The 57,671-nt window shown below is 71.7% G+C and carries 43 protein-coding genes, 1 tRNA gene and 2 pseudogenes (2 of these 46 cut by a window edge); 29 read left to right on the top strand and 17 right to left on the bottom strand.

What is annotated here, in order from left to right; translation table 11 throughout:
• Positions 1-2, top strand: partial view of a CoA pyrophosphatase gene (locus BG482_RS09225; protein ID WP_069768410.1) — a 2-nt sliver only. 694 nt of this gene lie to the left of the window's left edge; just 2 of its 696 coding nucleotides fall inside the window; its start codon lies beyond the left edge, outside the window; only part of the stop codon is in view: it crosses the left edge, with 2 bases visible at positions 1-2.
• Positions 3-15: 13 nt separating this feature from the next.
• Positions 16-1,215 (top strand): MarP family serine protease, encoded by a 1,200-nt coding sequence (locus BG482_RS09230; protein WP_069768496.1) that lies wholly within the window; start codon positions 16-18, stop codon positions 1,213-1,215.
• A gap of 34 nt (positions 1,216-1,249) precedes the next feature.
• On the opposite strand, the gene BG482_RS45060 is transcribed toward BG482_RS09230, so the two are convergent.
• From BG482_RS45060 to BG482_RS09255, 6 genes are all read right to left on the bottom strand, one after another.
• Positions 1,250-1,435, bottom strand: coding sequence for a hypothetical protein (locus BG482_RS45060; RefSeq protein ID WP_079141703.1), 186 nt, complete (start codon positions 1,433-1,435; stop codon positions 1,250-1,252).
• A 127-nt stretch (positions 1,436-1,562) separates the two neighbouring features.
• The gene (locus tag BG482_RS09235) at positions 1,563-2,519 is read right to left on the bottom strand and encodes an alpha/beta fold hydrolase (protein ID WP_069768411.1); all 957 of its coding nucleotides are present in this window, start codon (positions 2,517-2,519) and stop codon (positions 1,563-1,565) included.
• Positions 2,516-3,004: a phage holin family protein gene (locus tag BG482_RS09240; protein ID WP_069768412.1), complete on the bottom strand. Its 489-nt coding sequence runs from the start codon at positions 3,002-3,004 to the stop codon at positions 2,516-2,518. The genes BG482_RS09235 and BG482_RS09240 overlap by 4 nt, the downstream gene beginning before the upstream one ends.
• A gap of 59 nt (positions 3,005-3,063) precedes the next feature.
• Complete coding sequence (gene nhaA / locus BG482_RS09245; protein ID WP_069768413.1) at positions 3,064-4,524, bottom strand: Na+/H+ antiporter NhaA; 1,461 nt, start codon at positions 4,522-4,524, stop codon at positions 3,064-3,066.
• Positions 4,525-4,873: 349 nt separating this feature from the next.
• The gene (gene acs / locus BG482_RS09250) at positions 4,874-6,835 is read right to left on the bottom strand and encodes an acetate--CoA ligase (RefSeq protein WP_069768414.1); all 1,962 of its coding nucleotides are present in this window, start codon (positions 6,833-6,835) and stop codon (positions 4,874-4,876) included.
• A gap of 364 nt (positions 6,836-7,199) precedes the next feature.
• Entirely contained in the window at positions 7,200-10,055 is a 2,856-nt protein-coding gene (locus BG482_RS09255) for a SulP family inorganic anion transporter (protein ID WP_069768415.1), read from the bottom strand.
• A 337-nt stretch (positions 10,056-10,392) separates the two neighbouring features.
• Between BG482_RS09255 and BG482_RS09260 the strand changes: the two genes are divergently transcribed.
• A complete protein-coding gene (locus BG482_RS09260) occupies positions 10,393-11,670 on the top strand; it encodes a hypothetical protein (RefSeq protein WP_069768416.1) in 1,278 nt (425 codons plus the stop codon).
• A 33-nt stretch (positions 11,671-11,703) separates the two neighbouring features.
• Here BG482_RS09260 and BG482_RS09265 read toward each other — a convergent pair whose 3' ends face one another.
• A complete protein-coding gene (locus BG482_RS09265) occupies positions 11,704-12,684 on the bottom strand; it encodes an ATP-binding protein (protein WP_069768497.1) in 981 nt (326 codons plus the stop codon).
• 101 nt (positions 12,685-12,785) lie between these two features.
• Between BG482_RS09265 and BG482_RS09270 the strand changes: the two genes are divergently transcribed.
• The gene (locus BG482_RS09270; protein WP_069768417.1) at positions 12,786-13,610 is read left to right on the top strand and encodes a Fic family protein; all 825 of its coding nucleotides are present in this window, start codon (positions 12,786-12,788) and stop codon (positions 13,608-13,610) included.
• A gap of 486 nt (positions 13,611-14,096) precedes the next feature.
• On the opposite strand, the gene BG482_RS09275 is transcribed toward BG482_RS09270, so the two are convergent.
• On the bottom strand, positions 14,097-14,930 hold the full coding sequence (locus tag BG482_RS09275) for an HAD family phosphatase (RefSeq protein WP_069768418.1): 834 nt from the start codon (positions 14,928-14,930) through the stop codon (positions 14,097-14,099).
• 573 nt (positions 14,931-15,503) lie between these two features.
• Here BG482_RS09275 and ssd point away from each other — a divergent pair.
• The 7 genes and pseudogenes from ssd to BG482_RS40750 all read left to right on the top strand — a co-directional run.
• Positions 15,504-16,616, top strand: a complete 1,113-nt coding sequence (gene ssd, locus BG482_RS09280) for a septum site-determining protein Ssd (protein ID WP_069768419.1) — start codon at positions 15,504-15,506, stop codon at positions 16,614-16,616.
• Positions 16,613-17,824: a TadA family conjugal transfer-associated ATPase gene (locus BG482_RS09285; RefSeq protein ID WP_069768420.1), complete on the top strand. Its 1,212-nt coding sequence runs from the start codon at positions 16,613-16,615 to the stop codon at positions 17,822-17,824. The genes ssd and BG482_RS09285 overlap by 4 nt, the downstream gene beginning before the upstream one ends.
• Complete coding sequence (locus BG482_RS09290) at positions 17,817-18,677, top strand: type II secretion system F family protein (protein ID WP_069768421.1); 861 nt, start codon at positions 17,817-17,819, stop codon at positions 18,675-18,677. The genes BG482_RS09285 and BG482_RS09290 overlap by 8 nt, the downstream gene beginning before the upstream one ends.
• 245 nt (positions 18,678-18,922) lie before the next feature.
• On the top strand, positions 18,923-19,708 hold the full coding sequence (locus tag BG482_RS09295) for a type II secretion system F family protein (RefSeq protein WP_069768422.1): 786 nt from the start codon (positions 18,923-18,925) through the stop codon (positions 19,706-19,708).
• 130 nt (positions 19,709-19,838) lie between these two features.
• A complete protein-coding gene (locus BG482_RS09300; RefSeq protein ID WP_069768423.1) occupies positions 19,839-20,048 on the top strand; it encodes a DUF4244 domain-containing protein in 210 nt (69 codons plus the stop codon).
• Positions 20,049-20,154: 106 nt separating this feature from the next.
• A pseudogene (locus BG482_RS09305) lies at positions 20,155-20,502 on the top strand (TadE family type IV pilus minor pilin); the annotation flags it as partial.
• A gap of 257 nt (positions 20,503-20,759) precedes the next feature.
• Positions 20,760-21,113, top strand: a pseudogene (locus BG482_RS40750) (Rv3654c family TadE-like protein); the annotation flags it as partial.
• A gap of 314 nt (positions 21,114-21,427) precedes the next feature.
• Here BG482_RS40750 and BG482_RS09310 read toward each other — a convergent pair.
• A complete protein-coding gene (locus tag BG482_RS09310; protein ID WP_079141704.1) occupies positions 21,428-23,950 on the bottom strand; it encodes a DEAD/DEAH box helicase in 2,523 nt (840 codons plus the stop codon).
• 81 nt (positions 23,951-24,031) lie between these two features.
• Between BG482_RS09310 and bldG the strand changes: the two genes are divergently transcribed.
• From bldG to BG482_RS09365, 11 genes are all read left to right on the top strand, one after another.
• Complete coding sequence (gene bldG / locus BG482_RS09315; protein ID WP_009189842.1) at positions 24,032-24,373, top strand: anti-sigma factor antagonist BldG; 342 nt, start codon at positions 24,032-24,034, stop codon at positions 24,371-24,373.
• A 117-nt stretch (positions 24,374-24,490) separates the two neighbouring features.
• Positions 24,491-24,919: an ATP-binding protein gene (locus tag BG482_RS09320; RefSeq protein WP_069768425.1), complete on the top strand. Its 429-nt coding sequence runs from the start codon at positions 24,491-24,493 to the stop codon at positions 24,917-24,919.
• 293 nt (positions 24,920-25,212) lie between these two features.
• Positions 25,213-27,618, top strand: coding sequence for a sodium-translocating pyrophosphatase (locus BG482_RS09325; RefSeq protein WP_069768426.1), 2,406 nt, complete (start codon positions 25,213-25,215; stop codon positions 27,616-27,618).
• A gap of 194 nt (positions 27,619-27,812) precedes the next feature.
• Positions 27,813-28,415 (top strand): small secreted protein, encoded by a 603-nt coding sequence (locus tag BG482_RS09330; protein ID WP_069768427.1) that lies wholly within the window; start codon positions 27,813-27,815, stop codon positions 28,413-28,415.
• Positions 28,416-28,471: 56 nt separating this feature from the next.
• Complete coding sequence (locus BG482_RS09335) at positions 28,472-30,013, top strand: class I SAM-dependent methyltransferase (protein WP_256096315.1); 1,542 nt, start codon at positions 28,472-28,474, stop codon at positions 30,011-30,013.
• A gap of 388 nt (positions 30,014-30,401) precedes the next feature.
• Positions 30,402-30,599 (top strand): hypothetical protein, encoded by a 198-nt coding sequence (locus BG482_RS09340; RefSeq protein WP_069768428.1) that lies wholly within the window; start codon positions 30,402-30,404, stop codon positions 30,597-30,599.
• A gap of 360 nt (positions 30,600-30,959) precedes the next feature.
• Positions 30,960-33,806 (top strand): type I DNA topoisomerase, encoded by a 2,847-nt coding sequence (gene topA, locus BG482_RS09345; RefSeq protein WP_069768429.1) that lies wholly within the window; start codon positions 30,960-30,962, stop codon positions 33,804-33,806.
• A 140-nt stretch (positions 33,807-33,946) separates the two neighbouring features.
• Positions 33,947-37,249 (top strand): dTMP kinase, encoded by a 3,303-nt coding sequence (tmk, locus tag BG482_RS09350; RefSeq protein ID WP_069768430.1) that lies wholly within the window; start codon positions 33,947-33,949, stop codon positions 37,247-37,249.
• 141 nt (positions 37,250-37,390) lie between these two features.
• Positions 37,391-38,596: a DNA polymerase III subunit delta' gene (locus BG482_RS09355; protein WP_069768431.1), complete on the top strand. Its 1,206-nt coding sequence runs from the start codon at positions 37,391-37,393 to the stop codon at positions 38,594-38,596.
• Between the two features lie 277 nt (positions 38,597-38,873).
• Positions 38,874-40,451, top strand: a complete 1,578-nt coding sequence (locus tag BG482_RS09360) for an alpha/beta hydrolase (protein WP_069768432.1) — start codon at positions 38,874-38,876, stop codon at positions 40,449-40,451.
• 108 nt (positions 40,452-40,559) lie between these two features.
• Positions 40,560-40,633 (top strand) — tRNA-Thr (locus tag BG482_RS09365).
• A gap of 299 nt (positions 40,634-40,932) precedes the next feature.
• On the opposite strand, the gene BG482_RS09370 is transcribed toward BG482_RS09365, so the two are convergent.
• Positions 40,933-41,313, bottom strand: a complete 381-nt coding sequence (locus BG482_RS09370; protein WP_069768433.1) for a helix-turn-helix domain-containing protein — start codon at positions 41,311-41,313, stop codon at positions 40,933-40,935.
• Positions 41,314-41,452: 139 nt separating this feature from the next.
• On the opposite strand from BG482_RS09370, the gene BG482_RS09375 reads away from it, so the two are divergent.
• Both BG482_RS09375 and BG482_RS09380 read left to right on the top strand, forming a co-directional pair.
• On the top strand, positions 41,453-41,860 hold the full coding sequence (locus tag BG482_RS09375; protein ID WP_069768434.1) for a RidA family protein: 408 nt from the start codon (positions 41,453-41,455) through the stop codon (positions 41,858-41,860).
• A gap of 380 nt (positions 41,861-42,240) precedes the next feature.
• Complete coding sequence (locus BG482_RS09380) at positions 42,241-42,669, top strand: protein-tyrosine phosphatase family protein (RefSeq protein ID WP_069768435.1); 429 nt, start codon at positions 42,241-42,243, stop codon at positions 42,667-42,669.
• 368 nt (positions 42,670-43,037) lie between these two features.
• Here the strand turns inward: BG482_RS09380 and BG482_RS09385 are convergent, their stop codons facing one another.
• Positions 43,038-43,325, bottom strand: coding sequence for a hypothetical protein (locus BG482_RS09385; RefSeq protein ID WP_069768436.1), 288 nt, complete (start codon positions 43,323-43,325; stop codon positions 43,038-43,040).
• A gap of 184 nt (positions 43,326-43,509) precedes the next feature.
• Complete coding sequence (locus BG482_RS09390) at positions 43,510-44,469, bottom strand: D-2-hydroxyacid dehydrogenase family protein (RefSeq protein WP_069768437.1); 960 nt, start codon at positions 44,467-44,469, stop codon at positions 43,510-43,512.
• A 259-nt stretch (positions 44,470-44,728) separates the two neighbouring features.
• Here BG482_RS09390 and BG482_RS09395 point away from each other — a divergent pair, with 259 nt between their 5' ends.
• Positions 44,729-45,646, top strand: a complete 918-nt coding sequence (locus tag BG482_RS09395) for a glycosyltransferase family 2 protein (RefSeq protein ID WP_069768438.1) — start codon at positions 44,729-44,731, stop codon at positions 45,644-45,646.
• A gap of 600 nt (positions 45,647-46,246) precedes the next feature.
• Positions 46,247-49,792 carry a BTAD domain-containing putative transcriptional regulator gene (locus BG482_RS09400; protein ID WP_256096316.1) on the top strand — a complete coding sequence of 1,182 codons (3,546 nt, stop codon included), beginning with the start codon at positions 46,247-46,249 and terminating at the stop codon, positions 49,790-49,792.
• Here the strand turns inward: BG482_RS09400 and BG482_RS09405 are convergent, their stop codons facing one another.
• Positions 49,793-51,541 carry a bifunctional 3'-5' exonuclease/DNA polymerase gene (locus BG482_RS09405; protein ID WP_069768439.1) on the bottom strand — a complete coding sequence of 583 codons (1,749 nt, stop codon included), beginning with the start codon at positions 51,539-51,541 and terminating at the stop codon, positions 49,793-49,795.
• 39 nt (positions 51,542-51,580) lie between these two features.
• Entirely contained in the window at positions 51,581-52,330 is a 750-nt protein-coding gene (locus BG482_RS09410; protein WP_069768440.1) for a Clp protease N-terminal domain-containing protein, read from the bottom strand.
• A gap of 215 nt (positions 52,331-52,545) precedes the next feature.
• Here BG482_RS09410 and BG482_RS09415 point away from each other — a divergent pair, with 215 nt between their 5' ends.
• Positions 52,546-53,682 (top strand): DUF2786 domain-containing protein, encoded by a 1,137-nt coding sequence (locus BG482_RS09415; protein WP_069768441.1) that lies wholly within the window; start codon positions 52,546-52,548, stop codon positions 53,680-53,682.
• A gap of 72 nt (positions 53,683-53,754) precedes the next feature.
• Here BG482_RS09415 and BG482_RS09420 read toward each other — a convergent pair whose 3' ends face one another.
• Both BG482_RS09420 and BG482_RS09425 read right to left on the bottom strand, forming a co-directional pair.
• The gene (locus tag BG482_RS09420; protein ID WP_069768442.1) at positions 53,755-54,300 is read right to left on the bottom strand and encodes a DUF4232 domain-containing protein; all 546 of its coding nucleotides are present in this window, start codon (positions 54,298-54,300) and stop codon (positions 53,755-53,757) included.
• Between the two features lie 94 nt (positions 54,301-54,394).
• Entirely contained in the window at positions 54,395-54,922 is a 528-nt protein-coding gene (locus tag BG482_RS09425; protein ID WP_069768443.1) for a hypothetical protein, read from the bottom strand.
• A gap of 1,072 nt (positions 54,923-55,994) precedes the next feature.
• Here BG482_RS09425 and BG482_RS09430 point away from each other — a divergent pair.
• Positions 55,995-56,213, top strand: a complete 219-nt coding sequence (locus tag BG482_RS09430) for a DUF397 domain-containing protein (protein WP_052183895.1) — start codon at positions 55,995-55,997, stop codon at positions 56,211-56,213.
• Positions 56,214-56,323: 110 nt separating this feature from the next.
• On the opposite strand, the gene BG482_RS09435 is transcribed toward BG482_RS09430, so the two are convergent.
• On the bottom strand, positions 56,324-56,809 hold the full coding sequence (locus BG482_RS09435) for an ATP-binding protein (RefSeq protein ID WP_069768444.1): 486 nt from the start codon (positions 56,807-56,809) through the stop codon (positions 56,324-56,326).
• A gap of 374 nt (positions 56,810-57,183) precedes the next feature.
• Between BG482_RS09435 and BG482_RS09440 the strand changes: the two genes are divergently transcribed.
• Positions 57,184-57,671, top strand: partial view of a helix-turn-helix transcriptional regulator gene (locus tag BG482_RS09440; protein WP_069768445.1) — the 5' portion only. It continues 337 nt past the right edge of the window; only the first 488 of its 825 coding nucleotides appear in the window; the start codon lies at positions 57,184-57,186; the stop codon falls past the right edge of the window.

Raw genomic sequence — 57,671 nt, forward strand, 5'->3', positions numbered from 1 at the left:
GACAGGGTGATCCCCGTGAATGTGCTGGACATCCTGTTGCTGGTCGCGGCCGTCTGGTTCGCGGTCGTGGGCTACCGCCAGGGCTTCGTCGTCGGCATCCTGTCGGTGATCGGCTTCCTGGGCGGCGGCCTCGTCGCCGTGTACCTGCTCCCCGTGATCTGGGACGCCCTGACCGAGAACTCCGAGGTGAGCACCACCGCCGCGGTCGTCGCGGTCATCGTGGTGATCGTCTGCGCCTCGATCGGCCAGGCCCTCACCACCCACCTCGGCAACAAGCTGCGCCGGTACATCACCTGGTCCCCGGCCCGCGCGCTGGACGCCACGGGCGGCGCGCTGGTCAACGTGGTCGCGATGCTGCTGGTCGCGTGGCTGATCGGATCCGCCCTCGCCGGTACCACCCTGCCGACACTGGGCAAGGAGGTCCGCAGCTCCAACGTGCTGCAGGGGGTGTCCCGGGCGCTGCCCGACCAGGCCGACACCTGGTTCGCCGACTTCTCCTCCGTCCTGGCGCAGAACGGCTTCCCGCAGGTCTTCAGCCCGTTCTCCAACGAGCCGATCACCGACGTCCAGCCGCCCGACCCGGCCCTGGTCAAGAGCGCGGTGGCCACGCGCGCGCGGCACTCCATCGTCAAGGTGATGGGCACCGCGGAGAGCTGCGGCAAGGTCCTGGAGGGCACCGGCTTCGTCTTCGGCGAGCGTCGCGTCATGACCAACGCGCATGTCGTGGGCGGGGTCGACGAGCCGACCGTCCAGATAGGCGGCGAGGGCCGCAAGTACGACGCCACGGTCGTCCTGTACGACTGGAAGCGCGACATCGCCATCCTCGACGTGCCGGAACTCGACGCGCCCGCGCTGCAGTTCTCCACCGACGACGCGGCGAGCGGCGACAACGCGATCGTGGCCGGGTTCCCGGAGAACGGGTCGTACGACGTGCGGGCCGCGCGGGTACGCGGTCGCATCACCGCCAACGGCCCGGACATCTACCACCGCGGCACCGTGCGCCGTGACGTGTACTCGCTGTATGCGACCGTCCGTCAGGGCAACTCCGGAGGCCCGCTGCTCACCGCCGAGGGCAAGGTGTACGGCGTGGTCTTCGCGAAGTCGCTCGACGACGCCGAGACCGGCTACGCCCTCACCGCCGACGAGATCCGCCAGGACATCACGGCCGGTCGGACGGCCGGTCAGCAGGTGGACAGCGACAGCTGCGCCCTGTGAGGGGTTTCGCGCGGGCCCTGGGCCGTTCGGCGGATCAGCCCCGCGGGTGACGCAGACGGACCGAGACCCAGCGGGCCCGACGACGCAGGATGCGCGGGATGCCCACGCGCAGATCGGTACCCGGCAGCTGCGGGTCGGCGGCACCTCGCGGATGGGGGCTCAGGCCACTGGCCGAGCGGCGGGTGCGTGCTGCGTCACTGTAGTCGTGCGTCCAGCCCATACCCGGACGTCTGCCCCTGCCCCAAGGTCGATAACCTCCCCCGGGGCCGCCAATTGGCCTATGCGTCGGGCATTTGGCTGTTCGTAGTACAGACGTTCAGATCCGGATACCGGGCGCTGTCGATCTGTCACCGATCGGGTTCGGGATCCTTCAGCCAATTGACCAGTTCGGTGGAGAAAGCGACCGGATCCTCTTCGTGCGGGAAGTGACCGAGACCGTCGAACAGCCGCCAGCGGTAGGGCGCTTCGACGTACTCGCCGGAGCCCGCCGCGCTGCGGGTGCGCATCACCGGATCGAGGGAGCCGTGCAGATGCAGTGTGGGCACCCGCACCGGCCGCTTCATGCGCCGGTAGAACTGGACGCCGTCCGGACGGGCGAGGGAGCGCACCAGCCAGCGGTACGGCTCCACGGCGCAGTGCGCGGTGGAGGGGATGCACATCGCGCGCCGATAGGTCTCCACCGCCTCGTCGTCCGGGAGTGTCGGCCCGGACCAGTCCCGGATCAGCCGGCCCACGAGCTCACCGTCGTCGGCGGTCAGCCGGCGCTCGGGGATCCACGGCCGCTGGAACCCCCAGATGTGGGAACTCGCGGAGGTCTGCCGCACGTCGGCGAGCATCGCCGACCGCCAGTGCCGGGGATGAGGCATCGAGGCGACGGCGAGTCGGCGGACGAGCTTGGGGCGCATCACGGCCGCCGTCCACGCGAGGTAGCCGCCGAGGTCGTGGCCGACCAGTGCGGCGTCCGGTTCGCCCAGGGAGCGGATCACGCCCGTGATGTCGAGGGCGAGGTTGGCCGGGTCGTACCCGCGGGGCGTCCGGTCGCTGCCGCCCACGCCCCGCAGGTCCATCGCGACGGCCCTGAAGCCCGCGTCGGCCAGGGCCACCAGTTGGTGCCGCCAGGTCCACCAGAACTGCGGAAAGCCGTGGACGAGCATGACCAGCGGACCGTCGCCCATCTCCGCGATGTGGAAGCGCGCACCGTTCGCGGCGACCTCGCGGTGGGTGACCGGCGCGCCGAGGACGGCGTCCGGCCGTACGACCGAAGCGGGCTGGGCCGGAGGGGTGGTGCCGTCGGGGTCCGTCATGACGATGAGCGTGCCACAGCCTCGATGGCCTCCGGGACCCGGTCCTGGACGAGTTCGGGCCGCGGGTGCGGCCTGGCGTTCTGCAGGACGCCCGCCGACTCCTTCATGGACGCGGCGACCTTCTGCGGGCCCTTGCTCTTCTGCGCCTTCTTCGCGAAGACCACGCCGATCAGCACGAGGACGAGCGCGACCAGCACGTTCGCCGCGAAGGACAGCAGGAAGCAGATCGCGAGGTTCCAGTCGCTCCACGTCCGGATGCCGTACGCCAGGGCGAAGTTCAGCATCGGCAGCGAGAACACCAGCACCGCGCCGGCCACCGAGAAGGCCCCGCCGCTCACCGCACCTCGCTTGACGTCCTGCTTCAGCTGGGCCTTCGCCAGCGCGATCTCGTCGTGCACCAGCGCCGACAACTCGGTCGTCGCGGAGGCGAACAGCTGGCCGATGCTGCGTTCGGCGCCGACCGGGCTGCCGTCGGGTGCGCTCATCGCGTTCTCCCTCTCCTGCTGCTCTGTGTTTCTGACTTCTTTTGTACCGTCCCGTCAGATCATGCCGGACGGTCGTCGTCCTCGCCTGCCCCGCCCGGTACTTCGGCAAGCCCGTGGCGCGCGGCGTCGTCCTCGCGGGCGAGCCGACGGGTGATCTCCTCGGCGATCCGGCGGTGCTCCGCGGCCTTCCCGTCGTGGATGTCCGCCATGCGTAGGTGGTACGACGGGTCGTCCTGTTCATAGACGTCCGGGATGCCGTCGAGGTCCTCGTCGCGCTCCTCGTTCTCGCACATCCGGCGGTACTTGGCGTTGCGCAGCTTCAGCAGGACCGTCGCCAGGCTCGCGGCGATCAGCGATCCCAGCAGGACGGCGGCCTTGGCCTCGTCGGTCAGGACCGGGTCGCCCTCGAAGGCGAGCTCCCCGATCAGCAGCGAGACGGTGAAGCCGATGCCGGCCAGCGACGCGACGGCGAAGACGTCCGCCCAGGCGAGGTCCTCGCTGAGCGAGGCCCGGGTGAAACGGGCGGTCAGCCAGGTGCCGCCGAAGATGCCGACCGTCTTGCCGACGACGAGACCGAGGACGATGCCCAGCGTCTCCGGCCTGCCGAACACGTCCGCGAGGGCGTGGCCCGAGATCGTCACACCGGCGCTGAACAGGGCGAACAGCGGGACCGCGAGACCGGCGGAGAGCGGTCGCACGAGGTGCTCGATCCGCTCGCCGGGGGAGCGCTCCTCGTCCTCGCGCTTCGTGCAGCGCAGCATCAGGCCCATCGCGACACCGGCGATCGTGGCGTGTACACCGCTGTTGTACATCAGCGCCCAGATCACGAGTGCGAGCGGCAGGTAGACGTACCAGCCGCGCACGCCCTTGCGCAGCAGCACCCAGAACACGGCGAGCCCGGCGGCCGCGCCGGCCAGCGCCGCGAAGTCGATGGTGTCCGTGAAGAACACCGCGATGATCAGGATGGCGAACAGGTCGTCGACCACGGCGAGAGTGAGCAGGAATGCGCGCAGGGCACTCGGCAGGGATGTGCCGATGACGGCGAGCACGGCGAGGGCGAACGCGATGTCCGTGGCCGTGGGCACGGCCCAACCGGCCAGGGAACCGCTGCCGGTGAGGCTGGTGAGCGTGTAGACGAGCGCCGGGACGGCCATTCCGCACAGCGCGGCCACCACGGGGAGCGCGGCTGCCCGGGGGTCCTTGAGATCGCCGGCCACGAGCTCGCGCTTGAGTTCGATGCCGGCGACGAAGAAGAAGACGGCGAGCAGTCCGTCGGCCGCCCAGTGGGCGACGGACAGATGCAGCCCGAGGGCCTCGGGGCCAAGATGGAAGTCGCTGACGCTCTCGTAGCTGTCGTGCAGCGCCGGGACGTTCGCCCAGACCAGCGCGGTGACGGCGGCGACGAGGAGCAGCACGCCGCCGACGGTCTCGGTGCGCAGCGCCTCCGCGACGTAGTTCCGTTCGGGGAGGGAGAGCCGTCCGAGGACGTTGCGGGGGTTCGGGGTGCGGGGCGCGGTCACGGCGGCGGCCTCCGGTCGGTGGGCAGGACAGAGCGACTTGCCGACCAGACTTCCCGGCGCACCTAGAACGTCACGTTGTTTTGTTTACTTTACCTAAAAGGCAGCCCGGGGGCATCGGGCGGCATCCGGCACCTCTCACGGTAGGTGCAAAAGGGACACCGCGCCGCTTCATGCCGCGCCGCGCTCTTCGGGCTCACCGCGGCTTCGTGCCGCGCCGTGGCTTCACGTGGGGGCGTCGTCCTTCGGCGGGGCTCGGCCCCCTGCGAGGGCCGGCCCCACAGGAGGCCGGGCTTCGGTGCCCGGCCCCCGGGTACTCAGTCCCGCTCAGTCCCGTTCGGTCCCGCTGGGGTCAGTCCTCGCTCGGGGACGCCGGCAGCTTCGCCTGGATGAGGTCCATGACCGTGGAGTCGGTCAGGGTCGTGACGTCACCCAGCTGACGGTTCTCCGCCACATCGCGCAGCAGCCGCCGCATGATCTTGCCGGATCGCGTCTTCGGCAGCTCGGCGACCGGCAGGATCCGCTTCGGTTTGGCGATCGGGCCGAGCGTGGCGCCGACGTGATTGCGCAGGTCGGCGACCAACTGCTCGTCCTCGGCGTTCGCCGTGCCGCGCAGGATGACGAAGGCGACGATGGCCTGCCCCGTCGTCTCGTCCGCCGCGCCCACGACAGCCGCCTCGGCGACGGACGGGTGCGACACGAGCGCCGACTCGACCTCCGTGGTGGAGATGTTGTGGCCCGACACGAGCATGACGTCGTCGACGCGCCCGAGGAGCCAGATGTCCCCGTCGTCGTCCTTCTTCGCGCCGTCGCCCGCGAAGTACTTGCCCTCGAAACGCGCCCAGTACGTGTCGAGGAACCGCTGGTCGTCGCCCCAGATGGTGCGCAGCATCGAGGGCCACGGCTCGGTGAGGACGAGATAGCCGCCGCCGCCGTCGGGCACCTCGTTCGCGTCGTCGTCGACGACGGTCGCGGAGATGCCGGGCAGCGGAGTCTGCGCGGAACCCGGCTTCGTCGCCGTCACGCCCGGCAGCGGCGAGATCATCATCGCGCCGGTCTCGGTCTGCCACCAGGTGTCCACGACGGGCGTCCGGTCGGCGCCGATGTGCTTGCGGTACCAGATCCAGGCTTCGGGGTTGATCGGCTCGCCGACCGAGCCCAGCACGCGCAGGCTGCTGAGGTCGAACTTCGCGGGGATGTCGTCGCCCCACTTCATGAACGTGCGGATGGCGGTCGGCGCCGTGTACAGGATCGTGACCCCGTACTTCTGCACGATCTCCCAGAAGCGGCCCTGGTGCGGTGTGTCGGGCGTGCCCTCGTACATGACCTGCGTCGCGCCGTTCGCCAGCGGCCCGTAGACGATGTACGAGTGCCCGGTGACCCAGCCGACGTCGGCGGTGCACCAGTAGACGTCGGTCTCCGGCTTGAGGTCGAAGACCGCGTGGTGCGTGTACGCGGTCTGCGTGAGGTAGCCGCCGGAGGTGTGCAGGATGCCCTTCGGCTTCCCCGTGGTGCCGGAGGTGTACAGGATGAACAGCGGGTGCTCGGCCTCGAACGCCTCGGGCGTGTGCTCGGTCGACTGACGGTCCACCACGTCGTGCCACCACACGTCGCGGCCCTCGGTCCAGGCGACGTCCTGGCCGGTGCGCCGCACCACGAGTACATGCCGGACGTTGTCCACGCGCGTGAGCGCGTCGTCGACGGCCGGCTTCAGCGCGGACGGCTTGCCGCGCCGGTAACCACCGTCGGATGTGATGACGACCTTGGCGTCCGCGTCCTGGATGCGGGTGGCCAGCGCGTCGGCCGAGAAGCCGCCGAAGACGACGGAGTGCGCGGCGCCGATCCGCGCGCAGGCCAGCATCGCGATCGCCGTCTCCGGGATCATCGGCATGTAGACGGCAACCCGGTCGCCCTTGCGGACTCCCAGCTCCAGCAGCGCGTTCGCCGCCTTCGACACCTCGTCCTTGAGCTCGGCGTAGGTGAGGGCGCGGCTGTCACCCGGCTCGCCCTCGAAGTGGATGGCGACGCGCTCGCCGTGCCCGGCCTCCACATGGCGGTCGACGCAGTTGTAGGCGACGTTGAGTTCGCCGTCCTTGAACCACTTGGCGAACGGCGGGTTCGACCAGTCCAGCGTCTCCGTCGGCTCCTTGGCCCAGGCCAGTCGACGGGCCTGCTCGGCCCAGAAGCCGAGCCTGTCAGCCTTGGCCTGCTCGTACGCCTCCGCCGTGACGTTGGCGTGAGCCGCCAGGTCGGCGGGCGGCGTGAACCTGCGCTCTTCCTTGAGCAGGTTGGAAAGTGAGGGAGATTCGCTCATACGCCACTCTCCTCCCTCAGCAGGTTGGCCAGGCTCTCGTTGCTCACGACATCTCCCTTTCGAAGGGTGTCCGTGTCCGTTGTGTCCCAGGCCACAGCTCATCAGACCCAGGGGCCCGGTGACAAGGGCCGCCGGCAGATTGGTTTAGACCTCTGCGGGGTCCTGCTCCGCACTACTGGGTTCGGTTGCCGTTCGCCGGTCAGCCGTGGTCCGGCGTCCGGGGCCCGGCGTGCGCGTCCGGTGGTCATCCGTACCCACGGACGCCGGGCGAACGGAGTTCAGCCGGTGTGACGCCTTTCACCTCCCGTGACGACACCGGTGTGCCGCCTTCGCCCCGACACGGCGGGGCACACCGGCGCCGAGCTCAGGCGGACACCTCCACCATCCCTACGTGGTCGAACACCCCGCCGTCCCCGCCGCTCCCGCCCTCGCCGTCGCCGGTGGCCTCGGTGAGCAGATACGTCTGGGCCTCACCCACGTGGAAGTACAGTCCGTGCAGCTGCAGCACCCCGCTCCGCAGGGCCCGGGCCACCGACTCGTGTGCCCGCAGATGCTCCAACTGCTGGACCACGTTGGTCAGACAGAGCTGCTCGGCCTCGTCCGCGGGGGCGCGCCCGGCCAGCCGGGCTCGTGGCCGGTCGCCGTCGGCCGACCGCTCCAGACTCGGCAATCCGTGCCGCAGCCACCGTCTCAGCGGGGTCCGCGCCTCGCCGGGTTCGGCGTTGAGCAGGGCCTGCATGGCCCCGCACCCCGAATGCCCGCACACCGTGATCGACCGCACCTCCAGGATGTCCACCGCGTACTCGATCGCCGCCGCCACCGAGTCGTCCCCGCTCTCCTCGCCGGGCGGCGGCACGAGGTTGCCCACGTTGCGCACCACGAACAGGTCGCCAGGACCACTGGAGGTGATCATCGAGGTGACCAGCCGGGAGTCGGCGCAGGTGAGGAACAGCTGGGTGGGCCGTTGCCCCTCCCGGGCAAGCCGGGCGAGCTCACCCCGTACCAGCGGCGCCGTGTTGCGTTGGAACGCGCTGATGCCGCGTACCAGTTGATGCCCACTCGGTTCGAGAGCCCGGGTCGTCTCCGGGCGGGGCGCCGCGGACTCGCCGTGCCCGCTCGTCTCGGCGATCTCCCTGGTCTCCTTCCTTTGCGCCGGTTCTCCTGCACCGGACGCGGGCGGTGCCTCTGCCGCCCTGGACGCCGCTGCTGCGTCACCCGGGTGCGCCGGGTTCACTGGATTCACCGCGTTCGTCGTGCTTGCAAGGTCTGCGAGGCCTGCTGCCTGCGCACGGGTCGTTGTCGTTGTCGTTGCCGGTCCCGTCGAGCCCGATGTGCCTGACGTGTCCGACGTGTCCGACGTGTGGGTCGGATCAGCCGTCCCCTTGGCGCCCTTGGTGCCCGTGGTGCTTAGGGTGCCCGTCGGGCTCGTCGTGTCCGTCCGGTTCGCTGGAGCGGCGGCGTTCGGTGGGCGGGTGGTGGCTGTCGTCGCCTGTGGCACCTCGCACTGGTGGTTGCGCCATGGCGTCCAGGGACGACAGCGGCAGTCGGCGATCGGGACGTCGCCGGCGCGGGCGGGTTCGAGGCCCGGGGGAGCGGGCCACATGCCCCCGTCGGCCTGTGCGCTGTCGCCTGCTCCCGGCCCGATGTCGGGTGTGGGGTCGAGTCCTGTGCGGGGGCGTCTGCCGGTCAGCTCGGCCGTACCGCCCTGCGCGGTGTGGGCCTTCTGCCAGTCCTGCAGGGCCTCGTAGGCCGCGTGATCCATGAAGGATCCGTCCAACTCGACGACGGCGTGCGTGTGTTGAGGCACGAGGTGCAGGGTGCGGCTGAGCCGTGGCACGGCGAGGAACGTCAACTGGCCTCTCACATGGACGTGATGGACTCCTTCCTTCTCGTGATGGGTGATGCGCGTGCGGGTGAGACGGTGGAGGGCGACGGCCACGGCGACGGCGACGCCGATGAGCACGCCTTCCAGGACTCCGAGGCACACCACGCCGATGGTGGTGACGGCGTACACCAGCACCTCTCGGTGGCGGGTCACCGTGCGAATGTGGTGCAGGGACACCATCTGGATGCCGACGGCCATCACCAGGGCGGCCAGTGAGGCGAGCGGGATGAGATCCAGGATCGGGACCATCAGCAGCGCGGCGACTACTACGAGAACGCCGTGCAGCATCGTGGAGTTCCGGCTCACGGCGCCGGCTTGCACATTCGCCGAACTACGCACGGCCACGCCCGCCACGGGCAGTCCGCCGAGCGCGCCGGAGACGATGTTGGCCGCGCCCTGGCCGAGCAGCTCGCGGTCCAGATCGCAGCGGCCGACCCGGGCGGCGCGAGAGCCGAGCATTCCGGGACGGGAGGCGATCAGTTTGTCCACGGCGACCGCGCCGAGCAGTGACTGCACACTGCACACCAGCGTGGTGGTGAGGACGGCGGCGGCGAGCCCGAGCACCGGCCCGTCGGGGGGGCCGGCCAGAGCGTGACTGCTCCACGACGGCAGGTCGACCTTGGGCACGGTGAGACCGGTGAGCGATGCGGTGGCGGTGGCGCCCGTGACGGCCACGAGCGCGGTGGGCACCTTGTGCAGCAGGCGGCCGACCCGGCCGGGGATGCGCGGCCAGAGCAGTAGCAGGGCCAGGGTCAGCAGGCTCACGGCGACGGCCGCGGGCTGCAGGCGGGCCAACTGGGCGGGCAGGGCGCGGAGGTTGTCGAGGACCGAACTCTGAGGCGTGCCACCGAGGACGATGTGCAGCTGGGCGACGGCGATGGTGATGCCGATGCCGGCGAGCATGCCGTGCACGATGGCGGGGCTGACGGCGAGGGCCGTGCGCGCCACGCGCAGGCAGCCGAGGCCCAGTTGAGCCAGCCCGGCCAGGACGGTGATGGCGCAGGTCGTCCGCCAGCCGTAGCGGTGGATGAGGTCGGCGGTGACGACGGTCAGCCCTGCCGCGGGTCCGCTGACCTGGAGCGGCGAGCCGCCGACGCGACCGGCGACGATCCCGCCCACGGCGGCGGCGACGAGGCCCGCCTGGAGGGGCGCGCCGGTGGCGAGGGCGATACCCAGGGACAGGGGCAGCGCGATCAGGAAGACGGCGATCGAGGCGGACACGTCGGCGCTATCGATGCGGAAGCGGCGGCGCGGGGTCGGTGGGGGGCTGTGGGACTGGTGGACGCCGTCGGTGTGCGTCGGGTGGGCAGTGCGGGTGGGGACGCAGGCGGACATGTTCCCGTCTCCTCCGGGGCAGCGCGGTCGCGGAACAGGTGGTCCCCCGGCTGTGGCGGGGGCGGTCGCGGCCGTGGGTCACGGCGTGCAGCGGCGGGATGAAAAAATCAACGCTCGGTAAACGAATCGTAATGCAGAGTAAAGGCCAAGCATGGATGTTTCTGGCAAATAGGGCAAAGGATCACCCTCAAGAGTGAAGTGGTCTTTTTGTCGGCTTGTCGTATTAATTCCCTCCCGGTCGTCATGCGACCTTGACCGCGCTGCCGGCTCGCCCGGCGCGTCACCAGAGAACGCCCTCGTCGGCGTTGGCCGAGAGAAGGAAGAAGGTGGGCGGAAGATGGCCGCCACCCAGAGGATCGCCGTCGGCACCGCGGTCGCCGCGGCGGTCGCCGTGTCACTCGCCGGTTGTGGGACGGGACCCCACGATTCCCACGGTTCCGCGGAAGGCGCGTCGGGCGCGCGGAAGGCGAAGCCGGCCCCGGCGCCCAAGAGCGTCGTCCGCCTGATCGGCGACGGCTCCACGGCGTACACCGGAGCGCAACCACACCTGCCGCGGCCCGAGCGGCTGAAGCCGGGCCAGAAGCCACCGCAGTTCGTGGTCTTCTCGTGGGACGGCGCGGGTGAGGACAGTCAGAAGCTCTTCTCCCACTTCCGCAAGGTGTCCAAGGCCAACAACGCGACGATGACCTACTTCCTCAGCGGCGTGTACATGCTGCCGCGGGAGAAGGGGGAGCTCTACCGACCGCCGCAGCACTCGCGCGGCAGCTCCGACATCGGCTTCAACGACGAGCGCGGCGTCGCCGACACCGTGAAGCAACTGCGTCTGGCGTGGCTGGAAGGCAACGAGATCGGAACCCACTTCAACGGCCACTTCTGCGGGAAGACCGGGGTGGGCGCGTGGTCGGTGGAGGAGTGGAAGGACGAGATCGCCCAGGCCAAGCAGTTCGTGAAGACCTGGAAGACGAACACGGGCCTGAACAAGGCGGCTCCGCTGCCCTTCGACTACGACAAAGAGCTCGTGGGGGCCCGCACCCCCTGCCTGGAGGGCCAGAAGAACTTCATGGAGGCCGCCCGCGAACTGGGCTTCCGCTACGACACCAGCGGCGTCGACAACCAGGTCTGGCCCGCCAGGAAGCAGGGCCTTTGGGACCTGTCGATGCAGCTCGTGCCCTTCCCCGGGCACAAGTACGAACAGCTCACCATGGACTACAACTTCATGGTCAACCAGTCCGGGACCGCCACCCAGGGGGACCCCGACAAGTTCGCGTTCTGGGGCGACCAGATGCGTGACGGTCTGCTCAAGGGATTCCACCGGGCCTATGACGGCAACCGTGCGCCGCTGATCATCGGCAACCACTTCGAGTCCTGGAACGGCGGCACCTACATGCGCGCCGTCGAGGAGGTCGTCGAGAACGTCTGCAACAAGCCCGACGTCCGCTGTGTCTCCTTCCGGCAGCTGGCGGACTGGCTGGACGCCCAGGACCCGAAGACGTTGGCGAAGCTGCGCACACTGGACGTCGGGGAAGCCCCGAAGCAGGGCTGGGCCTCCTTCCTGGCCGGCGGCCCGGCCCCGGCCCCGAAGGGCGTGCCCGGAGCGCCGGCGGTCAGGCAGTAGCCGCAGACGGGCACGACGACGGCGGCCCGGCCGTCACACGGAGGCCGTGACGCCCTCTCCGAGGACGAACCCGGGGTCGACCTGCGCCGCCAGGTCGGCCCCGGTGCGTTCGTTGCCCCAGGACTCGGCGTTCTTCAGGTGGAAGTGGATCATCTGCCGTGTGTAGCGCTCCCAGTCGCGCCTGCCGTACGCCGAGTCGACGGTGGTCTGCAGCAGGCCCAGGGCTTGCCGGTTGGCGTTCTCCAGGAGCTCGAACCGGGGCGGCCGGCCCTTCTCCATGGCGCGTACCCAGTCCGAGTGCCCGACCGTGGCGAGCAGGTCCTCCCCGACCTCGGCGCGCAGGAAGTCGAGGTCGTCCGGGCCCTGCACCTTGTTGCCGACGACCTTCAGCTCGACGCCGAAGTCGCGGGCGTACTCCTTGTACTGCCGATAGACGGAGACCCCCTTCCGGGTCGGCTCGGCGACGAGGAACGTCACGTCGAAGCGGGTGAACATGCCGGAGGCGAAGGAGTCCGAGCCGGCGGTCATGTCGACCACGACGTACTCGTCGCGCCCGTCCACCAGGTGGTTCAGGCACAGCTCCACCGCTCCCGTCTTGGAGTGGTAGCAGGAGACCCCCAGGTCGGCGTCCGTGAAGGGGCCCGTGACCATCAAACGGACGGCGCTCCCGTCGAGTTCCACCGATCGGGCGCACGCGTCGTACACCGGGTTGTTCTCGCGCACCCGCAGCAGCCGGGAGCCCTCGCCGGGCGGCGTGGTCTTGATCATCGTCTTGGCGGAGGGGATGCGGGGGTTGGAGCCGCGCAGGTAGTCCTTGATCAGCGGCAGTCGATCGCCCATCGCGGGCAGCGTCGCCGCCTCAGCCTCGTCGAGGCCGAGGGCAGGGCCCAGATGCTGGTTGATGTCCGCGTCGACCGCGATCACTGGTGCGCCACAGGCGGCGAGGTGGCGGATGAACAGGGAAGACAGGGTGGTCTTGCCGCTGCCGCCCTTCCCGACGAAAGCAATTTTCATGTTCACCAAGCGTAGTGCTCAGGTAGCTGTATGTGACAGGTGTGCGTGAAGAAGACCACTCCTTCGTGGGGTGCGGGGGTGGGTTGCGTACTGTCGTACTCATGAGTACGAAAGGCGCGTCCGCCGATCCGCTTGCGGCCCTGGGCTCGCTGCCCGGTGTGGCCGAGTCCGTGGAGTCCGTGCGCAAGGCCGTGGACCGGGTCTACGGGCACCGGGTCATGCGTCGCCGCAGCAACGCGATCACCTCCGAGGCGGCCCTGCGCGGTGCGCGGGGTACGGCGGCGCTGTCCGGGGCGGACTGGGCGCTGGAGGAGGTGCGCCGGCGCAGCGACTTCGGTGTCGACGGCGAGGCGCGGGTCATGGGAGCCGCGCTCCGGCTGACCGCGGAGGCGGGCCAGTTGCTGTCCATCTGGAGGCAGTCGCCGCTGCGGGTGCTGGCGCGGCTGCACCTGGTGGCCGCGGCGAGCGACGGCGACGAGGTCGGACGTCCGCGGCAGGCGGGCGAGGCCGTCGACGAGCCTCTGATCGAGCTGCCGTTGCCGAGTGCCGACGAGGTCGCAGGCCGCCTGGAGGGGCTGTCGGAGCTGATCATCGCGGGCGGGTCCGCTCCCGCTCTGGTGACGGCCGCCGTCGTCCACGGCGAGCTCCTGGCGCTGCGGCCCTTCACCTCGCATAACGGTCTGGTGGCGAGGGCCGCCGAACGCATCGTCCTGATCGGCAGCGGTCTGGACCCCAAGTCGGTGTGCCCGGCGGAGGTGGGCCACGCCGAGTTGGGGCGGGCAGCCTACGTGGCTGCTCTGGACGGTTATGCGTCCGGGACCCCGGACGGCATGGCGACGTGGATCGCCCACTGCGGCAGGGCTGTCGAACTCGGCGCCCGGGAGTCGACGGCGGTGTGCGAGGCGCTGCAGCGCGGCGCGGCGTAGCGGCCACACGCGTGTGGCGGCCACGCCGCCGTGTGGAGCGCCGACGCTCCAGGGGGCGGCGACCCGAAAAAGGCCCCGCGCGGGGGCCGGTGAAAGTGTTGGCGGGTGTTGGCGTTCGAAAAGGGTTGCGGCGGTACGAGTTCTCGTACCGCCGCTGGCATGCTCACCCGGTTACCAAGCGTCCTCGATGTATTGCCCATCAGGTCGGGAACTTCGCCCGTCACCTGGTGCGGCTGGCCCGTAATCGACGGGTCGACGTCGCGTGGGTGCCCGGTGGTCATGCGCGGTCCGTGGGGCCAAATGCGTTGTTAAGGGGATCCTCGCGGATGTCCTTGGTCTCGCGGGCCGTTAAGTCCTTTGTACTCCAGGACCCGGACAAGCGGAAGTGCCGGCAGCAGTTCTTTGCTTTTGCGTCCAAACGGGCTCTGAACGGGTGGTGCCGGAGTGATGTCGGACGGCGGCGAGGCGACCGCGTGCGCCGCTCCGTCAGACGGCCGCCGCCCGACGCCGATTCGCGTACCAGACGAGGCCCGCGGTGGCGGCCGCCGCTCCTATGGCCGCCGCCGCGACGAGTGCCGGGCGGGGCGGCACGGAGAACGAGGGGATCCGCTGCTTGAGGCGCACCGGCCGGTGGAAGTCGAGGATCGGCCACCCGCGCGCCACGGCCTCGCGGCGCAAGGCCCGGTCGGGGTTCACGGCGTGCGGATGCCCCACTTCCTGGAGCATCGGCAGGTCGGTCGCCGAGTCGCTGTAGGCGTAGCAGCGCGAGAGGTCGTAGCCCTCGGACTCGGCCAGCTCCCTGACGGCCTCCGCCTTCGTCGGGCCGTACGCGTAGTACCCCACCTCACCGGTGAAGCAGCCGTCCTCGCCCACGACCATGCGGGTGGCGACCACCCGGTCCGCGCCGAGCAGTTCCCCGATGGGCTCTACCACCTCGGCGCCGGACGTCGACACGATGACGACGTCGCGGCCGGCGGTGTGGTGTTCCTCGATCAGTGAGGCGGCCTCGTCGTAGATCAGCGGATCGATCAGGTCGTGAAGGGTCTCCGCGACGATCTCCTTCACCTGCTGGACGTTCCAGCCGCGTACGAGGGCGGACAGGTACTCCCGAGTCCGCTCCATCTGGTCGTGGTCCATACCGCCCACGAGGAACACGAACTGGGCATATGCGGTGCGCAAGGCCGCCCGGCGGTTGATCAGACCGCCTTGGTAGAAGGACTTGCCGAAGGTGAGCGTGCTCGACTTCGCAATGACCGTCTTGTCCAGGTCAAAGAAGGCCGCTGTGCGGGGCAGGGAGTGGTTTTCCACAACCAAGAGCATAGGGGCAGCCCATTCGGCGTAAGCTGGGCGCGTGGGTTTGCCTGAGAGGCCTCTCGGGTACACCATGGAAGTCACGGATCGTTCGCGACCGTGCTAACCCGGTCCGGCTCCTCCCCCCCCGAGTCGGCCGTGGAGACGACCCCCGCTCTCCCCCCCGGCGGGGGTCGTCGCATGTCCGGGTGCGTTTTCACGTTCTGTACGCGACCGACGCGTCGCACCGAGGCGGCCTCAGGCCGCCTCTTTCGCATGTTTGCCCACAGTCGCTCTGTGTAGTCGTCGGACTGCTCTGCGGAAGTCGCACACGAGATGGCGCACCCATCACCGGTATGGGTGACGACGATATTCACAAGTGCCCACTCGTCCACAGTTATCCACCAAGATCCACACGATTTCCGGGATCGCTGCACCGTGATTCCCAGACGCCGGCTCGTGCCGACTTCACATGGCCGGTTCCGTTTGCCGGGCGTCTGCGGCCGGTTTGTGTCGGCCGTTCATATGGAGACCGGACGCCGGTTCTCCACATGTTGGGGATTCGCGGGGCCGCGGTGACTGCGCGCCTCGCAACGAAGGGGGTTGGAAATCGTGACCGGAACCGTCACACAAGGTCTGCCGCCCACCGCCGGAGGGCGACCCGGCAAGCCACTGATCGTCACTGAGGACGTGGACCTCCTCGACGACCTGCTGCGCCTGTGCGCCGCGGCCGGCGCCACACCGGAAGTGCACCACTCGGTGCCTGAGCGTCGGGGCAGCTGGGAGACCGCACCGCTCGTCCTGGTCGGCGACGACGCGGCACGCCGCGTCCGCGGGGCCGTCCGCCGTCGCGGAGTGGTCCTCGTCGGACGCGACCAGGACGACTCGGGGGTGTGGCAACGCGCCGTCGAGATCGGCGCCGACCACGTCCTGATGCTGCCCGACGGCGAACAGTGGCTCGTCGACCGCATCGCCGACGTCGCCGAAGGCGTCGGACGGCCCGCCCTGACCGTCGGGGTGATCGGCGGCCGCGGCGGCGCCGGAGCGTCCACGCTCGCCTGCGCCCTCGCCGTCACCTCCGCGCGTGAGGGACTGCGCACGCTCCTGGTGGACGCCGATCCGCTCGGCGGCGGACTCGACGTACTGCTCGGCGGCGAAAGCGCCGAAGGTCTGCGCTGGCCCGCTTTCGCCGCCTCGCGCGGCCGGGTCGGCGGCGGCGCCCTGGAGGAGTCGCTGCCCCGGCTGCACTCGCTGCGGGTGCTCAGCTGGGACCGGGGCGACTGCGTCGCCATCGCACCCCAGGCTGTACGCGCGGTGCTCGCCGCGGCCCGGCGCCGTGGCGGCACGGTCGTCGTCGACCTGCCGCGCCGCATCGACGACGGGGTCGCCGAGGTCCTGGCCCAGCTCGACCTGGGGCTCCTCGTCGTCCCGGCCGAACTGCGCGCCGTCGCGGCGGGAGGCCGCGTGGCCTCAGCCGTCGGCATGGTGGTGCGCGACCTGCGGGTCGCGGTACGCGGCCCCTACGCACCCGGACTCGACGACAACGAGGTCGCCGGACTGCTTGGACTGCCACTCGCCGGCGAGGTGCCCGTCGAGTCGGGGCTGCTGCGTCCGAACGGCGGCAAGGCTCCGCCGGGCGCGAACGCGCGCGGGCCTCTCGCCCGCTTCTGCAAGGAGTTCTGGGAGCGGGCGCTGACCGAGGCGGGCGGCTCATGACCACGCAGCCCGGCCTCCGACGGGCGCGGAGCAGCACCGGGACGCTGCTCGACGGCGTACGGCAGTGGCTCGCCGAGAGCGGGGCCGAACCCACCCCCGCGCGCGTGGCGCAGGCACTGCGGGAACAAGGGCGGGTCCTCGGGGACGCGGAGGTCCTCGGCGCGGCCGAACAACTGCGGTCCGAGCTGATCGGCAGCGGCCCCCTGGAGCCACTGCTCGCAGACCCCTGGGTCACCGACGTGCTGGTGTCGGGCCCGGACCGGGTCTGGGTCGACCGGGGCGGGGGCCTGGAGCTGACCGGAGTCTCCTTCCCGGACGCGGCCGCCGTGCGCCGCCTCGCGCAGCGTCTGGCCGCGGTGGCCGGCCGGCGTCTCGACGATGCCCGGCCCTGGGTCGACGCCCGGCTGCCCGACGGAACACGACTGCACGCGGTGCTCCCCCCGGTCGCTGTCGGCTGCACCTGCCTGTCGCTGCGCGTCGTACGGCCTCGCGCCTTCACGCTCGACGAACTGGTGGCCGCGGGCACGGTGCCGCCCGGCGGCGACCGGGTACTGCGGGCTCTGGTGCGGGCGCGATTGTCCTTCCTGGTCAGCGGCGGCACCGGCAGCGGTAAGACGACCCTGCTGAGCGCGCTGCTCGGGCTGGTCGGGCCGGGGGAGCGGATCGTGCTCGCGGAGGACTCGGCGGAGCTGCGCCCGGATCACCCGCACGTGATCCGCCTGGAGACCAGACCCGCCAACCAGGAGGGAGCAGGGCTCGTCACGCTGGAGGACCTGGTGCGCCAGGCCCTGCGGATGCGGCCGGACCGGCTCGTCGTGGGCGAGGTGCGCGGCCCGGAGGTCGTCCATCTGCTCGCCGCGCTGAACACCGGCCATGAGGGCGGCTGCGGCACGGTTCACGCCAACGCAGCCGCGGACGTTCCCGCTCGACTGGAAGCACTCGGGACCGCGGCCGGGCTCGACCGGGCCGCGCTGCACAGCCAGTTGGCGGCAGCCCTGTCGGTGGTCCTGCACCTGGTGCGCGACCCGGCCGGGCGGCGGCGGATCGATGAGGTGCACGTGCTGGAGCGGGACCGGTCCGGGCTGGTGCGCACCGTGCCGGCGCTGCGATGGCGGGCGGACGCCTTCGTCCAGGAACGGGGATGGCAGCGGCTCGGCGAACTCCTGCGGAGCCACGAGAGCGAAGAGGGGGACGGTCGGGATGAGTGAGATGCCGATGGCGGCGGCCGTGGCCTTCGCCGGAGCGGCGGCCTGGCTGCTGGGCGGACCGCATTCCGGAGCAAGGCGCGCACGGTTGATGCTCGCCGGCGGCGAAACGGTCGGCAGCGGGCCCCCGTCGTGGGAGCAGCTGAACCTCGAGCTCCGACGACTGCGAGCGCGGTGGCGGCCCGAATGGTGGGCGCCGGTGGCCGGACTGGTCCTGGCCGTGCTGGGCGGCTCCGTGCTGCCGGTCGTCGCGGGGGCGGCCGGGGTGCCGCTGCTGCGCCGTGCGCGCCAAGCCGCGGACGCGCGGCGGACGCAGGAACGACGAGGGGACGCGGTCATCGCGCTCTGCGCGGCGCTGGCCGGGGAGGTCCTGGCCGGCCGGCAGCCCGGGGAGGCGTTGCAGCGGGCGGCGCGCGACTCCGCGGGGCTGGGCGCGGCGCAGCCGTCGGTGGTGGCGGCCGCCCGGTTCGGCGGAGACGTGCCGGACGCCCTCACGGTCGCGGCACGGCAGCCGGGGGCGGAAGGGCTGCTGGGGCTCGCGGCGTGCTGGCGTGTGGCCGTGGACCGCGGCGCGGGCCTGGCGGCCGGTCTCGACCGCCTGGAGGAGGCCCTGCGTGCCGAACGGGACCAACGAGCGGACCTGCGCGCCCAGTTGTCAGGCCCACGCGCCACGGTCGTGATGCTTGCCGGCCTGCCGGCCCTCGGCCTTCTGCTGGGGGCCACACTCGGCGCGGATCCCCTGCACGTCCTGCTGCACAGCGGAGCCGGGCTGGGCTGCCTGCTCATCGGCGGCGCGCTGGAAGCCGCGGGCGCGTGGTGGGCCCTGCGGATCGTGCGCAACGCGGAGGGGACGTGAGGGGCGCGAAGGGCGCGCGGTGGGCGGCACCGGCTACGGGTCGCACACGTCGGCCGGGCCGCCCGCACGGCCTGGCGGCAGTGCCGCGACCGGCGGATGTCCGGGACTGCTCCTCCGCGGAGGTGTCTACGAGTCCACGGAGGTATGTACGGCCGACATTGGGCCTCGGCGATGTGGAGTGGCGCGGTCGGTGCGGTCGATGCGGACGACGGCGACGCGGGGCGGACGGCATGGAGGGAGGCGGCATGAGTGCGGAAGTTGTCCACAGGCTGGGGGTGGCCGTGGGGGCCGTGACAGCCCTCTGGTGGCTGGGACGTCGGCTGGAGAGCGCACGAGGCGAACGCAAGGCGCGACGACGCGTGGCCGAGGTGCTGGGCCCGGGACGCGGGGCGGACAGTCCGCCGCTCGTTACGCGGGAGGCCGTACTGCGGTGGCTTCCCGAGGTGTTGGTCGCGGCCGCCGGATGGCTGCTGTTCGGTGGCCTGACCGGCCTTGCCCCGGGGTTGGCGGCGGCGGCCGTACTGGGACGGTGGCGTCGTCGGCAGCTGGCGTCGGCAGCGGCGACCGATGCAGACGTCCGCAGCGCCGCCCGCCAACTCCCGCTCGCCGCTGACCTGCTGGCGGCATGCATCGCCGCCGGCGCAGGTCCGGTGGTCGCTGCGCAGGCCGTGGGGGAGGCCCTCGGCGGCCCCGTCGGGGAGGGGCTGGCGCGTGGTGCCGCCGAGGTCCGGCTGGGCGGTGAACCGGCTACCGCATGGAGGAAGTTGGCCTCGATGCCGGGAGCGGCACCCCTGGCGGGGCTGCTGGAACGGGCCGACGTCTCCGGTCTGCCTGCGGCCGGACCGGTTGCCCGACTCGCCGCCGACACCCGCGCCGAATGGGCACGTGCAGCTACGGCCAGGGCGCGGCGGGCGGCCGTCATGGTCACCGCCCCGGTGGGGCTGTGCTTCCTGCCTGCCTTCATCGCGGTCGGCGTGCTGCCCGTCGTGATCGGGCTCGCGGGCGGGGTGATGGGAGGGGCTGGGCGATGACCGCGGGGTGAGCGACGCGACAAGAGCGCGATAGAGCGCCCTCGAGCGCTATGAGGCGCCATGGGGCGCGATGACGAATGAACGTCTCCAAGACCAGAGATCGACTGAACCGAACCTCACGGGGGTTGAAATGTACAAGGCGGTACGGGCGCGGCTGAGCGCTCTGATGTGCGGGGCGCGTACGGCGCGCAAGGACGCGGGAATGGTCACGTCCGAGTACGCGATGGGCATCGTGGCGGCCGTCGGCTTCGCGGTGCTCCTCCATCAGGTGGTGACGAGCGAGGGGGTCTCCGCTCAACTGACGTCCCTGGTACGGCAGGCACTCAGTGCGGGCGTGTGAGCGGGTGCCGGTGGGTGCGAGTGGGCGTGGGCCTGTGCACGGGCATGTGCGCGAGCGGCGCGTGCGTGGAGGCAGGCCCCGGCGCGGGCCCCGCCGGGCGCCTCACGTGCTCCACGGGGACGGGGGGTTCGTGACGGCGGAGACGGCGGTCGTGTTGCCGGTCCTGGTGGCGTTCGCGATGGCGCTGGTCTGGGGGCTGCTCGTCATGTCCGCCCAGATCAGGTGTGTGGACGCGGCCCGGGTCGGCGCCCGGGCCGCGGCCCGGCAGGATCCGGCCGACGCGGTCCTCGCGGTGGCCCGTGCGACGGCGCCGCGCGGGGCGGACGTGACGGTCAGCCGGGAGGGGGATCAGGTCCGCGTGGTGGTCGTGGCGAAACCACCGGCGTTGCGGGGGTTGCCTTTCGAGGTACGCGAGGAAGCGGTGGCGGCGGCAGAGGAAGCGCCGGCCGCGGCAGGAGACGACCTCGGAGCGGTCCGGGGCGCGGTCCGGGGCCCGGCCCAGGGCGCGGGTGCGGGCGCCGACGCCCACCCGATCTCGAGGGAGGACGCCGGGGCGGGGCCAGGTTCCGGGGCGGGGGCAGGCTCCGGGGCGGAGTCGGAGTCGGACCCGGGGGCGGCTTCGGGAATGGCTTCGGAGGTCAGCTCGGGAAGGGAGTCGGCATCGAAGGCGGGCTCCGGCCCAGGGGCGGCCTCGGACTCAGGGGCGGGACCGTGAGCGCCCGGCGCTTCGGCCGGGGACGGGGGGAGGCCGATCGTGGCTCCGCCACCGTCTGGAGCCTCGGGGCGATGGCCGTGCTGTGTGTGGTGTTCGGCCTCGTGCTCGCCCTCGGGCAGGCGGTGGCGGCCCGACACCGTGCCGCGGGCGGCGCCGATCTCGCGGCGCTCGCCGCAGCCGATCACTGGGCGGACGGTGTCGCACGGGCCTGTGCCCGGGCGGACCGGGTGGCCCGGGCACAGGGTGCGCGGGTGGTGCGCTGCGCGGTCGTCGGCGAGATCTCGGACGTGACGGCGGCCTCGGGGCAAGGGCTGTTCACAGCTGAGGTGAGGGCACGAGCGGGCCCGCCGGACACGACGCGGACACCCCCGGCGGTACCTTCGCAGACCCCTCCAGCTCCTCCAGCTCCTCCAACTCCTCCAGCCCATCAGGCCCTTTGGGCCGCTCCACCCCCCTCGGGCCCCGCCAACCCACCCAGAACCCTGCAACCCCTGCGGCCTCTGCAACCCATGCGGCCCTTGCGACCCGTGCGACCAGTCCGACCAGTCCGACCCGTGCGACCAGTCCGACCCGTGCGACCAGTCCGGACCCTGCGACCAGTCCGGACCCCCAGCTCCCTCCAACCCCTCCCGATCTCCGGCCCCGGCGACCCGTCCCGCCCCTTCTAATCCCCAGGCCCCTGCTGTCCTTCCGGCCCCGTCGCCTCGGATGCCGCCTCCACCGCTGCGCCCGTCTTCTCCTCGGGAGCCTCCCGCAGGAGTTCCGTGAGCAGGCGGACCGCGCCCCTCTTGTGCAGCGGATCGTTGCCGTTGCCGCACTTGGGGGACTGGATGCAGGACGGGCAGCCGGCGTCGCACTCGCAGGAGGCGATGGCCTGGCGGGTGGCGGTCAGCCACGCGCGGGCCGTGTGGAAGGCGCGCTCGGAGAAGCCCGCGCCGCCGGGATGGCCGTCGTAGACGAACACCGTCGGCAGCAGCGTGTCGGGGTGCAGGGGCACCGACACCCCGCCGATGTCCCAGCGGTCGCAGGTCGCGAACAGGGGCAGCATGCCGATCGAGGCGTGCTCGGCGGCGTGCAGGGCGCCGCCGAGGATCTCGGGGTTGATCCGGGCCGCGTCGAGCTGGTCCTCCGTGACGGTCCACCACACGGCACGCGTGCGCAGCGTACGAGGGGGGAGGTCGAGCTTCGACTCGCCCAGGACTTCACCGGTGATGACACGTCGACGCAGGAAGGAGACGACCTGGTTGGTGACTTCGACGGAGCCGTAGCACAGCCGGCCCTGCCCCCAGGGGACTTCGACGTCCGTCTCCAGGACGGAGATCGACGTCGTGTCGCGTGCGACCGTCGAGTACGGCGGGTCGGCCTGCTCGACCAGGGCTACGGAGTCCTCCAGGTCCAGGGACCGCACGAGGTAGGTGCGCCCCTGGTGGAGGTGGACCGCGCCCTCGTGGACGGTGGTGTGGGAGGAGCCGGCGTCGACCGTGCCGAGGAGTCGGCCGGTGCCGTCCTCGACGACCTGGACCGGTCTGCCGCCCTCGCCGCGGATGTCCGCGAGGTCGGCGGCCCGCTCCCGGCGGGTCCAGTGCCAGGCCCTCGTCCTGCGGCGCAGCAGCTTCGCCGCCTCCAGTTGCGGCAGCAGGCCCTCGGTCTCGGGGCCGAACAGGTCCAGGTCCTCCTCGGTCAGCGGGAGCTCCGCCGCTGCCGCGCACAGGTGCGGGGCGAGGACGTAGGGGTTGTCGGGGTCGAGGACCGTGGACTCCACCGGGCGGTCGAACAGGGCCTCCGGGTGGTGGACGAGGAAGGTGTCCAGGGGGTCGTCACGGGCGATGAGGACCGCCAGTGCGCCCTGCCCGGCCCGGCCCGCCCGGCCGGCCTGCTGCCACAGGGAGGCGCGGGTGCCCGGGTAGCCGGCGATGAGGACGGCGTCGAGCCCGGAGACGTCGATGCCGAGCTCCAGAGCGGTGGTCGCGGCGAGGCCGAGGAGTTCGCCCGAGTGCAGGGCCTGCTCCAGGGCGCGGCGTTCCTCGGGGAGGTAGCCGCCGCGGTAGGCCGCGACACGCCGGGCCAGCGAGCGGTCGACCTCGGCGAGGCGCTCCTGCGCGATCACCGCGATCAGCTCGGCGCCGCGCCGGGAGCGGACGAAGGCGACGGTGCGCACACCCTGGACGGCGAGATCGGTCAGCAGGTCGGCGGTCTCGGCCGTGGAGGTACGCCGGACGGGTGCACCTTTCTCGCCGGTCATGTCGGTGAGTGGAGGCTCCCAGAGGGCGAACACCAGTTCGCCGCGGGGTGAGGCGTCGTCGGCGACCTCGACGACGGGGAGGCCGGTCAGGCGGCCCGCGGCGACGGCGGGCTCGGCGGCCGTGGCGGAGGCCAGCAGGAAGACGGGAGAGGCGCCGTAGCGGGCGCACAGGCGGCGTAGCCGGCGCAGCACCTGGGCGACGTGGGAGCCGAACACGCCGCGGTAGGTGTGGCACTCGTCGATGACGACGTACTTCAGGGACTTCAGGAAGGAGGACCAGCGGGGATGGGACGGGAGTATGCCCCGGTGCAGCATGTCCGGGTTGGTGAGGACGTAGTTGGCGTACTGGCGGATCCACTCCCGTTCCTCGAACGGGGTGTCGCCGTCGTACACGGCCGGCCGTACGGCGGTGCCGAGAGGTTGTGAAAGTTCCTTCACGGAACGGCACTGATCCGCTGCCAGCGCCTTGGTGGGGGCCAGGTACAGGGTGGTGGCCCCGCGGCCGTTGGGCGCTTCCGAGCCCTCCAGGAGGGCCGAGAGGACCGGCACGAGGTACGCCAGGGACTTGCCGGAGGCCGTGCCGGTGGCGACGACCACGCTCTCGCCGTCCAGGGCGTGCTCGGCGACCCTGGCCTGGTGCGCCCAGGGGTGTTCGATGCCGCAGGCCTGCACGGCCGCGATGACCTCGGAACGAATCCGGTCCGGCCAGACTGCATGGCGACCCGGACGCGGGGGCAAGTGCTCCGTATGAGTGATGCGCGACGCCCGGCTCGGTCCCGGGGCGAGCCGGTCCAGGACCTCGCCCGGAGACAGGCGGGGCGCGGCCTCGGACGAGGGTCGATCGGATCGGTGATTCTTGGCCATCGGCACCGAGTGTGTCACTGGCGTGACGGACAATGGAGCCAAGGCGTCGTGCACGCCTGCCGGTAAGTGATTGAATGCCATCGCGGCTGGCGTACCGTCCCGGGGGCTCCTGCTCAGGTGTTCCGAGGGACGACCGCTCGATAGCAAGGTGCTGGAGGATCCGTGGACCTGTCCCTGTCGACCCGTACCGTCGGCGATCGTACGGTCGTCGAGGTCGGTGGCGAAATCGACGTATATACCGCGCCCAAGTTGCGCGAGCAGCTGGTCGAGCTGGTGAACGACGGGAATTTCCACCTCGTCGTCGACATGGAGGGCGTGGACTTCCTCGACTCCACCGGGCTCGGCGTGCTGGTCGGCGGACTGAAGCGCGTGCGTGCCCATGAGGGCTCGCTCCGCCTGGTCTGCAACCAGGAGCGTATTTTGAAGATCTTCCGCATCACCGGTCTGACCAAGGTGTTCCCGATTCACACCTCGGTCGACGAAGCGGTCGCTGCCACCGACTGACCACCTCGTCCCGGGTCGCCCCGCGCGGCCCGGGCGCGGTTGGTCGAACAAAGCAGGGGGTCTGGGCCGAGGTGGCCCGGCCCCCTGACAGCACGCCCGTAGTTCCGAGGGGGACGCATGGCCACCGTTGAACTCCGCTTCAGCGCGCTGCCCGAGCACGTCAGGACCGCCCGACTGGTGGCGGCAGCGGTGGCGCGCAGGGCCGGAGTGGACGAGGCCGTCCTCGACGAGGTCAGACTCGCTGTCGGCGAGGCCTGCTCGCGCGCCGTCGGACTGCACCAGAGCATCGGCGTCACCGCGCCGGTGAAGGTGCTGCTGATCGAGGAGGAGAAGCAGTTCTCCATCGAGGTCGGTGACGAGGCGCCGCGTTCGACGCCCGGTGACCGCGCGCCCGGCTCCGGCGGGGACGTGGAGGCCGAGGAGGACGAGATGGGCCTCGCCGTCATCAGCGGCCTGGTCGACGACGTGGAGGTCACCGCCGGAGAACACGGCGGGCAGATCCGCATGACCTGGCCGAGAGCCTCGGCGGCGGCCACGCCGGTCTGAGCCGGCCACAACTTTTCTTCACCCGAAGGGCCCCACTCAGGTGGGGCCCTTCGGCATGCGCGCACCTGGGTACTCGTGCATGCTGACAGTGGTCTCGTGAAAGTGAATCATGGGACGCCGAGTCACGCGGTGGCGAAAATCGACTGCAATTCGTGAAGCAATTCACGATCAATGCCTTGAAGGCATTACTTGACGAAAAGGCGAATTTCGTTTCCCACGCTCTGTTTTGATCAGGTTCCGGTACCTACAATCCGTCCACATCTTGAGCTCAGCCCAAGCGTCAAGGAGGACGAATGGCGGGGCTTTCTACCTCTCATCCGTTGAACCACCCCACAACTCTCGCAGCGGCAGAACTGACCGACGGCAATCGCCTGCTCGTGGTGGTCATCGCGGTCGTGGCGCTGGCAGCGCTCGTGGTCGCGGGCGTGCTGCTGCGCCAGGTGCTCGCGGCCGGCGACGGCACCGACAGCATGAAGAAGATCGCGGCGGCGGTCCAGGAGGGCGCCAACGCCTATCTGGCCCGGCAGCTGCGCACGCTCGGCGTGTTCGCCGTAGTCGTGTTCTTCCTGCTCATGCTGCTTCCCTCGGACGACTGGAATCAGCGCGCCGGGCGGTCGATCTTCTTCCTGATCGGCGCGGCCTTCTCGGCGGCCACCGGTTATATCGGCATGTGGCTCGCCGTGCGCAGTAATGTGCGCGTCGCCGCAGCGGCCCGGGAAGCGACTCCGGCGGAAGGCGAACCTGAAAAGGATCTCACCACCGTCTCGCACAAGGCGATGAAGATCGCATTCCGCACGGGTGGCGTCGTCGGCATGTTCACGGTGGGGCTCGGTCTGCTCGGGGCCGCCTGCGTGGTGCTGGTGTACGCGGCCGACGCGCCGAAGGTACTGGAGGGTTTCGGGCTCGGTGCGGCCCTCATTGCCATGTTCATGAGGGTCGGCGGCGGCATCTTCACCAAGGCCGCCGACGTCGGCGCCGACCTGGTCGGCAAGGTCGAGCAGGGCATTCCGGAGGACGATCCGCGCAATGCCGCGACCATCGCCGACAACGTGGGCGACAACGTGGGCGACTGCGCGGGCATGGCGGCGGACCTCTTCGAGTCGTACGCCGTGACCCTGGTGGCCGCCCTGATCCTCGGCAAGGCGGCCTTCGGCGACGCCGGGCTCGCCTTCCCGCTGCTCGTCCCCGCGATCGGCGTGCTCACGGCCATGGTCGGGATCTTCGCCGTCGCCCCGCGTCGCGCCGACCGCAGTGGCATGTCCGCGATCAACCGGGGGTTCTTCATCTCCGCGGTGATCTCGCTCGCGCTGGTCGCCGTGGCCGTCTTCCTCTATCTCCCCGGGAAGTACGCCGATCTCGACGGTGTGACCGACGCGGCGGTCCACGGCAAGGACGGCGACCCGCGCATCCTCGCCCTGGTCGCCGTGGCGATCGGCATCCTCCTGGCCGCTGTCATCCAGCAGTTGACGGGCTACTTCACCGAGACCAGCCGCCGCCCGGTGCGCGACATCGGCAAGTCGTCGCTCACCGGACCCGCCACGGTCGTCCTCGCCGGCATCTCGGTCGGGCTCGAATCGGCCGTCTACACAGCCCTGTTGATCGGTCTGAGCGTCTACGGGGCGTTCCTGCTCGGCGGCACGTCGATCATGCTGGCGCTGTTCGCGGTGGCGCTGGCCGGCACCGGGCTGCTCACCACGGTCGGCGTGATCGTGGCGATGGACACCTTCGGGCCGGTCTCCGACAACGCGCAGGGCATCGCGGAGATGTCCGGTGACGTCGAGGGCGCGGGCGCGCAGGTGCTCACCAACCTCGACGCCGTCGGCAACACGACCAAGGCCATCACCAAGGGCATCGCCATCGCCACCGCGGTCCTTGCGGCGTCGGCGCTCTTCGGGTCCTACCGGGACGCGATCACGACCGGCGCGCAGGACGTCGGTGAGAAGCTCTCCGGAGCGGGCGCGCCCCTGAACCTGATGATGGACATCTCACAGCCCAACAACCTCGTCGGCCTCATCGCGGGCGCGGCGGTCGTCTTCCTCTTCTCGGGGCTGGCGATCAACGCGGTGTCCCGGTCGGCCGGTTCCGTGGTGTTCGAGGTGCGGCGGCAGTTCCGCGAGCACCCCGGGATCATGGATTACACCGAGGAGCCGGAGTACGGCAAGGTCGTCGACATCTGCACCCGGGACGCCCTGCGCGAGCTGGCCACACCGGGACTGCTCGCCGTGCTGGCCCCCGTCTTCATCGGGTTCACCCTCGGCGTCGGGGCGCTGGGCGCGTTCCTGGCGGGCGCCATCGGCACCGGCACGCTGATGGCCGTCTTCCTGGCCAACTCCGGCGGTGCGTGGGACAACGCCAAGAAGCTCGTCGAGGACGGTCACCACGGCGGCAAGGGCAGTGAGGCGCACGCCGCGACGGTGATCGGCGACACGGTCGGCGACCCGTTCAAGGACACCGCCGGTCCCGCGATCAACCCTCTGTTGAAGGTCATGAACCTGGTGGCGCTGCTCATCGCGCCCGCCGTGATCAAGTTCAGCTACGGCGACGACAAGAGCATCGGCGTACGGATCGTGATCGCGGTCCTCGCGCTCGCCGTGATCGTGGCCGCCGTCTACATCTCCAAGCGGCGTGGCATCGCCGTGGGTGATGAGGACAATGCGGGAAAGGCGTCCAAGTCGGCCGATCCTGCGGTGGTTTCGTAGACCTGCTCATCGGGTCCCAGCTCAAAGGGCGGGCGGGCGGTGCGGGTTGCCGCGCCGCCCGCCCGCCGTGTCGGGCGTGTGACCATGCCGTGACCCTTCTCTCTCTTGGTGCAAATAGCTTCATTCATCTGTATAGCGGACATTCGTTCTGGGGTTGTCGCCCGGTTGGCGTGTATGTTCCGGGGCCGAGAGCCATGGAAGGGACCGATCCGGTGAACGAGAAGCTCGCGGCCGCACTGTCCGGCGGTGCGGTACTGGTACTGGCGCTGTCCGGATGCAGCAGTGACGACGGCGGCAACAAGGAACTCGACGCCTGGGCCAAGCAGGTCTGCGACGCCCTGCCCGCCCAGGACGCGAAGGTCGACGCGGCGAACGCCGCGATCAAGCAGGGCGCCACGGACAACAACCCTCCGGCGAACGTTCAGAAGACCGACTCCCAGGCCTTCCAGGACATGTCCGACGCCTACAACGCGCTCGCCCAGGCCGTCCAGAAGGCGGGGGTTCCGCCCGGCGTCGACGGCGGCGAGAAGAAGCAGAAGGACGCCGTCGCGGCGCTCACCACCCTCTCGACCTCCTACGCCGGCCTGAAGAAGCAGGTCGACGCGCTGGACACGAAGGACCAGGCGAAGTTCGCCGACGGCCTGCAGAACATCGCCACCGACCTCGGCAAGCTCAGCAAGAGCGGCAACACCGCGCTGAAGAACCTCGAACAGGGCGACGTCAAGGACGCCATGGCCAAGCAGGAGACCTGCCAGAAGGTCGCCTCCTCCGCCAAGGCCCGCGCCACGACGAGCTGACGGCGGCGTGGCCCGGGGCGCTGCGGGGGACGCCACCCGAGCGGCGACGGGAGACAATGGGAGGCGTGAGTAACGCCACCCCGTCCCCCCTGCCCTCGGCCGACCGTCCCGAGGTCGCCGCCCTGCTGCGCGAGGCCCTGCTCGCGGCCTCCTTCACCGCGGACGGCCTCCTCGAACTGCTCGGCGCCCCCGCCTACGCGGCCCTCGCGCGCAGCGAGACCGTGCCCGCGCTGCGCGCGACCCGCGGGGACACGCCGCTGGAGACACTCGTCCGCCTCTTCCTGCTGCAGCAGCCGGTGCCGCACGCGCGCGTGGCGGAGTTCCTGCCGGTACGCGCGTGCGTAGAGGCCGGCTGGCTGGCCGCCGCGGGCCCGGACGAGGTGGGTGCGACCGTCGACGTCCGCCCGTACGGCGGGCCGGACGGCGAGGACTGGTTCATCGTGTCCGACCTGGGCTGCGCTGTCGGCGGCGCCGGCGGCAGCGCGAGCGGAGGCCGGCCGGCGGACGCGGCCGTCGTCCTCGGCGTGGGCGGCGCGTCGACGACCCTGGCCGGCATCACCGTCCGCAAGCCCGTGTCCACCGCCCTCGACCTCGGCACCGGATCCGGCATCCAGGCGCTGCACGCCGCCCAGCACGCCACGCGCGTGACGGCGACCGACCTCAATCCGCGCGCCCTGCACATCACCGCGCTCACGCTCGCGCTGTCCGGAGCCCCGGCCGCGGACCTGCGCGAGGGCTCCCTGTTCGAGCCGCTCCGCGAGGACGAGACGTACGACCTGATCGTGTCGAACCCGCCGTTCGTGATCTCGCCGGGCGCCCGGCTGACCTACCGGGACGGCGGGATGGGCGGGGACGATCTGTGCCGCTCGGTCGTTCAGGGAGCGGGGGAACGGCTGAGCGAGGGCGGGTTCGCACAGTTCCTCGCGAACTGGCAGCACGTGGAGGGGGAGGACTGGCAGGACAGGATCAGGTCATGGGTGCCACGCGGCTGCGACGCGTGGATCGTGCAGCGTGAGGTGCAGGACGTCACGCAGTACGCGGAGCTGTGGCTGCGCGACGCCGGCGACCACCGGGGCGACCAGGCCGAGTACCAGGCGCGCTACGACGCATGGCTGGACGAGTTCGAGGCGCGCAAGGTGAAGGCCGTCGGATTCGGCTGGATCACGTTGCGCAGGACGACGGCCGCGGAGCCGGTGATCACGGTGGAGGAATGGCCCCACGCGGTCGAACAGCCGCTCGGCGACACGGTTCTGGCGCACTTCGAGCGGCTCGACCACCTGCGCACGCACGACGACGCGGCCCTCCTCGCGGGACGCTTCCGCCTGGCCGCGGAGGTCGTCCAGGAGCAGGTAGGGCTGCCCGGCGCCGAGGACCCGGAGCATGTCGTGCTGCGCCAGAACCGCGGCATGCGCCGGGCCACCAAGGTGGACACGGTCGGCGCGGGCTTCGCGGGCGTGTGCGACGGTTCGCTGAGCGCCGGCCGGATTCTCGACGCCATCGCCCAACTGGTCGGAGAAGACCCGGTGTTGCTGCGGGACCGCACTCCGGCTCAGATCCGCCTGCTGGTGGAGCAGGGGTTCCTCGAACCTGCGGAGTGACCGCTGAGCCTGCGGGCCGGCGGCGGAACCTGCGGAGTGACCGCAGAGCCCGCGAGCGACCCGGCCGCCCAAGCCAGGCCGGGCCGGGCCGGTCCCTCCCGCAGGCCGCTCGCGCCCCCTCGCGCCCGTCCCGCCCGAGGCCGCCTGCCCTCCCGGCGCTCGCCCCGCCGCCGCCCGCCCGGGCGGCGGCACTCGCCCGCCGCTTACCGCCCCGGGCTCCGGTCGTCCCCCTCGAACCCGCCCAGACCCGCCCAGTGGCTGCCCCCGGCCCTCCGACCCCGCTCGTAGTCCCGGTGTTCACCTCGGGTTCGCCGGGCCGCCGCCCGTGCGTGCCATTCTCCCCGGGGCCGGGGTGTGGGAGAGCGGGAGAACAGGAGCGGGGACGAGCATGGAGAGTGGGCCGACGATCTTCGCGGGGATGGTGTTCGTCCTGTTCGGGGGTGCGCTCCTGGTGTGGACCGCGGTCCGGGTGCGGCACCGCGAACCCGTGGCCCAGGATGTGAGCCCCGTCGCATCGGCGACGCTGGCCGGCCTCGCCGCGGTCGCCACGCTGGCCCTCGGCGCGTGGTGCTTCACCCGCCTCTGAGACCGCCGGGGAGCCACGTCCGGATACGGCGGGATCACCGCGCGGACCACCGACGGGACCGGATCGCGGGCCGTCTTCGAGGATGGCGCCGGATCTTCGTTCGAGCGGCGTGAGGGTGGTCCCGTCGATTGTCCCGCCGATAAAGGGGACGACGTGTTCCGGACGTACGGAAAAGGGCCGGTCGGTACTCCGGGCGGCAGGAATGGCGGTAGTCGGGTTACCGTTCGAGTGGCCGTTGCGGGCTTTTCCCGTTTGACACGGGGGCGGGATGTACCGTCACACTCCGCAGCGTCCCCATGACCCGACCCCGGGAGCAAGGCCTGGGGAGGGCCCAGCGTCGATCCGGAGAGAAGAGCGAAGTTGTCCCCGACCAGCGAGACCGCACACGGCGGCCGCCGACTCGTGATCGTCGAGTCGCCTGCCAAGGCGAAGACGATCAAGGGTTATCTCGGCCCCGGCTATATCGTCGAGGCCAGCGTCGGGCACATCCGCGACCTTCCCAACGGCGCCGCGGAGGTGCCGGACCAGTACACGGGCGAGGTACGCCGCCTCGGTGTGGACGTCGAACACGACTTCCAGCCGATCTATGTCGTCAATGCCGACAAGAAGGCGCAGGTCAAGAAGCTCAAGGACCTGCTCAAGGAGTCCGACGAACTCTTCCTCGCCACCGATGAGGACCGGGAGGGCGAGGCGATCGCCTGGCACCTCCAGGAGGTCCTCAAGCCGAAGATCCCCGTCAAGCGGATGGTCTTCCACGAGATCACCAAGGACGCGATCCGGGCCGCCGTCGCCAACCCGCGCCAGCTCAACCAGAAGCTCGTCGACGCCCAGGAAACCCGCCGCATCCTCGACCGCCTCTACGGCTACGAGGTCTCGCCGGTCCTGTGGAAGAAGGTCATGCCGCGCTTGTCGGCCGGCCGTGTCCAGTCCGTCGCCACCCGTCTCGTCGTCGAGCGGGAACGCGAGCGCATCGCGTTCCGTTCTGCTGAGTACTGGGACCTGACGGGCACCTTCGCGACCGGCCGCGCGGGAGACTCGTCGGACCCGTCGTCGCTGGTCGCCCGCCTGCAGGCCGTCGACGGCAGGCGGGTCGCGCAGGGCCGCGACTTCGACTCCCTGGGACAGCTCAAGAGCGCGAACACCCTCCACCTCGACGAGGCGAACGCCCGCGCTCTCGCCGCCGCCCTGGAGAACACGCGGTTCGCCGTGCGGTCCGTCGAGTCCAAGCCGTACCGGCGCTCGCCGTACGCGCCGTTCCGTACGACGACGCTGCAGCAGGAGGCCAGCCGCAAGCTCGGCTTCGGCGCCAAGGCCACCATGCAGGTCGCGCAGAAGCTGTACGAGAACGGCTTCATCACGTACATGCGTACCGACTCCACCACGCTGAGCGAGACCGCGGTCTCCGCCGCTCGTGCCCAGGTCACGCAGCTCTACGGTGCCGACTACCTGCCGGCGCAGCCGCGTACGTACGCCGGGAAGGTCAAGAACGCGCAGGAGGCGCACGAAGCGATCCGCCCCTCGGGTGATCGTTTCCGCACACCCGCGGAGACGGGTCTGAGCGGCGACCAGTTCAGGCTCTACGAACTGATCTGGAAGCGCACGGTCGCCTCCCAGATGAAGGACGCCACCGGCAACAGCGTGACGGTGAAGATCGCCGGCACGGCGGCCGACGGCCGGGACGTCGAGTTCAGCGCCTCCGGCAAGACCATCACCTTCCACGGCTTCCTGAAGGCGTACGTCGAGGGCGCCGACGACCCGAACGCCGAGCTGGACGACCGCGAGCGCCGCCTGCCCCAGGTCGGCGAGGGCGACGCGCTGTCCGCCGAGGAGATCACGGTCGACGGGCACGCCACCAAGCCCCCGGCCCGCTACACCGAGGCCAGCCTCGTCAAGGAGCTCGAGGAGCGCGAGATCGGCCGCCCGTCGACGTACGCGTCGATCATCGGCACGATCCTCGACCGCGGCTACGTCTTCAAGAAGGGCACGGCACTCGTCCCGTCCTTCCTGTCGTTCGCCGTGGTCAACCTCCTGGAGAAGCACTTCGGGCGGCTCGTCGACTACGACTTCACCGCCAGGATGGAGGACGACCTCGACCGCATCGCCCGTGGTGAGGCGCGCGCCGTGCCGTGGCTGAAGCGGTTCTACTTCGGCGAAGGCACCGGCGGAGTCGAGGGCGGAGCCGCGGACGCAGGCAACGGCGACGGGGACCACCTCGGCGGCCTCAAGGAGCTCGTGACCGACCTGGGCGCGATCGACGCCCGCGAGGTGTCCTCGTTCCCGGTGGGCGACGGCATCGTGCTGCGGGTGGGCCGCTACGGCCCCTACATCGAGCGCGGCGAGAAGGACTCCGAGGGCCACCAGCGCGCGGACATCCCCGAGGACCTCGCGCCCGACGAGCTGACCGTGGAGCTCGCCGAGGAGCTGCTCGCCAAGCCGAGCGGTGACTTCGAGCTGGGCGCCGACCCGGAGTCGGGCCACCAGATCATCGCCAGGGACGGCCGCTACGGCCCGTACGTCACCGAGGTACTCCCCGAGGGCACCCCGAAGACCGGCAAGAACGCCGTGAAGCCGCGCACGGCCTCGCTCTTCAAGTCGATGTCGCTGGACACGGTCACGCTGGCGGACGCCCTGAAGCTGATGTCGCTGCCACGCGTCGTCGGCGCGGACGCCGAGGGCGTGGAGATCACCGCGCAGAACGGCCGCTACGGCCCGTACCTGAAGAAGGGCACGGACTCGCGCTCGCTGCAGGCCGAGGACCAGCTCTTCACTATCACGCTCGAAGAAGCGCTGGAGATCTACTCGCAGCCCAAGCAGCGCGGCCGGGCCGCGGCCAAGCCGCCGCTGAAGGAGCTGGGCGCCGACCCGGTCAGCGGAAAGCCGGTCGTCGTCAAGGACGGGCGCTTCGGCCCGTACGTCACCGACGGGGAGACCAACGCGACCCTGCGCTCCGGCGACAGCGTCGAGGAGATCACCCCGGAGCGCGGCTACGAACTGCTCGCCGAGAAGCGCGCCAAGGCTCCGGCGAAGAAGACGGCCAAGAAGGCGCCCGCGAAGAAGGCGACGGCCAAGAAGGCGGCCCCGGCGAAGAAGACGGCCGCCAAGAAGACCACCGCGAAGACGACGACGGCCGCCAAGAAGGCGACCACCGTCAAGAAGACGACCGCGAAGAAGGCGACGGCCTCCCCGTCGTCCTCGTCGCAGGACTGACGGCCCGACCGGCCCCGGTCTGCACCGTTCCTTCACAGCAGGTTCGCGAAACGAACGCCCCGGCATCACTTTGGTGTCGGGGCGGTCGTACGTGTGGACGGGGGCCCCGGGCTGTCAGCCGCGGCCGATAGGCTGAAAGCATGACGCGAGCCGAGCAGCCAACGGCCCACCACCCGGCCCCGGACGAGGCCCTGGTGGCCGACTCCCGCGAGCGCGCCGTGCGCGCCCTGTTGCGCGAACCGCAGCTCAAGCGCCTCTGGAGCGCGCAGTTGGTGGGCGGGGTCGGAGACGCCCTCGCCCTCCTGGTGTTCGTCCTCCTCGTCCTCCAGGCGGCCATCGCCGAGGGCTCCTTCGGGGGCGGCTACCGAGGTGTGGCGTTCGCAGTGGCGACCGTCTTCGGGGTGCGGATCCTGGCCACCCTCCTCTTCGGCGCCGTCCTGCTGGGCCCGCTGACGGCACTGACCTCACCGGACGGCCCACTCGACCGCCGGTGGACCATGGTCGGCGCGGACGGCCTGCGCGCCGCACTGCTGATCGTCGCGCCCCTGTGGATCGACTGGACGCCGGAGAACGCACTGGCCCTGCTGCTCGTCACGGTGTTCGTGACGGGCGTCGCCGAGCGGTTCTGGACGGTCGCCCGGGAGAGCGCGGCCCCCGCCCTGCTGCCCGCCCCGCCCCCGGAGGGCGCGACCGTACGACCGTTGCCCGACCACATGGACGCCCTGCGCCGCCTCTCGCTGCGCACGGGCTTCGTGACGATCCCGCTCGGCGCGGCGACGCTGGTCGTCGCCGCCCTGTTCAACAATCTCCTCGGCACCGGGATCGTCTGGTTCGACCAGCACCAGGCGGCCCTCGCCTCGTACGTCGCCGGCGGACTCTTCGCCGGGTGCCTGTCCATCGTGACCTTCCTGGAGTTGCCGTCGGTGCGCACCCCGCGCCCGCGGTCCCCCCTCGAGGGCCTGCGCCGCCCCAGGACCGCCACCGGCGTCGACGCGGGCCGCACCGGCGTGATCCCGCTGCTGGTGCTCGCCTGCTCCGCCGTCGCCGGCGCGATCTCCGCCGCCGTCGCCGTGGCCGTGCTGCACGCCAAGGACCTGGGCGGCGGCCCGGTGCTGTACGGGCTGCTCGTGCTCGGGCTGACCGGCGGAGTCGTCGTCGGCGTCCGGACCGCGCCGAAGGTGCTGGTGTCGCTGTCGCGGCGCCGCCTGCTCGCGCTGGCCATCGCCTTCACCGGCATCGCCCTGCTCGCGGCCGGGCTGGTCCCGGACGTCACCAGCGTGCTGCTGATCATGGTCCTGGCGGGCGTCGGCGCGGGCGTCGCCGCCAACACCGGGCACGCGCTGCTCGACCAGGAGACCGAGGACAACCGCCGGACGAGGGCGACCGAGCACCTGCACGCGGTCGTGCGGGTCCTCGTGGCGCTGGGCGCGCTGCTCGCCCCGCTGGTCGCGGCGCTCATCGGGCCGCACCGCCTGGACAACGGCAAGTTCGTCTTCGCGCACGGCGGTGCCGCCTTCACGCTGATGCTGGTCGGCGCGCTGCTGCTGCCGGTGGCCGCGCTGGTGCTCGCCAAGGTCGACGACCGCTCCGGCGTCCCCCTGCGGCAGGACCTGCGGGACGCGCTGCGGGGCGGCGACGACCCGGTGACGGCCCCTGCCGCGAACGGCTTCTTCATCGCCCTGGAGGGCGGCGACGGCGCCGGCAAGTCCACCCAGGCCGAGGCGCTCGCCGAGTGGATCAGGGCCAAGGGCCACGAGGTCGTCCTCACGCGCGAGCCGGGAGCCACGCCCGTGGGCAAGCGGCTGCGCTCGATCCTGCTGGACGTGTCCAGCGCCGGCCTGTCGCACCGGGCGGAGGCCCTGCTGTACGCGGCGGACCGCGCGGAGCACGTCGACACGGTCGTGCGGCCCGCCCTGGAGCGCGGCGCGGTGGTGATCACCGACCGGTACGTCGACTCGTCCGTGGCCTACCAGGGCGCGGGGCGCGATCTGTCCCCGACCGAGATCGCGCGGATCTCGCGCTGGGCGACGGACGGCCTGGTGCCGCATCTGACGGTCCTGTTGGACGTGTCCCCGGAGGCCGCCCGCGAGCGGTTCACGGAGGCGCCGGACCGCCTGGAGTCGGAGCCGGCCGAGTTCCACACGCGGGTGCGCGCAGGTTTCCTCACGCTGGCCGCCGCCGACCCCGGCCGCTACCTGGTCGTCGACGCGGCGCAGGAGCCCGAGGCCGTCACCTCCGCCGTCCGGCACCGCCTCGACCAGCTGCTGCCCCTGTCCGAGGCCGAGATCAAGGCCCAGGAGGAGGCGCGCCGCAAGGCCGAGGAGGAGGCCCGCCGCAAGGCCGAGGAAGAGGCCGCCCGCAAGGCCGAGGAGGAGCGCCTGGAGCGTGAGCGCCAGGAGCAGCTCGCCAAGCTGCGCGCCGAGGAGGAGGAGCGCAAGCGGCGCGAGCTGGAGGAGGCGCAGCGGCGCGAGGCCGAACGGCAGGCCGAAGAAGCGCGGCTGCGCGCCGAGGAGGCACGCAGGCGGGCCGAGGAGGAGCGGGTCCGGCTGCTCGCCGAGGAGAAGGCCCGCGCCGAGGAGGAGGCCCGCCGCAAGGCGGACGAGGAGCGCCGGCGCAAGCAGGCCGAGGAGGAGGCCCGGCTCCGTGCCGAGGCCGAGAGCCGTCGGCTGGAGAAACAGCGCAAGGCCGAGGAGGCCCTGCTGCGGGCCGAGGAGGCCCGGCGGGCGGCGGAGCAGGCGGCCGCCGCCGCGCAGGTCGGTCCGAAGGCGACCCGCCCCGGGCCGGTCGCCGGGCCGGCGGTCCCGCCGGAGGCGACGACCGTGCCGACGCCGGTGGTGACGCCGACGAACGCGTCGGGCGGGCCGGTGGACGAGACGGCCGTACTGCCTCCGATCCGGATGGACAAGGAGCCCGAGCAGCCTTCCCGCCAGTCCGTGCAGCCGTCCGAGAAGTCCTCCGCGAAGCCGTCCCCCGCCGGGGGAGCCGACGCCGAGGTGACGGCCGAACTGCCGCAGCCGCCGAGGCCGGCGCCCACGCACACGTCGGGCGGACCGGCGGACGAGACGGCGGTCCTGCCTCCGGTGCCCGGCCGGAGCGGCCAGGGCGGCCGGCAGGGCCGGAGCGGCCCGAGTGGCCGGCGCCTGCACGGCCCCGAGGACGAGACGGCCGTGCTGCCCCCGGTGCGGGACGCCGGTCCCGCGGACCGGGTCCCCCCGGGCTACTTCCGGGACGAGCGCGACGGAGCCCGGCCGGACGGCACCGACGACCGCACCCGTGAGCTGCCGCAGGTCGACGAGGAAGGCGAGCCCCGACAGCGGGCGCGTTCGGACTGGGCCGAGGAGACCCCGCTGGACGATCTTCCTACTCTCGCGGACGAACTGCTGGGACCGCACCGGGACGACGACGGGCCCGCCGAGGGCCGGGGCCGGGGCCGACGCCGCTGAGCACGGCCGAGCCGCCCGGTCCGCCGGGCCGCCCGGGCTCCGGGCTGCCGGGCCGCTCGCGGGCGGGCGGGCTCGGTTGTCAGTGGCACCCCGCACAATGGAACCCACAGCGCGAAACGTGACGAAAGGGCCGGGTGACGCATGACCGTGTGGGACGACCTCATCGGCCAGGAGAGGGTGAGCGAGCAGCTCACCGCCGCCGCTCGGGACGCCGACGCGCTCGTCACCGCGGCCACCACCCGCACCGCCCCGCCGGAGGCGTCGAAGATGACGCACGCCTGGCTGTTCACCGGCCCGCCCGGCGCCGGCCGTGCCCAGGTGGCGCGGGCCTTCGCCGCCGCGCTGCAGTGCGTGAGCCCGGACCGGGCGCTCGGCGGCACCCCGGGGTGCGGGTTCTGCGACGGCTGCCATACGGCGCTCATCGGCACCCACGCCGACGTCACCACCGTCGCGGCCGTCGGCTCACAGATCCTCGCGGAGGACATGCGCGACACCGTCCGCAAGTCGTACACCTCGCCCGCCACAGGTCGCTGGCAGGTCATCCTCGTCGAGGACGCCGAGCGGCTCAACGAGAAGTCCGCCAACGCCGTCCTGAAGGCGGTGGAGGAGCCCGCGCCCCGCACGGTCTGGCTGCTGTGCGCGCCCTCCCTGGAGGACGTGCTGCCCACGATCCGCTCCCGCTGCCGCCACCTGAACCTGCGCACGCCGTCGGTCGACGCCGTCGCCGACATGCTCGTCCGGCGCGAGGGCGTCGAGCCGGCCGTCGCCGCGGCCGCGGCCCGGGCCACCCAGGGTCATGTCGACCGGGCCCGGCGCCTGGCCACCGATCCCGCCGCGCGCGAGCGCCGAGCAGCCGTGCTGAAACTGCCTTTGCGTGTCGACGACGTCGGCAGTTGCCTCAGAGCGGCCCAAGAACTGGTCGACGCGGCCGCCGAGGACGCCAAGCAGCTCGCTGAGGAGACGGACGGCAAGGAGACCGAGGAACTCAAGGCGGCGATGGGGGCGGTGCAGGGCGGCCGGATGCCGCGCGGCACCGCGGGCGTGATGAAGGACCTGGAGGACAAGCAGAAGCGCCGCAGAACGCGGACGCAGCGCGACAGCCTCGACGTCGCGCTCACCGACCTGACGGCCTTCTACCGCGATGTCCTCGCCCTCCAGCTGGGTTCCCGCGTCGCGATCGCCAACGCGGACGCCGAGGAGGCGCTGGAGCGGCTCGCCCGTGGCAGCAGACCGGAGTCGACGCTGCGCCGGATCGAGGCCATCGCCGCGTGCCGAGAGGCCCTGGACCGCAACGTGGCTCCGCTGCTGGCGGTCGAGGCGATGACCATGGCTCTGAGGGCGGGCTGACGCCGGCGCTGCGAACGGGCTGACGCGGACCTATGCCGAGTCCACAGACCGAGCACGGGCACGGCGACGGAATCGAGCCGACCGTTGGCCCGCAGCCCGCAGCCCGCAGCCCGCAGCCCGCAGCCCGCAGCCGGGTCGGCCGGGAGCCCCGTCGGCCGGCGGGGAGGCACGTGGGCCGGCGGGGAAGTACGTCGACCGAGTGTTGACGGGGTCCCTCGTCCGTGGCAGTTCCCGAACGTACGGCGTTCATCTCGTCGCACAGAGTTACGCTCGCTGAATGCACATCAGGCGCTCCCTCCGCAGGTCCCGTGCCGCCGTCACGCTGCTCTCCCTCACCGCGCTGCTCGTCTCAGGCTGCTCCGCCGACGAGCCGGCCAGCTCCGCCGGCTCCACGGCGGTGGCGGCGCTCGCCGCGCTGCCGCGGGCCACGCCGTCGGCGCTCTCGCCGTACTACGGACAGAAGCTGAGCTGGCGTGAGTGCGGTGTTCCCGGCTTCCAGTGCGCCACCATGAAGGCTCCGCTGGACTACGCGGAGCCGGGCGCGGGCGACATCCGGCTCGCCGTCGCCCGCAAGAAGGCCACGGGCCCGGGCAAGCGGCTCGGATCACTGCTGGTGAACCCGGGCGGTCCAGGCGGCTCGGCGATCGGCTACCTCCAGCAGTACGCCGGCGTCGGCTACCCCGCCGAGGTCCGCGCCCGCTACGACATGGTCGCCGTCGACCCGCGGGGTGTGGCCCGCAGCGAGCCCGTGGAGTGCCTCGACGGGCGGGCGATGGACGCGTACACGCAGACCGACACCACCCCCGACGACCAGCGGGAGAGGGCAAGACTGGTCGACGCCTACAAGAGGTTCGCGGAGGGCTGCGGAGCCCACGCGCCGAAGCTGCTGCGTCACGTCTCCACCGTGGAGGCGGCCCGGGACATGGACATCCTGCGTGCGATCCTGGGCGACCGGAGGCTGACGTACGTGGGGGCGTCGTACGGCACGTTCCTCGGCGCCACGTACGCGGGCCTCTTCCCGGACCGGGTGGGCCGGTTCGTCCTGGACGGCGCGATGGATCCCTCACTGCCCGCCCGCCGGCTGAACCTGGACCAGACGGCGGGGTTCGAGACGGCGTTCCAGTCGTTCGCGAAGGACTGCGTGCGGCACTCCGACTGCCCGCTCGGCGGGAAGGGCGCGAAGCCCGCCCGGGTCGGCGCCGACCTCAAGGCCTTCTTCCGCAGGCTGGACGCGCACCCGATCCCCACGGGGGACCCGGACCGCCGCAAGCTCGGCGAGGCCCTCGCCACCACCGGCGTGATCGCGGCGATGTACGACGAGAGCACGTGGGAGCAGCTGCGCGAGGCGCTGACGTCGGCGATCAAGGAGAACGACGGCGCGGGACTGCTCGCCCTCTCCGACGGCTACTACGAGCGCGCCCCGGAAGGGCGCTACGCGAACCTGATGGCCGCCAACGCGGCCGTCAACTGCCTGGACCTCCCGACTGCCTTCACCGCCCCGGAGCAGGTCGAGAAGGCGCTGCCCTCGTTCGAGAAGGCGTCCCCGGTCTTCGGCGAAGGCCTCGCGTGGGCCTCCCTGAACTGTGCGTACTGGCCGGTCGGACCCACGGGCGCACCGCACCGCATCGAGGCCAGGGGCGCAGCCCCGATCGTCGTCGTCGGCACCACCCGCGACCCGGCGACCCCCTACCCATGGGCCCGCTCCCTGGCGGGCCAGCTCGCCTCGGGCCGCCTCCTCACCTACGAGGGCGACGGCCACACGGCCTACGGCCGTGGCAGTGCCTGCATCGACTCCGCGATCAACGCCTACCTGCTCCACGGCACTCCTCCGGCGAAGGGAAAGCGCTGCTCATAGCCCCACAACCGACCCCGCACCCGCTGCCCCCCCGGGCTGGTTCAGATCACCCTTGGAAACTGTGTAGACTTACCGACGTTGCTGATCGCACCATGGTGCGGACAGCGCGCCGCCTTAGCTCAGATGGCCAGAGCAACGCACTCGTAATGCGTAGGTCTCGGGTTCGAATCCCGAAGGCGGCTCTGCCGAAGCCTCAGGACTCACTCGCCGTGACCTGGGGCTTTTGCTTTTACCGGATCCGGATCCGCGGCTGCCGTCGGTGTCAGTTCCGGTCTCGGTTCCGGTCTCAGTTGATTTCGCGCCCCGACTCCGCCGACGGCAACTGCGCGGAGGATCCAGCGTGATCTCCGAACAGGACTGGCAGGACGCCCAACTCTTCTGGGACTTCCGGTAGATGCACCACGAGCCGCGTCCCTGCTCGGTCGGTATCGGTTGGGCAGTCACGATCCGGTACTCCAGATGGGCATCGTGATCGGCGCCGTCAGCCGTCGAAGCGCTGGCGGGCGGCCTCGATGTGACCGAAGTACCGGTGGGTCCAGTCGCACATTCCGTCGACGGTTGCGCGCAGGCCCTGGCCCGGCTCGGTGAGGGTGTATTCGACACGCGGCGGGACGGTGGGGTGCACGTTGCGCTCGACCAGGCCGTTGCGCTCCAGCATGCGCAAGTTCTGAGTGAGCATCTTGTGGCTGATGCCCTCGATCTCGTTCCGCAGCTCGCTGAATCGCAGGGTGCGTTCACCGAGAGTCTCGATGATCAGGAACGCCCACTTGTTGGCGACGTCGGAGAAGATCTCTCGCGCCAACGAGTCCGCGCGCCTGAGGTCCGCTTCCTCGGATCGGCCCGCGATCTGCTTGGTCACCATCAGGTTCCCCAGTCACGAAAAAGTGCGTTCTTCCATGTCAGTGACCACTCTCTTACGGTTCCTGAGTAACCACAAGAGACCACGAGGGTCTGGCGTGACGAGCACGGGCCCACGATGCCCGGACAAGGAGGCGGACGGTATGCCCATCACCCTGGTGAACCCCAGCGGATTGCCCGAGATCGATGTCTACCGGCAGGTCTCGATCGCAACCGGGACGAAGCTGGTCTTCATCGCCGGGCAGGTCGCCTGGGACGCGGAGGGGATCACGGTCGGCGAAGGGGACCTCGCCGCGCAGGTCGAGCAGTGCTACCTCAACATCGGCACCGCCCTGGCCGGGGCCGGCGGCTCCTTCGACGACGTGGCAAAACTGACCTTCTACGTTGTCGACTGGACTCCCGACAAGATGCCCCCGCTCCTGGAGGGGATCTCCCGGGCGGCCGCAAAGCTGGGAACCACCCCGGTCCCGCCGGCCACGCTCCTGGGCGTTGCGGCACTGGACGTTCCCGACCACCTGGTCGAGATCGAAGCCACCGCGGTCCTCGGCTGAACAGATGCCCTTCGCCCGCTGCGCACCGAAGTGGCCATGTGCGGTGCGCAGTTGCCGACCAGCGTGCTCGGCACATCACGTCTCGTTCGCCCTGCCGGTGGTAGTGGCCGGCTCGCGACCGGGCCTGATGACGTCGCCGCCGCCGGACCAGCCGGACCAGCCGGACCACGGACCAGCCGGACCACGGACCAGCCGGACCAGCCGGACCAGCCGAGCCGGTGAGCGGCGTCGGGCACGGGTCGGATGACGAGGGCGACGAACAGGCACCGGATCTCGGCGCGGGTGAGCGGGAGAAGCCCCTTCGCGGCGGGTGCCGGGCATGGTATTCAGGGAAGATCGAGGAATCGTGATGACGCTGAACCGGGAGGTGAGCTTTCGGCATGATCGCCACGTGGGAGTCCTCGGCGGAGGGTGTACTCCGCCTGCCTTCGGGGCGGCTCGTGAGAGGCCGTGGACTTCGGAGGCCGCTCCCCGCCGGTCCGCGCCCCGACTTCGCGCTCTATCTCCGAGGACGTCGGCCACCGCCCGTCGAGTGGGAGAGCCGGTGGATCCGATGGCCCGATTTCTGGCTCCCGTCTGACCGGGACGGGTTCCTCGAATCATTGCGTGAGCTGAGGAAACGCTCCGAGAGCGAGCGGGTGGAGATCGCCTGTGGCGGCGGGTTCGGACGTACGGGAACGGCGTTGGCCTGCCTCGTCGTGCTCGACGGGCTTGCTGACGATCAGGCGATCAGCTACGTGCGGGAGCACTACTCCCACCGCGCGGTCGAGACACCCTGGCAACGGCGTTTCGTGGCCGGACTCTCCTGATCCGCCTTTCGCCCTGCACAGGTCGGAGTTTCCGCCTCGGGAAGCGGAATCACCTTCGGCGGAAGGGCCCAATGCCTCCAAAAGTGCCGGGTTTGAGTCCGCGCGCTTCTGCGGGCGGAGGATCACCGACAGCCTTTTCCCCTCGGCCACGAGCGGCTTCGTCGTTTTCGAGCTGAGGTCAGGGTGATCCCGCGCCGGCCCTGCGTGCGGGCTTCCGGCGGCCGGCCGGTCGGGGCTGCTTCGTCCTCGAAGCAGAAGGTGCGCCGGCCACTGCCCGCGTTATCTACACGGCCGGGACTGTGCACAGCGCTGCAACGGCGCCGCCGGCGAGAGCCGGGCCCCCGGTCCCCGGCTCGGGCCGGTACGGATCACGACCGTGGAGCAGACTCTGTCTCTGCGTCGGGGCGTTGTGACGAGCCGCGTCGGCGCGCCACCAGGGTGGTACCGGCGACCACCAGGCCGATCGCCACGACCTTCGCGGCCTGGTAGATCAGTGAAGGGCTGGAGCTTGTCCGGCCCAGGAACCCCCACAGGAGAAGACCGATTCCGGAGAGCGCCATGACGATCCCGCCGACCGGGCCCAGATCCCCCCAGCTCCAAGGAGCCGTCCCTAACTCCTGCCCGCTGTCCGGGCTTTCACGTTCGTCTGCGCTCATGCCTCGCACATTAGCTCCTCTCCGGTCTGCGGTCGTGCGGGGCCCGGCCCAGCGCGAGCAAGCGCTGTAGCCAGACCGCACAGGCTGTGCACGGGGGGCCTCGGTGTTCCGCCGTGCCCGCCACTCCGTGGATGGACACGGGGCCGCCGACCCGCGCCGGGCGGGCGGCCGTCAGCCCGGGAGATCAGCCCAGGAGCCGCACCGGTGTTCCCGCCAGATACGCCCGGATCCCCTCCACCGCCTGCCCGTAGTACCGCTCGTAGTTGGCTCGGGAGACGTAGCCGAGGTGCGGGGTCGCCAGCAGGCGGGGAGCGGTTCGCATCGGGTGGTCGGCGGGGAGGGGCTCCACGTCGAAGACGTCCACGCCCGCGCCGGCGATGCGGCCGTCCCGCAGAGCCGCCAGCAACGCCTCCTGGTCGACGATCGCTGCTCGCGAGGTGTTGATCAGGTATGCCGTCGGCTTCAGGAGCGCCAGTTCGGAGGGGCCTATCAGAGCGCGGGTGCGGTCGCTCAGCGCAAGATGGATCGACACGAAGTCGCTCTCGGAGAGCAGCGACTCCTTCGACGGGGCTCGCTGCACGCCGACCTCTGCCGCCCTCTCCTCCGTCAGGTTGCGGCTCCACGCGCTCACCTCCATGCCGAAGGCGAGTCCGACCCGGGCCACCGCGCTCCCGATCTTCCCCAGGCCCAGCAGACCGAGATGGCGGCCGTGCAGGTCCGCGCCGACCGTCGACTGCCAGGGCCCGCCGTCCCGCAAAGCCGTGCTCTCCTGGACCAGGCCCCGGGCCAGGCCCAGCAGGAGGGCCCAGGTCAGCTCGACCGGCGGAGTCGACGAGCTCTGCGTGCCGCAGACCGTCACGCCGTTCGCCTTCGCCGCCGCGTAGTCGATCACCGAGTTGCGCATGCCGGAGGCGATCAGCAGGCGCAGCCGGGGGAGACGGTCCAGCAGCGACGCGGGGAAGGGGACCCGTTCCCGCAACGTGACCACGCAGTCGAAGTCGGCCAGTGCCGTGGCGAGTTCGCCCTCGCCGCCGAAGTGCTCGGTGAAGGGGACCACCTCCAGTTCCTGCCCGGGGGCCGACCAGTCGGCGACGGTCGTCGCGACGTTCTGGAAGTCGTCGAGTACGGCACAACGGAATGGCACGGCGTTTCCTCCAGGCGGCTTTCTACCGGGTGGTCCTTCGTCCAACTGGGAAGGTCCCGTCCGAGATTACGGCCGAGGTGTGGGCGTATCTGTCACCCCCTGGCCGAGAGAGGACACGGCCCGGCAGGAGAACATGTGGAGAAGGCAGGGGAAACAGAGGGCTGTCGGAGCAACGGCCGCCTCTGAGGCAACATCTAGGTGAACGACGCCGCCGCGACGACACGGGACGCGGCCGCCGTCGAGGGCCGGACGGAGTGAGATGGACGTGGTGGACGTGGGGGATGCGGTGGAGCCGAGGATCGCCGTCGCGGTGGTGACGATGGGAGACCGGCCGGCGCAGGTCGACGCACTGCTGGAGTCGGTGGCCAAGCAGGACCTCGCCCCGGCCCGCATCGTGATCATCGGCAACGGCTGCGTGCTCCCCGAGTTCGCCGAGCGACTCTCCCTCCCGGGCGAGGTCACCACGATCGACGTCGACGAGAACCTCGGCTGCCCCGGCGGCCGCAACGTCGGCCTCGCCCACCTCCGTGAGTTCGGGGACGTCGACGTCGTCGTCGAACTGGACGACGACGGACTGCTCGTCGACGCCGACGTCCTGCGCCGCGTCCGTGACCTCTACGCGGCCGACGCCCGCCTCGGCATCGTCGGCTTCCGCATCGCGGACGAACACGGAGAGACCCAGCGCCGGCACGTACCGCGCGTCGGCGCGTCCGACCCGATGCAGGGCGGGTACGTCACCGGCTTCCTCGGCGGCGGCCACGCCCTGAGCATGGCCATGCTCGAAGAGACGGGCGACTGGCCCGCCGAGTTCTTCTTCGCGCACGAGGAGACCGACCTGGCCTGGCGTGCCACCGACGCCGGCTGGAAGATCCTCTACGCGCCCGAACTGCTGCTGCAGCACCCCAAGACCTCGCCCGCCCGGCACGCCATCTACCACCACGTCACCGCCCGCAACCGGGTCTGGCTGGTCCGGCGCAACCTGCCGCTGCCGCTCATCCCGGTTCACCTGGGCGTCTGGCTCGCCGTCACGCTGCTGCGGACGCGCTCGTTCGCCGGACTGAGGGCCTGGTTCGGCGGGTTCGCGGAGGGCGCGCGGAAGCCGGCGGGTGCTCGTCGGCCCATGAAGTGGCGGACGGTATGGCGGCTCACCCGACTGGGCAGGCCGCCGGTCATCTGAGGCCGTCGGCCGTCCGAGTTCGCCGGTCGTTCGAGACCGTCGGCCCCTTCGAGACCGTCGGCCCCTTCGAGACCGTCGGCCCCTTCGAGACCGTCGGCCTCTTCGGGACTGCCGGGGCCGCTGGTCAGAAGGGGCCGCTCGTCCCAGGAGGCGGGTCGTCCGGGGAAGCCGCTTTTCGAGGGGCCGGACCGTCCGGGAAACGGGGCGGGCCCCGGTCGTTCACCTCCGACGACCGAGGCCCTTCACGCCCCCGGACCCGGCCGCGGCGGCGACACTCCCCCGAGTTGCGCGTCGATACGCGCGCACCGTCGGGCCAGATCCGAGGCTCTGATCACACCAGGTCGCGCCAACGAATCGCTAACATGTGGCCAACGGTTCTCCGCGTCGTCGCTGGTCATCTGGCCTGAAGTCGTCGGACGACCCAGGGGACCGGCCGGATCGACGGCCGATTTCCTGCGGAGACCGCCCCGGGATCTTCCAGGTCCCGGGTGGCGGAAAACCGGCGGCCGGGGGCGGAATTCCGCCAGACGGGCGGGGTACCCGCCCGGAGCGCGGGCGACTCGACAGGGCGACCCGGCACGGGCCGGGCGCGGAAGGGTGATGGGCGGCGTGATGCGGCGGTACGGGCTGCGGTTCGGACTGCTGGGCCCGCCGGTCCTGTACACGGCCGACATGACCGAAGCCGCCGCCGAACCCGGACCCCAAGCCGGGCCCCGATCCGAGCCCCGACCCGGGCCCGAGTTCGTGGCTCACGCCGAACCCGTGTCCCACGACCGGCCCGAGGCCGCCGCTCCGTGCGAGACCCTCCGTCGCGCCCGCGCTCCGTACGAGACCGTCCGCAGCCCCAAGGCGCGTGCCCTGCTGGCCGCCCTGCTCCTCGAAGCGGGCCGTACGGTCCCCGTCGACTCGCTGAAGGAGGCTCTGTGGGGCGGCGCTCCGCCGGCGTCCGCTCAGGCCTCGCTGCACAACCATGTGACCCGGCTGCGCCGGCTGCTCGACGACCCGCGACGGCTGCGGGCGGTGGCGTCCGGCTATCAGCTCCGGGTCGAGCAGGGCGAACTCGACGTCCATGTCTTCGAGCGGCATGTCGCCGCGGCGCGCGGTGCGCATGCCGCCCGGAACTGGGAACGCGTCCTGCGCGAGTGCGCGGCGGCGCTCGCGCTGTGGCGGGGCGATCCGCTCAGCGGGCTCCCCGCCGAGCTGGGCGGATACGCCTTCGTGCGACGTCTGCGGGAGGCCAGGCTGCTCCTTCTGGAATGGCGGCACGACGCCGAACTCGCCCTCGGAGAGGGGAGGTTCGAGCAACGGATCCCGGAGCTGACGGCCCTTGCCGCCGAGCATCCGTTGCGCGAGTCGTTCCACCGCCAGCTGATGCTCGCCCTGCACCGCACCGGCCGCCAGGCCGAGGCCCTGGCCGTTCACCGCGATCTGCGTACGCGTCTCGTCGAGGACCTCGGCGTCGAGCCGGGCCCGGCGGTCCGCGAGGCCCATGCGGAGGTGCTGGGCCCCACGACCGACGCCCTCACCGTCACATCCTCCGCCGTCACACCCTCCGCCCTCCCGCCCTCTGCCGTGCCGCCCTCCGCCACCGCGGCCTCCGCCACCGTGCCCCTGCACACCGCCACCCCGGCCCCGGCATCCGCACCTCCGTGCAGCCCCGAGCGTGACTCCGCATCCCGATGGGCGCGACGCCCGTGCCCCGCACAACTGCCGGCGCCCGCGGCCCACTTCACCGGCCGCCTCGAAATCCTGCGCCGACTCCGTCACACGCTCGCCTCCGACCGGGCCGACCCGTCCGACCCTTCCGGCCTGTTCGACCCGTCCGTTCTCGGTGAGGGTCGCGGCGAGGGCGGCGGTGGCGGGCCCGGTGAGGGCATCGGTCCGGCTGTCGTCGTGCTCAGCGGCACCGCCGGCGTAGGCAAGAGCGCGCTCGCCCTGCAGGCCGCCCACGCTCTGAGGGAACGTTTCCCCGATGGTCAGCTCTACCTCCACCTGCACGGCGCGACCCCTGGCATGACCCCTCTCACCGCAGGCCAGGCGCTCACCGCGCTCCTGCGCGACCTCGGCGTGGAACCTCGGCACATCCCCGAACACCCCGACGCCGGGGCCGCGTTGCTGCGCACCCTGCTCGCCCCGACCCGCACCCTCCTCCTCCTGGACGACGCGGCGAACGCAGCCCAGGTCCGCCCGCTGCTGCCGGCCGGCGTCGGGTGTGCGGTGATCGTCACCAGTCGCTCGCCGCTCACCGTCCTGGACGGCGCTCACCGCTTCCCGCTCCCGCCGCTTTCCGGTGAGGACAGCGCCGCGCTGCTGCGCGCGGCCTCCGGCACCGGCGAGGGCCGCACGGAGCTGAACGCGGGCCACCCACTCGTCGGTCTCACCGGCCGTCTCCCGCTCGCCCTGCGCGTCGTCGCCGCTCGCCTCGCCGCACGCAGCGCGCTCACGCCGGACGTGCTGGCCCGCCAACTGGCCGAGGCGGAAAGCAGGTTGACGCATCTGGAGTACGACGACCTCAGCGTCCGCCGTTCCCTGGCCGTGGCACACGACGCGCTCGCCGTCTCCCGCCGCGAGGTCGACCAGGACGCGGCCCTGGTGCTCCGTCGCATCGGCGCGCTCGACCTGCCGGCGTACGGCGTCCCGCTGCTGGCCCGGCTCATCGGCGTCGACGAGCCTCGTGCCGAGGCCGCCCTGAACCGTCTCGTCGACGTGGCCCTCCTGGAGGAGCGTGCCTACGGCCGATACACCCCTCACGACCTGGTGCGTGACTTCGCCCGCGAACTCGCGGAGGCCGACATCGCGTCGCACTCCGTGGCCGACGCCACCTCGACCTCGACCTCGACCTTGACCTCGACGCCGACGCCGCAGTCGATCCAGTCCCAGTCCCAGTCCCAGTCCCAGTCCCAGTCCCAGGCCCGGGCCCGGGCGGTCGCACTCCACTGGTACGCCGCCGTCGCCGAGCGTGTCCTGGTCGCGGTCGTCGAGGCGGGTCTCGACCTGGACGACCGGCGTCGGCCGACCGCGGCGCAGCCGCCCGCCCACGCGGCGTACCTCGCGGACGCGCCCCCCTTCGCCGGCCCCGAAGAAGCCTTCGCGTGGGCGGATGCGGAGCTGGCGAACGTCGTCGCCCTGGTGGAGAGCAGTGCAGCCGCAGGAGCCGCAGGAGCCGCAGGAGTCGCCGGAGCCGCAGGAGCCGCAGGAGCCGAGGCGACGGCCGACGCAGCCTCCCACGGCTCGCCCGCCCCAGCCGCCGAAGCGGGCGAGGCGGCCCTTGTCTCGACGCTCCTGCGCCTGATCTTCCCCTGTCTCCAGCGGCGGGGCCGTGTGGCCGAGATGGAGGTGCTCGGGCGGACCGCGCTGAGGGTGGCGCGTCGACTCGGGGACCCGGCCGCCGAGGCGTACGCGCTGGGCGACCTCGCCGGCCTGCACTTCCTGACCGGCCGCCAGAGCGACGCCCTCGACCTCAACGGCCGGGCCCTGGCCATCTGGCGGCGGCTCGGCCGGCTCTCGTGGATCCGGCGCTGCCTCAACAACCGGGGTCTGCTGCTGGAGGCGCTCGGGCGGTACGAGGAGTCGGGGGCTGCGCTGCGCCAGAGCCTGGAGTTCTCACGGCAGTTGGGCGACCCGCACGGCGAGGCCGTCACCCACAGCCATCTCGGCAACCTGTACGAGCACACCGATCCGCGCGCCGCCATCGAGCAGCACCGGCGTTCCCTGGCCATCGGGGTCGGTATCGGGGCCGTCATCGTGCAGCACTCGGCGCACTGCAACATCGGCTACGCGCATCTCACGCTGGGGGAGCCGGCCGCCGCGCTGCCGCACTTCGAGGAGAGCCTGCGCATTCTCGGCGGGCACGGCGACTGGCACGGCGAGTCGCAGACGCGGCTGGGGCTGGTGCGCGCCCTGCGTCCGCTGGGCCGTGCCGAACGGGCGCTGGGGGAGTGCGCCGAGCTGCTGCGCCGCGCCGAGGCCCGTGCCGACCGTTACACGGCCGGTCTGGCCCGGCACCAGCACGGTCTGCTGCTGCGGGAGCAGGGACATGCGGAGCAGGCGCACGAGGAGTGGCGGTCGGCGCTCGACGCGCTGGGCGGGACGGACGAGAAGGCGGTCACGGGGGAGCTGAGGAAGCTGCTCGCCGGCCAGGTCTGACTACTTCGCGTCGGCATAGCACTCCACCACCGCGGTGGTGAACGGGAACCGCACCGGCGTCTCCCCGAACGTCAGCCGTCCGGCCAGGTCGGACGCCTCGCGGATCGCGGCGGCCACTGTCTCGGCCTCCTCCGCGGGACAGTGCACGATCACCTCGTCGTGCTGGAAGAAGACCAGCTCGGCCGCCATCCCGGCACAGGCCTGCCGCAACGCGGCGAGCAGCAGCAGCGTCCAGTCGGCGGCGCTGCCCTGGACGACGAAGTTGCGGGCGAAGCGCCCACGCGCGCGGGCGTTGGTCGAGGCGTATCCCGGCACCCACTCCTGTCCGTCGCCCTCGGCGTCACCGTCGCCTCGCAGCCGCCTCTCCGGGTGCCCCGCCCCGGGGCCGTCGGAGTCGTCCTCGGGCAGCGGGATGCCGGCCTCCTCCGATGCTCCGTCGCCGTTGCGGACGGCCGGTGGGCAGGTCCGCCCCAGCCAGGTCCGTACGAGGCGGCCCTCCTCGCCGGCCTTGGCCGCCTCGTCGACATAGGCCACCGCGCGGGGGAAGCGGCGGCGCAGTGCCGCGAGGTTCTTCAGACCGTCCCCCGAGGTCTGTCCGTAGACCGCGCCGAGGACGGCGAGCTTGGCCTGGTCGCGGTCGCCGGAGAAGGCGCGGTCGGAGACGGACTGGTAGAGGTCGCTCTCCCTGCCCGCGACCTCCATCAGCCCCGGGTCGCGGGAGATCGCCGCCAGCACGCGGGGCTCCATCTGGTCGGCGTCGGCGACGACGAGCCGCCAGCCGGGGTCGGCGACCACGGCGCGCCGGATGACCTTGGGGATCTGCAGAGCGCCTCCGCCGTTGGTGACCCAGCGCCCGGTGACCGTGCCGTGCGCGAGGAACTCCGGCCGGAACCGCCCGTCGCGCACCCAGTCCTGCAGCCAGGACCAGCCGTGGGCCACCCAGATGCGGTACAGCTTCTTGTACTCGATCAACGGCTTCACGGCCGGATGGTCGAGGGACTGGATCTCCCAGCGGCGGGTCGAGCGGACCCTGATCCCGGCCTGGGTGAAGGCCTTGACGACGTCGGCGGGCAGGTCGGGGCGGACCCGGCGGCCGAAGGCGGCCGACACCTCGTCGGCCAGCTCGGCCAGCCGGCGGGGCTCGCCGCCGCCCGTGTAGCGGTCGCCGAGCAGGTCGTGCAGGACCGCACGGTGCACCTGCGCGCTCCAGGGCAGCCCGGCCCGGTTCATCTCGGCGGCCACCAGCATCCCGGCCGACTCGGCCGCCGTCAGCAGTCGCATGCGCGCCGGGTGTTCCGCGCGTTCGTGCCGTCGCTGCTGCTCGGCGTAGACGGCGAGGAGGTCTTCGAGAGGGAGCCGGGCGGCGGCCTGCGGCTCGAACAGCGGGGACTGCGCGCCGGGTGCGGCAGCGCGCGGCGGCGGATCCGGCGGTACGGGGCCGCCGCGCAGCCGGGCCAGGGCGGCGGCCGCCGAGCGGGGCTCGCCCGACCGGCCCTCGTGGCCCAGCAGGAGGGTTTCGGCGTCCTCGACGTCGTAGCACCGCTGCACCCGCACCCCATCGGCGAGCAGCGGTGGATACACCTCGGCCGTGGAGCGCCAGACCCAGCGGGTGACGTCCGGCCGCTCGCGCACGGCACGGGCGAGGTCGGGTTCCCGCAGCACCGGACCGGCGGGCAGCCCGCCGGGGCCGAGGGGGGCGACCTCCACGCCACCGTCCTCGGCCGGAGCGAGCGCCCACCGGTCGGCCATGCTGCGAGTGTGGCAGGGGGGTCTGACAACGGCCCTTCCTCAGCCCTCGTGCCGTTCCTCCTCCTCGTGCGCCTTCACCAGTTCGGCGAGGGACTTCGCCACGAACCGCTCGGTCTCCGCCTTGTCGACGCCGAGGCCGCTGAGCACGCCTTCGCCGTTCTCGTGCTCCAGCAGGGCGAGCAGGAGGTGCTCGGTTCCCACATAGTTGTGGCCGAGGCGGAGCGCCTCACGGAAGGTGAGTTCGAGGACCTTCTTGGCGTCCGCGCCGTAGGGGACCAGCTCCGGCGGGTCCTCGACGGGCGACGGGAGCACGGCGGTGGCCGCCTCGCGGACGGCCTCCGGGGAGACGCCCTGCTCGGCGATCGCCTTCGCGGCGAGGCCCGACGGTTCGGCCAGCAGACCGAGCACCAGGTGCGCGGGCAGGCCTTCGGCGTTGCCGGCCGCCCTGGACTCGTTGTGGGCCGCCATGACCACGTTGCGTGCGCGAGGGGTGTAGCGGCTGAAGTTCTGGTTGGCGTCGAGGTCGGCCGACTCCTTGGGCACGAACCTCTTCTGGGCGGCCTGCCGGGTGACGCCCATGCTGCGGCCGATGTCGGTCCAGGAGGCGCCCGAGCGGCGGGCCTGGTCGACGAAGTGACCGATGAGGTGGTCCGCCACGTCGCCGAGGTGGTCGGCGGCGATGACGGCGTCCTGGAGCTGATCGAGCGGCTCGTTGTGGACCTTCTTGATGGCGTCGATCAGGTCGTCGAGACGGATGGACGAAGTGGTGCCGGGGCGTTGATTCGTCATGTGTCAACCTTAGGTTGACAGTAGAAGGGCGTCAACCCAAGGTTGTCATTCGCGACTGACCGCGCGGGAGCCGCGGAGCCACCCTGTGCGGCGCAGCAGCCGTGCCGCACCCCACAGGAGCCGTGCCGACGCCGTCCCGACGGAGTCCCCGCTCCGTGTCGCTCCCGCCCGTCCCGCGCGTGGGCGCCGTTTCGTCCCCATGGCACGATCGACCGGTGAGCAGCACCAGCAGCAACCCGGCCGACACCGTCGAACGCGCCTTCCGGGCAGCCCTCCACGACAGCGCCGACGCCGCCCTCGACACGGGCGCGTCGCTCCTCGCCGCCGACCCCGCGACCGACACGGAACTCACGCGCCGGGGCGTGGAGTTCGTCGCGGCGCTCTGGCGACGGGGCTGGCAGCCCGCGGACGCGGTGCGGATCGTGCGCCGCGAGCTGGACGCCGTCCACGTGGGCCTGGCGACGGCGTTGATCCGCGCGCAGGCGCGTGACGACCGGGCGCGCGGCCGGCGCTGGGCGGACCAGCTGGCGGACCTGCCGGCCGACCCGCCGGCCCCCACCGACCGTTTCTCGTACGCGACCGCGGTCCTGGAGCTCTACCGCCTGCTGCTGCGCCTGCCCGCCCTCGAACCCCTCCAGGAGCGCGAGCCGCACCGGCAGTCCCGGCCGGGCTCGCACTCGCGCATGCTCACCCGCATCCGCGCACTCCTCGCCAAGGCCGAGGCGACCGGGTTCCCGCAGGAGGCCGAGGCGCTCACCGCGAAGGCGCAGGAGCTGATGGCCCGGCACAGCGTCGACGAGGCGCTGCTCGACGCCCAGGCGCCGGACCCGGACGCGCCCGGCGCCTGCCGGATCGGCGTCGAACCGCCCTATGAGCAGGCGAAGGCGGTGCTGCTGGACGCGGTGGCCGGGGCCAACCACTGCCGGGCGGTGTGGAACGAGTCCTTCGCCTTCTCCACGGTCGTCGGATTCGAGGCCGACCTGGAGACGGTCGAGCTGCTGTACACCTCGTTGCTGGTGCAGGCGCAGTCCGCGATGGCGAAGGCGGAGGAGGCCCAGCGGGCCGGGGGACGCAGGCGGACCAAGACCTTCCGGCAGTCTTTCCTCGCCGCCTACGCCCACCGCATAGGCGCCCGCCTCGGCGAGATCGCCGCGGCCGCCGAGACCACGGTGAACGACGATCTGCTGCCGGTCCTCGCCACGCGCGCGGTCGCGGTCACCGCGGCGACGGACCGGATGTTCCCGCAGACGGTGTCCACACGTCTGCGCGGTGTCACCGACGAGGCGGGCTGGACCGAGGGCGCCGAAGCGGCCGACCGGGCCCGCATGCGGTCCCGGCCCCGGCTGCCCTGACGCCGCCCGGCGGCCGCCCTGACGCCCCGGCTGCCCTGACGCCCCGGGTTGCCACGGCGCTCCCGGCGCAGGTCAGTCGCCCGCCTGCGTGAAGGCGCTCACCGTGGCGTCCGGCTTGCCCTTGCTCTTCAGCGCGACGTCGCCGTACGACCAGTCGAAGCTCACGGTGGACGAGGCGTCCGGCAGGCCGTACTTCACCGTCTTGACGGCGAGGCTCTTGTCGCCGCCCTTCTCGCCGCGCACATAGGTGATCGTGAAGGAGGCGGTCCCCTGTGCCGGGAGGGTCAGCGCCTGCGCCTCGGCGGCGCCGTCCTCGGCCACGGTCGCGGAGGCGCCGTCGGCCTGCAGAGCCACCTTGGGGAAGCCCTTGAGGGTGCACTTCGCACCCTTGTTGGTGAGCGTGACGGTGACGTTGCCGGTGTCCCCGGCGGCGGGGGCGGCGTCGACGGGACCGACCTCCTGGCCGAGGCCGTCGGCGGTGCAGGCGCCGCCGGTCGGGGCGGTCGAGCCGGCGGCCTTGCTCTCGTCGCCGCCGGAGTCGCTGTCGTCCCCGCCTCCGCAGGCGGTGAGGAGCAGGGCCGCGGCGAGGGCGGTGACGGTGATGGGAACGGCGCGCATGAGTGATTCCTAGGGTTTCGTGACGGTGCTCGATGGATCATCACGCACGCGTGCGGCGGTACTTCGCGCGCCCCCCGTTTCTGTGACGGCTCGGCTACCCGAGCCCCGGCGTGGGCAGTCCTGAGGGCCACTGGCCGCCCTGCGCCTTGGCGAACGTCTCCTTGCCGGCCGTGCCCGACCAGGTGACCTTGAGGGACTTCGCGTCGACGGAGTCGACCATCCCGGTCGACCGGTCGTCCTTGCCGGCGCTGCACTTGAGGTGGATCATCCGCATGCCCGCCTCCTTGCCCGCCGTGCCGCTGCACACCGCCCCGCCGGTCACGAAAAGGGCGGCCTGCTTCCCGGTGACGATCAGGGCGACGGCCTTGCCGTCCGTCGTGGCGAGCCAGCTCCCCTCCAGTTCGTCGGAGGGGGAGACGGACGCCGATGCCGACGCGCCGCCCGTGGCGTTCGTGCCGCCGGCGTCCGCGGTCGCCGTCGTGGACGGCGTGGCCGGGGAGCCGTCGGACCCGCCGTCGTCGCTGCACGCGGTCAGGGCGAGCGCGCCCGCCAACGCGGCGGCCGCGGCCGCGGCCCGCACCGGCCGACGGGACGTGCCCCGCGAGAAGATCGCCGAAGTCACTGCTAGCTCCCAAGCTGTGCTGTAGCCGGCCGGCCCGGTCGTCGGCCGCGAGGACCGCAGGGGCCGGGGGCCTGGAGGGTCCGAGGGTCCGGGGGTTCGCAGCAAGCTACCAGCGACCTGCTGCGGAGTTGGGAGAGGGCGCTCCTCCCGTCCGCGACCGCCCCCTGACCCGTCCCGAGATCCGGCCCGGGCCCTCTCCCTCCCGCGACGCCCTCTGAACCGTCCCGAGATCCGGCCCGGGGCGTCCCCCTCCCGGGCCCGGATCGGCCGATCCTCCGGTCAGGGGGCGGGAGGAACGGCCCGCCTCCGCCAAGATGTGTCCTGTACGCGCCCCTCCCGTCCACTCCGCCCCGTCGGGGGGCCGCCGTGCTGCGCAGACCCGCCTCCGCCGTTCCTGTGGACGGGCTCCTCCGTTCGTACGAGCGAATTCACTCCGCCCGTCCATCCCTTCGAGTCGCACATGCCCGGCGCCTCACCGACGACCGGCCGACCCGTCGCTCATACGCCCGGCCGCCCGCGCCTCGCGCCCGCGCCCGATTCCGCGCCCGATTCCGCTCCTCGTGGGCGGGGTCGCGGTCGTCGTCGGTGGACGCCATGGGCAGGGGACGCCCGAGCGGGCGCGGACTTCCCGGACCCGCGGGCGACGCCGAATCCGGTCCGCGGGAGTCGCGCCGGGTCCCGAGCGGATGCCGGGAGTCCGCCGGAACGGCGTCCTACGGACCGGCGCCGGCCGCGCCCTCCGTGCGACCGCGGCCGATCCGTTCCCCCGTCGAAGGAACAGGACGGGCGTGCTGAGCGTCTGTTCCTCATATACGGATGGTTCGATCCGGACGACTTTCGCGGAGAGCCCATGACAGGCCCGCGAAGCGGAACGGGCCGGGTAAAGCAGGCGTCAAAGCTGTAACCACTCAAGCACCGCGCGTGCACGTGCATCTGCTCATGCGACTGCATGTGAACAGAGCTATGATCCGGGACAGTTGACAACGGCACCAATGGCCGCACGAGCCAGTGCACCACCAGGGAGCGACCTGTGGACCACCACGTTGACGGGGGGCACGACGTGTACAACGGCATGACGGCCACACAGCTGTACGGGGTTGCCTGGCAGAAGAGCCGGCACAGCAACTCGCAGGGTTCGTGCGTGGAGTTCGCCCGACTGCCGGGCGGTGACGTGGCCGTGCGCAACTCGCGTTTCCCCGACGGTCCCGCGCTCGTCTACACGCGCGCCGAGATCGAGGCCATGCTGCTGGGCATCAAGGACGGCGAGTTCGACCATCTGATCGCGAGCTGACACGCTCGACGTCGTCGCGGCCGTCCCACCCCGTCGTCTCTTCAACGGGCCAGCTCTCCGCTCCGGCACAACGCGCGTAGAACCGCGGCGTCAGAACGCGCCGCGGTTCCTCACTCGGCTGCGGTGCGCAGTCGGAACAGCGCCCAGACGACCTTGCCGCCCAGGGTGCCGGAGAGGGGGTGCCAGCCCCAGCTCTCGGCGAAGGAGTCGACGAGGAAGAGGCCCCGGCCCGACTCGGCCGAGAAGTCCTCGCCCTCCCGTGGCAGCGGGCTGTCGGGGCTGGGGTCGCGCACCGCACAGACGAGCCGTTCGGTCCACCGCATCAGATGCAGACGCACGGGCGGATGCCGGTGATCCTGCACGAGCGGGGCGACGTCGGAGGCCAGTCCGTGTCTCAGTGCGTTGGTGACCAGCTCCGAGACGACCAGGCAGACGTCGTCCAGACAGTCGCCCACGTCCCACTGGCCGAGGGTCCTCTTGGTGAACTGCCGTGCCTCACGCACCGCTTCGAAGCGGGTCGGCAGTGCGCAGGAGGCGGCGTTGGACACGGCCGCGGGATCAAGCGGCGGAAGGCCCTGCCGTAACGGCTCGAGCATGGTCGATCCATTCGTCCCCATGCGAGGCACTCCCGGGATTCGCGGTCGTTGCGATGCAGCGGTGGCGCGAGACCATGGTTTCCGATGCGCACTGTGGATGCAAGGGCAGATGCACGTGCACGTGACCGAAATGGACCCGCCCGTACCGCTTCTTGGCCATTTTTTCCGCCAACTTCTCGCTCAACAAGGGCACTTCTTCTCCTTACTCCTCACTCTTCCCACCCATCGCTCTGCGCGTATCCTTTGGCTTCTTTCCATCTCTGTAATCGGACGAGTACTGCTCGGAGTGTTTTAGTGGCAGACTGCGGCCCTTAAGACGGTTGGGGAGGCTGGCGAACGTGAGCGCGGGAGAGCCCGGATCGGTGGTGCGGCGGATGCTGCTCGGCTCGCAACTACGGAGGCTGCGCGAGACACGCGGCATCACGCGCGAGGCGGCCGGATACTCGATCAGGGCGTCGGAGTCGAAGATCAGCCGGATGGAACTGGGCCGGGTGAGCTTCAAGACCCGGGACGTGGAGGACCTGCTCACGCTGTACGGCATCACGGACGACGCGGAGCGCCAGGCGCTCGTAGGACTCGCCCGCGAGGCCAACGTGGCCGGCTGGTGGCACAGTTACTCGGACGTCCTGCCCAACTGGTTCCCCACCTACGTCGGCCTGGAGGGCGCGGCCGCGCTGATCCGGGCGTACGAGGTCCAGTTCGTGCACGGTCTGCTGCAGACCGAGGCGTACGCCCACGCGGTGGTCAGCCGCGGCATGAAGGGCGCGACCGCGGCCGACGTCGACCGTCGTGTGGCGCTGCGGCTGGAGCGGCAGAAGTACCTCGTCGCCGAGAACGCCCCCGACGTCCACATCGTGCTGGA

This window comes from Streptomyces sp. LUP30 (assembly GCF_001746365.1).
In the GTDB taxonomy this organism is placed as follows: domain Bacteria; phylum Actinomycetota; class Actinomycetes; order Streptomycetales; family Streptomycetaceae; genus Streptomyces.

Excerpts from the sequence above, each read along its gene's own strand:
- BG482_RS09270 (WP_069768417.1), top strand. The coding sequence starts at position 12,786 with ATGAGTACGAAAGGCGCGTCCGCCGATCCGCTTGCGGCCCTGGGCTCG.
- BG482_RS09335 (WP_256096315.1), top strand. The coding sequence starts at position 28,472 with ATGGGAGGCGTGAGTAACGCCACCCCGTCCCCCCTGCCCTCGGCCGAC.
- BG482_RS09330 (WP_069768427.1), top strand. The coding sequence starts at position 27,813 with ATGGAAGGGACCGATCCGGTGAACGAGAAGCTCGCGGCCGCACTGTCC.
- BG482_RS09380 (WP_069768435.1), top strand. The coding sequence starts at position 42,241 with ATGATCGCCACGTGGGAGTCCTCGGCGGAGGGTGTACTCCGCCTGCCT.
- BG482_RS09265 (WP_069768497.1), bottom strand. The coding sequence starts at position 12,684 with ATGAAAATTGCTTTCGTCGGGAAGGGCGGCAGCGGCAAGACCACCCTG.
- BG482_RS09395 (WP_069768438.1), top strand. The coding sequence starts at position 44,729 with ATGGACGTGGTGGACGTGGGGGATGCGGTGGAGCCGAGGATCGCCGTC.
- BG482_RS09410 (WP_069768440.1), bottom strand. The coding sequence starts at position 52,330 with ATGACGAATCAACGCCCCGGCACCACTTCGTCCATCCGTCTCGACGAC.
- BG482_RS09355 (WP_069768431.1), top strand. The coding sequence starts at position 37,391 with ATGACCGTGTGGGACGACCTCATCGGCCAGGAGAGGGTGAGCGAGCAG.
- BG482_RS09385 (WP_069768436.1), bottom strand. The coding sequence starts at position 43,325 with ATGAGCGCAGACGAACGTGAAAGCCCGGACAGCGGGCAGGAGTTAGGG.
- BG482_RS09240 (WP_069768412.1), bottom strand. The coding sequence starts at position 3,004 with ATGAGCGCACCCGACGGCAGCCCGGTCGGCGCCGAACGCAGCATCGGC.
- BG482_RS09320 (WP_069768425.1), top strand. The coding sequence starts at position 24,491 with ATGGCCACCGTTGAACTCCGCTTCAGCGCGCTGCCCGAGCACGTCAGG.
- BG482_RS09400 (WP_256096316.1), top strand. The coding sequence starts at position 46,247 with ATGGGCGGCGTGATGCGGCGGTACGGGCTGCGGTTCGGACTGCTGGGC.
- BG482_RS09255 (WP_069768415.1), bottom strand. The coding sequence starts at position 10,055 with ATGTCCGCCTGCGTCCCCACCCGCACTGCCCACCCGACGCACACCGAC.
- BG482_RS09325 (WP_069768426.1), top strand. The coding sequence starts at position 25,213 with ATGGCGGGGCTTTCTACCTCTCATCCGTTGAACCACCCCACAACTCTC.
- acs (WP_069768414.1), bottom strand. The coding sequence starts at position 6,835 with ATGAGCGAATCTCCCTCACTTTCCAACCTGCTCAAGGAAGAGCGCAGG.
- BG482_RS09340 (WP_069768428.1), top strand. The coding sequence starts at position 30,402 with ATGGAGAGTGGGCCGACGATCTTCGCGGGGATGGTGTTCGTCCTGTTC.
- BG482_RS09290 (WP_069768421.1), top strand. The coding sequence starts at position 17,817 with ATGAGTGAGATGCCGATGGCGGCGGCCGTGGCCTTCGCCGGAGCGGCG.
- BG482_RS09310 (WP_079141704.1), bottom strand. The coding sequence starts at position 23,950 with ATGGCATTCAATCACTTACCGGCAGGCGTGCACGACGCCTTGGCTCCA.
- BG482_RS09375 (WP_069768434.1), top strand. The coding sequence starts at position 41,453 with ATGCCCATCACCCTGGTGAACCCCAGCGGATTGCCCGAGATCGATGTC.
- BG482_RS09300 (WP_069768423.1), top strand. The coding sequence starts at position 19,839 with ATGTACAAGGCGGTACGGGCGCGGCTGAGCGCTCTGATGTGCGGGGCG.
- BG482_RS09405 (WP_069768439.1), bottom strand. The coding sequence starts at position 51,541 with ATGGCCGACCGGTGGGCGCTCGCTCCGGCCGAGGACGGTGGCGTGGAG.
- BG482_RS09370 (WP_069768433.1), bottom strand. The coding sequence starts at position 41,313 with ATGGTGACCAAGCAGATCGCGGGCCGATCCGAGGAAGCGGACCTCAGG.
- BG482_RS09435 (WP_069768444.1), bottom strand. The coding sequence starts at position 56,809 with ATGCTCGAGCCGTTACGGCAGGGCCTTCCGCCGCTTGATCCCGCGGCC.
- BG482_RS45060 (WP_079141703.1), bottom strand. The coding sequence starts at position 1,435 with ATGGGCTGGACGCACGACTACAGTGACGCAGCACGCACCCGCCGCTCG.
- BG482_RS09295 (WP_069768422.1), top strand. The coding sequence starts at position 18,923 with ATGAGTGCGGAAGTTGTCCACAGGCTGGGGGTGGCCGTGGGGGCCGTG.
- BG482_RS09430 (WP_052183895.1), top strand. The coding sequence starts at position 55,995 with ATGACGGCCACACAGCTGTACGGGGTTGCCTGGCAGAAGAGCCGGCAC.
- BG482_RS09360 (WP_069768432.1), top strand. The coding sequence starts at position 38,874 with ATGCACATCAGGCGCTCCCTCCGCAGGTCCCGTGCCGCCGTCACGCTG.
- BG482_RS09420 (WP_069768442.1), bottom strand. The coding sequence starts at position 54,300 with ATGCGCGCCGTTCCCATCACCGTCACCGCCCTCGCCGCGGCCCTGCTC.
- BG482_RS09275 (WP_069768418.1), bottom strand. The coding sequence starts at position 14,930 with ATGCTCTTGGTTGTGGAAAACCACTCCCTGCCCCGCACAGCGGCCTTC.
- BG482_RS09285 (WP_069768420.1), top strand. The coding sequence starts at position 16,613 with ATGACCACGCAGCCCGGCCTCCGACGGGCGCGGAGCAGCACCGGGACG.
- tmk (WP_069768430.1), top strand. The coding sequence starts at position 33,947 with ATGACGCGAGCCGAGCAGCCAACGGCCCACCACCCGGCCCCGGACGAG.
- BG482_RS09235 (WP_069768411.1), bottom strand. The coding sequence starts at position 2,519 with ATGACGGACCCCGACGGCACCACCCCTCCGGCCCAGCCCGCTTCGGTC.
- BG482_RS09260 (WP_069768416.1), top strand. The coding sequence starts at position 10,393 with ATGGCCGCCACCCAGAGGATCGCCGTCGGCACCGCGGTCGCCGCGGCG.